Source organism: Streptomyces sp. NPDC050619, assembly GCF_040654815.1.
Lineage (GTDB): Bacteria > Actinomycetota > Actinomycetes > Streptomycetales > Streptomycetaceae > Streptomyces.
On sequence record NZ_JBFAIR010000002.1, the window covers coordinates 230,371 to 288,041 of the forward strand.

Sequence of the window (57,671 nt, forward strand, 5' to 3'; positions counted from 1 at the left end):
TCGTGGAGGCATGAGCGCAACTCAGACTCGTACGGGTGCGGGGCATGTCGTCGTCATCGGAGCCGGAATCGCGGGGTTGGCCGCCGCCCACCGGCTGCTGCAACGCGGCACGCGCGTGACCGTGCTGGAGGCCTCGGACCGCGTCGGCGGCAAGCTGCTGCCCGGCGAGATCGCGGGCGCGCGCGTCGACTTCGGCGCCGAGTCGATGCTCGCGCGCCGTCCCGAGGCCGTGGCCCTCGCCCGTGAGGTCGGCCTGACCGACCGCCTCCAGCCGCCCGCCACCGCGACCGCGTCCCTGTGGACCCGCGGCGCCCTGCGCCCGATGCCCAAGGGCCATGTGATGGGCGTCCCCGGCACCGCGTCCGCCCTCTCCGGCGTGCTGTCCGACGAGGGCCTCGCCCGCATCGAGCGCGACGCCGACCTGCCCCGCACCGAGGTCGGCGACGACGTGGCGGTCGGGGAGTTCGTGGCGGCGCGCCTGGGCCGCGAGGTCGTCGACCGCCTGGTGGAGCCGCTGCTGGGCGGGGTCTACGCGGGCAACGCGTACCGCATCTCGATGCGCTCGGCGGTCCCGCAGCTCTTCCAGGCCGCGCAGACGCACGACTCCCTGACGGAGGCCGTCCGCGAGATCCAGGCGAAGGCCGCCGCCAACCAGCAGACCGGCCCCGTGTTCATGGGCATCGAGGGCGGCGTGGGCAGCCTCCCACTCGCGGTCGCGGAGTCGGTGCGGGCACGCGGAGGCGAGATCCTGACCGGGATGCCGGTGACGGAACTACGGAGGGTGGGGCCGGCGGGGCCGGAAGACGAGCCGGCGGGCAACGCGACCCACGCCCACGCCGCCCACGCCCACTCCGACGCCTTCGGCGGCTCGCTCGCCCAGAGTCCCGTCGCGCAGGCGCGCTGGCGGGTCGTTGCCGGGGACCGGGTCCTGTATGCCGACGCCGTGATCGTCGCCGCCCCCGCCCCGGTCGCCGCCGGTCTCCTGCGTGCCGAGGCTCCCGAGGCCGCCGCCGAGCTCAGCGGCGTCGAGTACGCCTCCATGGCCCTGGTCACCCTCGCCTACCGGCGTGCCGACGTCGTGCTTCCCGAGGGCAGTGGGTTCCTTGTTCCGCCGGTCGACGGACGCACCATCAAGGCGTCGACCTTCGCCTCCCAGAAGTGGGGCTGGATCGCCGACCAGAACCCGGACCTGCTCGTCCTGCGCACCTCCGTCGGACGGTACGGCGAGACGGAGATCCTCCAGCGCGACGACACCGGCCTGGTGGACGTCTCGCGGCACGACCTCGAGGAGGCGACCGGCCTCACCGCCACGCCCCTGGAAACCCGCGTCACCCGCTGGGACGCCGGCCTGCCCCAGTACCCCGTCGGCCACCACGCGCGCGTGGCCCGCATCCGCGAGCACGTCGGCAAGCTGCCGGGCCTGGCGGTGTGCGGCGCGGTGTACGACGGTGTGGGCATCCCGGCGGGCATCGCGAGCGCGTATGCCGCCGTCGACCGGATCCAGGGCGACCGGATCCAGGGCGGCTGACGCGGCGTGGAGGAGCTCACCGCCGACCCGGTGCGGAGTCCGCACCCAGGAGCAGGAGAATAAGGACCATGAGTGACGACGCCCCCACCACCGAGACCGGCAGGATCCCGAACAAGGGCAAGCTGGCCAAGGACCTCAACGAGGTCATCCGCTACACCCTCTGGTCCGTCTTCAAGCTGAAGGACGTCCTGCCCGAGGACCGCGCGGGCTACGCCGACGAGGTCCAGGAGCTGTTCGACCAGCTCGCCGCCAAGGACGTGACGATCCGCGGCACGTACGACGTCTCGGGCCTGCGCGCCGACGCCGACCTCATGATCTGGTGGCACGCCGAGACCGCCGACCAGCTCCAGGAGGCGTACAACCTCTTCCGCCGCACCAAGCTGGGCCGCGCGCTGGAGCCTGTGTGGTCGAACATGGCGCTGCACCGCCCCGCCGAGTTCAACCGGGCGCACATCCCGGCGTTCCTCGCCGACGAGACGCCGCGCAACTACATCAGCGTCTACCCATTCGTACGCTCGTACGAGTGGTACGTGCTGCCCGACGAGGACCGCCGCCGCATGCTCGCCGAGCACGGCAAGATGGCCCGCGGCTACCCGGACGTGCGCGCCAACACGGTCGCCTCGTTCTCCCTCGGCGACTACGAGTGGATCCTCGCCTTCGAGGCCGACGAGCTGTACCGCATCGTCGACCTCATGCGTCATCTGCGCGGCTCCGAGACCCGGATGCATGTCCGCGAGGAGGTGCCGTTCTACACCGGGCGCCGCAAGGACATCGGCGAACTGGTCGCGGGCCTCGCCTGATCAGCGCCCGGACGCGGCGGCCGGCGCCTTCCCGGCCCCGGCCCCCGCCCCGGCCGCCGACTTCGGCTTCGGTGTCGGCTTCGGCTCAGGGCGCGGGGCGCAGGCCGCGCGCCGCCCCGGCAGATCGCCGTGCAGCAGATACGCGTCCAGGTGGCCGTTGACGCAGGCGTTCGGCCCGCCCGCGATGCCGTGCGTGCCGGAGTCCCGCTCGGTCACCAGGACCGATCCCGACAGGCGCCGGTGCATCTCCAGGACACCGTCGTACGGCGTGGCCGCGTCCCGCTCGGCGGCCAGGATCAGCGTCGGCGGCAGCTCGCCAGGACCGGTCCGCACGTCGAGGGGCTGCTGCCGGGGCGCCGGCCAGTAGGCGCACGGCAGGTTCATCCACGCGTTGTCCCAGGTCTCGAACGGCGCCACGCGCGCGAGCCGCGTGTTGTCCCGGTCCCAGACCTCCCAGTCCGTCGGCCAGGGCGCGTCGTTGCACTCGACGGCCGTGTAGACCGCGTTCGAGTTCTCCGCCTCGGCCGCCGCCTCCGCATGCGGTCCCGCCTGCTCGATCAGCGGCTTCGGGTCGCCCTTGAGATACGCCGACAGCGCGTGCGCGCGGTGCGGCCAGTAGTCGTCGTAGTACCCGGCCGACAAGAACGCGCCCTGCAACTGCCCGGGCCCGACCTTCCCGCCGGCCGGCTCGGCGGCCAGCCGCGCCCGCGCCTTCTCGTAACTGCCCAGCACCGCCGCGGCCGTGTCACCGAGCCCGTACACATCGTCGTGCCGGGCGATCCACTCCCGGAAGTCCTCCCAGCGGCCCTCGAACGCGGCCGACTGGTCGAGGTTGTTGCGGTACCAGATCTGCTCGGGGTCCGGGTCCACCGCCGAGTCGAACACCATCCGCCGTACGTGCGAGGGAAACAGCGTCGCGTACAGCGCCCCGAAGTAGGTGCCGTACGACGCTCCCATGAACGTCAGCTTCGGCTCGCGCAGCGCGGCGCGCAGGACGTCCAGGTCGCGGGCGTTGTTGAGGGAGGTGTAGTGCCGCAGGGCGCTGCCCGTCCGCTCGGCGCAGCCGCGCGCGTACGCCTTCGCCCGTGCGATGCGCTCCTGCTTGTACGACTCCGAGGGGTACGTCGGCGCCGGTGAGGGCCCCTTGAAGAAGTGCTTGGGGTCCTGGCAGGACAGCGGCGCGGAGCGGCCCACGCCGCGCGGGGCGTAGCCGACGAGGTCGTAGGCAGCCGCGAGGCGCTTCCACTCGGGGAGCGCGCCGATCAGCGGGAAGGCCATGCCGGAGCCGCCCGGCCCGCCCGGGTTGTAGACCAGGGCGCCCTGCCGGGGCACCCGGCGCTTGCTGTTGTGCGGGTCCTTGTGCGTGGCCCGCACCCGGCTGACGGTCAGTTTGATCCGCTTGCCGTCGGGACGGGCGTAGTCGAGCGGAACGGACACCGTGCCGCACTGCACGGTGCCCGGCAGGTCCTCCTGCGCGGCGCACGCGCCGAAGTCGATGCCGGCCGCCCGGGCGCGCGCGGCGGCCACCGCGGTGCCGCGCAGCTCGGCCGCGCCCGTGACGTCCGGGGCGCTCTCGGCAGGGGCGGCGACGAGCGTGGTCAGGAGCAAGGACCCGGCGGCCGAGTAGAGGGCGGGGGCTCTCATCGCGTATCCCTTCGGTGCACGACAGCAACAAAAGGGATATTTCGTTCGGCTGTTGACGAAGGCAAGCACCGCACGGCCGGTGTCGCCGCCAATGCCTCCGTGCGCCCCCCCGTGTGTTGGCCGGGTCAGTCGGGCCAGTACTGCTGCTCGCGGTGGGCGAAGGCCGCGCGCAGGTCGGGTTCGCCGATCGCGCGGATGCCGTGCACCGCGACCGAGGTGAGGTACCTGCGCTCGTCGCCGCCGGAGTGCCGGGTCAGGGCGCCGAGCAGTCGCTGGCCGGCCGGGGACGCCCAGCGCGAGTAGGGGTGGACCTCGATCCGTGCGACGGCGAGACAGCTCAGGGTGAGTGCGAGGGGGAGCCCGAACCAGAGGGCGACCAGGCCGCGCGGCATCTCCGCCTGAGCGGGCAGCACAAGCGCGGTCGCGCCCAGCGCGACGACGGCCACGGCGGCGAGCCGCACCTGGCGCACGGCGGCCGAGACACCGGCCCGGGCGTCGTCCGGCACGGCGAGCCCCGCGCTGACCAGCCGGTCGGCGATCCCGCGCACCGCGTCCGCGGTGGCGGCGGCGGCCCGCACCGGGGCGATGCGTGACTGCCCCTCAGGCCCGATGGCGCCTATCACCGACCGCTCCATGTCGTCCCGCCCGCGCGGGTCGACGACGGTCGCCCAGCCGGTGCGGGCGAGCAGCAGCCGTCGCTGGCGCGCCATGGAGACGAGCGTCAGGTCGGCGACGCGTCGCGGGCCGCCGGACAGGAAGGCGGCCTCGTACAGCGTCAGATCGTGTGCCCGGCCCGCGTCCGCGTCGCTGGCCGCCGCGTGTACGGCGGCCAGGCACAGCCGAGTCCCCGCCGTTCCGGCGGCGGTCCAGGCCAGCAGCAGGAGAAGCACCCAGAGCATGGTGAATTTCTATGCGACCGGGCCCGGGTGCGCCATGCCCTGGTCATAATCCGGACACAGTGTTGTCGGTATGTGACGTTCCGGTGCGTATGGCGATCACTGATCCGACGCGAGCGGGGACGGGGGCGGGCTGGAGGCGGCCGGGGGGAGCGCGTAGCTCTGGATCGGCGCCGGGGCGGCCGGGATCGCCGGACCCGGGTCGAGGGTCGGGCCGGGCGGCGCCGGGGAGCGGGTGATCGGGGGAGTGCTGCCGGCCGCCATGTCCTGGGCGAGCGCGTCGAAGTCGACGTATCCGGTGGCCTCCAGGACCTTGATGTGGTCCAGCACGGTGGCGTTCGCGTCGTCGGCGAGGGCGCGGACCAGCGAGTTGCGGGTGCTGGCCCGCACCTGGGCGACCACGGAGAACACCTTGCCGTGCGCCAGCCGCAGGATGTTCGCGAACTGGCCGTCGTACTCCACGCCCTGCGCCGCGCTCAGGGTCGAAAGCCACTGCTTCTGCTGGTCGTTCGGCTCGTTGGGCAGCGGGAGGCCGAGCTTCGAGGCGACGTCCCGGACCCGGTCGTCCAGGAACTTGTGCCCCTCGACGAGGTGCTGCCCCGCCGTCCGTACGTCCTGCGTGGTGCCCTTCTGCTGTGCCTGCTGCCCGGCGGGCAGTTCCCACAGGCCGGCCAGCCGGACCTTCGTCAGGAAGTCCCGGTCGAGACCGGACAGCGGCCCGTACCGCGTCGACACGGTCTCGGCGTTCAGCACGTCCAGGCCGGTCCCCGAACGGTCGGCGTACGACCAGATCGGGAGGATCAGCGCCACGAGGGTCGCCGTCAGGCCGGTGATGATGAGCCCGGTGCCGGTGAATAAGCCTCTGCCGTTGATGGGGGGTCGCGGTCGCATGGTGCCTCCTGTTGCGGCACCGCACGCTAGTGCGTCTCGGGTGCGGGATTGACATATTACCGCCGGGTCTACGTCAACTGCCGTACGGGAGTGAATGGTTGCATCGTGGACATGCGGGGGCGAATGCAGGAGGGGGCGTGGGTCGGATATGACGACGAAGAGGGAGGAATGGGATGGGCGAATCGTCCCGGGTGCGCGAGGTGTTAACCCCGGCACACTCCACGGTGGCCGGGGTGGGGGCGGGCGCCTAGTGGGGGAGCGGGGAACGGCGTAGGCGAGGTCCGTCAGGGTCTCAACGCCGCAGCAGTACCCGGCGCGTGGCGCGAGCCAGTCGTACGGTGGGGCGCTGTGCGCGTGGGGCCGGGCCCGAGCGGTTCAGCCACCACTCCCGCAGGTCCCGTCGGGCCGCGGCCTCCTGCGGCCGGTCGGCGAGCAGCAGGTGCTCGGCGAATTCCAGGGCGTCGCGGCGGTAGCCGCCGGTCATCGGGTGGCCCTGGGCGTACGCGAGGAAGGCGGGCCGGTACCCGGCGCCGAGGATCCCTGGCAGCTCGGGTGCGACCTTCGCCACGACGTCCGCCCGCTTCGCACCGAGCGCCCGCGCCTGCACGCCCAGCCGTACCCGGTCGAACCCCTCGGGTACGGGCGTCCCGGCGACCAGCGCGGACAGCAGCGCGGTCTGCGCGAGAGCGAGGCGCTGACGAGCGGGGTCGGTCGGGGCGGGGGAGGCCGACGGAGCCGGATCGGTCGGGGCGGGGGAGGCCGACGGAGCCGGATCGGTCGGCGAAGCCGACGGTATGTGGGCGGCCGGACTCCGCGGCGCGGTGCCGACGGCCTTTGTGCCGGCCGTTGCGCCGTCCTTCAAGGCAGACTGTCCACCACCCTTTTCCAGCGCCTCCCGAATCGCCCCCAACTCCCCTTCCAGCTCGGCCGGTTCGGGGAAGTTCTCGTCGCGTTCCAGCAGTACTCCCGGCGGACGGACGCGGGAGGCGAGGTCGGTGAGGATGTCCAGGACGGGGCGGGGCACCGGGTGGGCGTGGCTGTCGTGCCAGACGCCGTCGCGTTCGAAGCCGCCCGCGACATGGACGTACGCGATGGCCTCCAGGGGGAGTTCGAAGAGCGCCTCGGCCGGGTCCTCGCCGCGGTTGACGTGGTTGGTGTGCAGGTTCGCCACGTCGATGAGCAGCCGCACTCCGGTGCGGTCGGCCAGGTCGTACAGGAACTGCCCCTCGGTCATCTCCTCGCCGGGCCAGGAGATGAGCGCGGCGATGTTCTCGACGGCGAGCGGCACCGGCAGCGCGTCCTGCGCGATGCGGACGTTCTCGCACAGGACGTCGAGGGCGTCGCGGGTGCGCGGTACGGGCAGCAGGTGACCCGCCTCCAGGCGCGGGGACGCCGTCAGCGGCCCGCCCGCCCGGACGAACGCGATGTGCTCGGTGACCAGCGGCGAGCCCAGCGCCTCGGCCCGCTCGGCGAGGGCGGTCAACCGTGCCTCGTCGGGGCGGTCGGCGCTGCCGAGGCCGAGCGAGACGCCGTGCGGGATCACCGTCACCCCGCGCTCGCGCAGCCGCAGCAGCGACTCCGGGAGATGCCCGGGGCACACGTTCTCGGACACGGCCTCGACCCACTCGATACCCGGCATGCGTTCCACGGCGTCCGCGATCTCCGGCCGCCACCCGATGCCCGTCCCCAGTCGCTCCATGATCGTCCCCTCCTCGGCTACTTCCGGATCCGCGGTGCCGCCTCCTCGGGCGTGACGGGGGTATGGCCCCGGCACCGGGACCCGAACCCCACGGAGGGCGCCTTCAGAGCAACATTTGAGCTTCGGGGCCCAGGAAGGCCTCTGGTCGATCGGGCACGCATGGGTCGACCGCCATCAGGAGGTACGCGGGGGACGGCCGCGATGTTCAAACAGGAGGCGGGCGATTCTCGTCCCCCACCGGCCACCGCTCGGGCGCCCGTCCCAGCAACCGCAGCGTCTCCTCCAGCGCTACGGCCCCCCTCGGGCACCGCCAGCGCGGCGTCCCGCTGTTGCTCAACCCCAGGTCACCGGCGAGCCGCGGCCGTCCAGGCGGGTCATCGCAGGGCCGGGTGGTCCGCGACCACCGTGCAGGACCCGGGCGCGATCTCGGTGAACCCCGCGTCCCGCACCAACGGCAGCCCGCTCGTGGTGAGTTCGGCCCAGCGGCCGGGGTCCGCGGTGCGCACGGCGAGGGGGAAGCCCGCGTCGCGCCAGGCGGACCGCTCCGTGTCCGACAGCTCCCACCAGGCGAGCTGGGCGCCGTGGCCGGCCTGGGCCATCGCCTTGCCGGCCGACATGTCCAGGTCCGGGTTGAGCCAGAGCACGGGCGCCGATCCGTCCGCGTCCACGGGCGGTTCCGGGTCGTCGAGGTCGGTGCCGGAGACCTGGAGCCGGGCCAGGTCCTTGGGCCAGCCGTCCACCGGGACGGGCGGGAAGACCCGTATATCCGCGGACTTGCCCGTCACCGTGATGCCCGGCAGCGCCTCGGCCCGCCGCCACTCGGCACCGCGCGCCCGCCGTACGACCTTGCGGATCCGCGCGTCCTGCCAGTCCCGCACGGCCTGGGCCCACTCGCCGTCACCGAGGGACCGCTCGTCACCGAGCATGACGAGGACGGCTCGGGCGGCGGTCTCCAGGGCGTCGGTACGGGCGGGCGGAGCGCTCCGCTCGATACGGACGACCAGGGGCAGCACGAACTGCGGCGCCTCGTCTCGCGCGGTGCGCTCGGAGCGGAAAGGGCTGTCGCCGCGGGGCGTCGGATCAAGGCTCACATCAGCCAACCCTAATCGGCGCGGGACGGCGGTGTCGGCGTACCGCCCAGCCACGGGCGACCCGTGGCCGCGCCACGAGAGGATGTCCCCATGCATCGCGATCTCCGGCTGGACAACGTGGGCCGCCGCTACGGTCTGCGCGGCCCCTGGGTCCTGCGCGGCGTCGACCTGACCCTCCGCCCCGGCGAACTCGTCCGCGTCGAAGGAACCAACGGCACCGGCAAGTCCACCCTGCTCCGCCTCCTCGCCGGAATCGACGCCCCTACCGAGGGCCGCGTCACCGGCCGCCCCCGCACGGCCTACGTACCCGAACGCTTTCCGTCCGCGCTGCCCTTCACCCCGGCCGGCTACCTCACGCACCTCGGCAGCGTGCACGGTCTGTCCCGGGCGGCGGCGGCCCGGGCCGCCGACGAGTGGCTCCATCGCTTCGGCGCCGCGGAATACGCCCGTACGCCGATGGCGCAGCTGTCGAAGGGCAGCAGCCAGAAGGTCGCCGTCGCGCAGGCTCTGCTCGCCGAACCCGAGCTGCTCGTCCTCGACGAGGCCTGGACGGGTCTGGACACCGCCGCCCGGGCCGAGCTGGAGCGGGCGGTCGCCGAACGGACCGCCGCCGGAGCCTCCGTGGTGTTCGTCGACCACGACCCGCGCCGCCTGGCGGGCACGCCGGACGCGACGTACACCGTGTCCGACAGCGCCCTCAACCACCGTACGGAGAAGGCGACTTCGGCCTCCGGACCGCACGTCGTCGTCGAAGCGCAGGGCCCGGCCGGGGAACGTCCGCCCTCCGTCCCGCTCACCTCTCTCGAGGAGAGCACCCCGGGGACGTACCGGCTCACGGTCCCCGCCTCCCACTCGGATCTCCTGCTGCGCACGCTGCTCACGGCCCGCCCGCCGTGGCACGTGGTGAGCGTGGCCCGCACCGATACCCCCCTCGCCCCGGACACTCCGGACACTCTGGAAGGCCGCAGTTGACCGCCCTCCTTCGCTACCAGGCCGCTCTCCTCCTGCGCTCGCAGCGCTGGCTGCCGCCGTTCATCCTGTACGCGGTCTTCCTGGCCGTCGGTGTCCAGAGCGGTCAGCCGGTGCTCGACTCGCTCGGCTACACGGCCGCCGCCCTGCTGCCCGTCGCCGCCTGGCTGGTACGGATCTGCGTCACGGGCGAGCCGCCCGCCGCCCGCGGGTGTGTGGCCGCGGCGGTGGGACCCGGGCGGGCGCATCTCGCCCGGCTCCTGGTGGCGCTGGCCGCGGCGGCGGCGCTCGGCGCGGTCGCGACCGTCCTCGTGACCTGGATCAGCGCCCCGACGAGCTCGGACCACCAGACGCGCGTACCGCCGCTGCCCGCGGGCGCGGCCGGGCTGCTGGCCGCGCTGGCCTGCGCCCTGCTCGGCACGGCCGTCGGCGCGCTCACCACCTGGCCGCTCCTGCGCTCGACCGGCCGGGCGGTCCCCGCACTGCTGCTCGCGGCCCTGCTGGCGCTGGTCGTGTCGGGCTCCCCGGCGCAGGCGGCGGTCAGCGGCCTGGTCACCGGCTCGCGCTCCGGCACCGTCGAGCCGCCCCTGCTCCCGCTCGCCGGAGCCGCCCTGCTCGCGGCGGCGGCGACGGCGACGGCCTGTGCGCTCACCTCCCGCAGATCACCCTGAACAGGACGTGCGCTCTGCCTCCTGCCACTCGCAGACCGGGCACAGCGTGATGCCCTTGTACGACTCCGGGTACTCGGTGGGCTTCCGGCACAGCACGCACTCCGCGTACGGCGGGCCATCCGCCTTGACCGGCGGTTTCGTCACGGCTCCGATCGTGCAGTAGTCCTCGCTCATACGCCCAGCGTAGAACGGTCGCGGCCGGTCACCGCCGGGCCGCCGCCCCGATCAGCTCCGACACCTTCACCAACCGGAAGCCCTGCCGGCGCAGCTCGGGCACGATCGTCCGTACGGCCCGCTCGGTCGCCGGCGCTGCGCTGCGCGTGCAGTGCATGACGACGACCGACCCGGGCCGCACCCCCGCCAGGACCTGCCGGGCCACCGCGTCGGCATCCGTGGCGAAGGCGTCCCCGCTCACCACGTCCCACTGCACGGCGGTGACTCCGGCCGGGGTCAGCGCCTTCAGGGCCCGCCGGTCGTAACACCCGCCGGGGAAGCGGAAGTACGGCATCGGCTCGGGCACCCCGGCCTTCCGGAAGGCGGTGTACGCCCGCTCCACATCCGTGCGCATCCGGTCCTCGGAGACGGTCGGCAGCCCGTAGCAGTCGTCGGTGAAGGCGTAGTGGCTGTAGGAGTGGTTGGCGACCTCGAAGAGCGGGTCCCGGCCGATGGAGCGGGCCTGGGCCGGGTACTGCTCGGCCCACCGGCCCGTCATGAACACCGTGGCCGGCACCTTCAGCGCACGCAGTGTCGCGATCAGCCGCGGATGGTCGAACCGCTCGCCCGCCGCCGCCCGCGGCCCCTGATCGGCGGTCATGTCGGCGTCGAAGGTGAGCGCGACGGTCTTGTCCCCGGTGCGGGGGCCGTTCTCGAACACGGGCGTCAGACCGGCCGGGCCGGGGGCGAGCGTCGGGGGCCGGGAGGCCACCGCCGGAGGGGCGGGGGGTGCGGAGCGCCGAGGTGCCTCGGCGGTTCCGCAGGCGGCGAGGGTCGCGCTCAAGGCGCAGGCGGCGGTGACGCGTCGTACAAGTGTGATCACCGTACGAACCTAGGGCGATATGTTCCATATCTGCGTCAGCTCCAGGTCAGCGGCGCTGGAGCGTCACCCGCTCAGAGCTTGTGCCACGGCTCCCGCTGCTCCAGCGGCCGGGTCGCCGGACCATGGACCACCTTGCCGTCCGTGTCGAAACGGGAGCCGTGGCAGGGGCACTCCCAGGCGCGTTCGGCGGCGTTGAAGGCGACGAGGCAGCCGAGGTGGGTGCAGCGCGGGGAGAGGGCGTGCAGATGGCCCGCCTCGTCCCGGTACACCGCGAACCGCTCGCCGCCGGCGCGGACGACGGCGCCCTCGCCCCGCTCGACGGACTCCACCGACTCACCCGGCCGCAGCCGGTCGCCGACGAAGTGACGGGCGACCTCCGCCTGATGCTTGAGGAACGACGGGGCCTCGCGCACGGTCGAGCGCAGCCGCCGAGGGTCGTACAGCTCGCTCCACGCGCACTGCTCGCCGGTGATCAGGGCCGTGAGGAGCCGGCCCGCCATCATCCCGCCGCTCAGGCCCCAGCCGCCGAAACCGGCGGCCACGTAGGCGTGATGCGCCCTGGGGTGCAGCAGGCCGACGAGCGGCACGGTGTCGGTCGGGTCGTTGTCCTGCGTGGCCCAGGCGTGGGTGAGAGTGACGTCCGGGAAGTGCTCGGCGGCCCAGTCGGCCAGGTGCTGGAAGCGGGAGCGGGTGTCGCCCGTGCCGGGGGTGAAGTGCTCCCCGGTGACCACGAGGAGGCGCTGGTCAGCGCTGTACGGCGCCGTACGGACCGACCGCGTGCCCTCGTCCGGGGTGATGTACATGCCCTCCGGATCCTGGTTGGCGGCGATGGTCCCCGCGACGACCAGCTCGCGGCGCGGGGAGAGCCGGGTGAACAGCAGCGCCCGGTCGAAGACCGGGTAGTGCGTGGCGACCACGACGTCCCGGGCGGTCACCCGTGCTCCCATGTCGGTGGTCACCCGGCACGGCTCGCCCTCCTCCAGGCCGATGACCGTGCTCTGCTCGTGGATCCGCCCGCCGTGCGCGACCAGGTCGTCCGCGAGGGCCAGCAGGTACTTGCGCGGATGGAACTGCGCCTGACCGGTGACCCGCACCGCGCCCGCCACGGGGAACGGCAGCCCGGTCTCCGTCACGAACGACGCCTCCAGCCCCGCCTCCCGCGCGGCCCTCGCCTCGGCCCGCAGCTCCTCCACGTGGCCCGGGTCACACACGTACGTGTAAGCGCTGCGGCGTTCCCAGTCGCAGTCCACGCCCAGCTCGTCGGTGATGTCCGCGGCGCGCTCGATCGCCTCGGACTGCGAGCGGGCGTACAGGCGTGCCCCCTCGGGGCCGCGGGTGCGGCGCAGCTTGTCGTAGATCAGGGTGTGCAGCGCGGTCAGCTTGGCGGTGGTGTGGCCGGTGACGCCGGCCGCCACCCGGTCGGCCTCCAGCAGCGCCACGCGCCGCCCGGCCCGCGCCAGCTCCCACGCCGTGCTCAGCCCGGCGACACCGGCGCCGATGACGGCCACGTCGACCTCGAGGTCTTCCGTCAGGGCCGGCCGCTCAGGGCCGGGCGCCGTCTGGAGCCAGTACGAGCCGCTGACGTGCGGGTTCTCGGTCATGCGGGCCGGGTACCCCCTACGGTCCGGTTCAGCGGGTTCAGGTCGCGAGCAGCCGCCTGCGGCCCTCGGCCACGTCGAAGTCGGCCTTCGGGTAGCGCGGATCCAGCGCTCGGAGGTGCTCCAGGAGCAGCCGGCTCACCGCCCAGTTCCGGTACCACTTGCGGTCGGCCGGGATCAGGTACCAGGGGGCGTACGGCGTCGTGCAGCGCTCCAGGGCGATCTCGTACGCCTCCTGGTACGCCGGCCACAGGGCGCGCTCGTCGATGTCGGACGGGCTGAACTTCCAGTGCTTGTCCGGCCGGTCCAGGCGCTTGAGCAGCCGGCGCCGCTGCTCGTCGTAGGAGATGTGCAGGAAGCACTTGATCACGGTCACGCCGTCGTCGGCGAGGGACTGCTCGAACTGGTTGATCTCGTCGTAGCGACGGTCGATCTCCTCGCGCGGGGCGAGTTCGCGGACCCGGGCGATCAGGACGTCCTCGTAGTGCGAGCGGTCGAAGATGCCCAGCTCGCCGGGGCGCGGAAGGGCCTTCTCGATACGCCACAGGAAGGGGTGCGCCCGTTCCTCGGGGGTGGGTGCCTTGAAGGCGTGGATGCGGCAGCCGGACGGGTTGAGCAAGCCGATGACGTGCTTGACCGTGCCGCCCTTGCCGCTGGTGTCCATGCCCTGGAGCACCAGCAGGACCCGGCGCCGGTCACCCGCCGTGCTCGCCGCCCACAGCCGTTCCTGGAGGTCGGCGAGGTGCCGGCCCGTCCGCCCGGTGCTCTTGAGGCCCGTCTTCTTCCTCGTGGGCCCGACCGGGAGCGCGCCGCTGTCGTACGAGGACAGGTCGACCGGCTCGCCGCCGGGCACCCGCAGCAGCTCACCCAGAGCGGTGTCCCCGCGCTTGTCCTTCTTGGTCACGGGGCACCGCATCCCTTCCGCTCCGGTCCGGTGGTGCTACTTACGCCACGGCCCCGTCACCGCGAACGTGGTCCCGGGTGTGTAGCAGTTGACATACATGGTCCCTCCGTCCGGGGAGAAGGTGACGCCGGCGAACTCGCCCCACTCCGGTTCCTGAGGGGTCCCTATGTTCTGGCGGCCCCGGGCCATCGTGTAGACCTCGCCGCGCCGGGTGACGCCGTAGACGTGCTGGGCGCCGTTGCCGTCCTCGCAGACCATCAGACCGCCGCTGGGGGCGAGACAGATGTTGTCCGGGGACTCGCCGGGGAGCTGGACGTCGGTGTCCGGGCCGAAGACGACCACCAGGGTCAGCCGGCGCTTCGCGGGGTCGTAGCGCCAGATCTGCCCGAAGTGGTCGGCCGCCGAACCGTCCGCGCCGCGCGCGAACGACGACACGAAGTACACGCACGAACCGCCCCAGTAGCAGCCCTCCAGCTTCTGCGCGTGCGTGATGCCCTTCGGTCCGAAGTCCTGGAAGCGGATGGGAGTTTCGGCGGCGAGCGGGTCCGGTACGTCCACCCACTCGATGCCGTCGAAGGAGGCGCCGGTCTCCTGGACCGGGGAGAGGTCGGGCACGCCCGGCACCCGCATCGCCTGGAGCCGGCCGCCCGCGCGCAGCGAACCCAGGCCGCCGGAGGGCTTGTCGGGCAGGAAGCGGTAGAAGAGGCCGAAGGGCTTCTCGAAGGCGTCCTCGGTCTCGTAGACGATGCCCCGCTTCGGGTCGACGGCGATCGCCTCGTGCTGGAAGCGGCCCATCGCGGTCAGCGGTACGGCGCCGGAGCGATGGGGGTCCCCCCGCGCGAGCGAAGCCGAGCGTGGGGGAGGGTCGGCCGGGTCGACCTCGAAGATGAAGCCGTGGTCCTTGGTGTAGCCGTTGGTGCCGGCCCTGTCCTCGGTCTCCTCGCAGGTCAGCCAGGTGCCCCAAGGCGTGGGCCCGCCCGCGCAGTTGACGGCGGTACCGGCGATGGCGACGCGCTCGGACAGCACCTTGTTGCGGGAGTCCAGCGTCAGCGCCGTACAGCCGCCCTTTCCGGCCGGGTCGTAGGTGAGGCCCTCGGTCGTCGGGACGGGGATGGCCGCGTTGTTGCGGTTCTCGTGGTTGCGGACCAGGTGGACCCGGTTGTCTCTGCCCGCGAAGGCCGACATCCCGTCGTGGTTGGAGGGGACCCTGCCCTCGCCCGAGCGGAGCTGGTCGCCCTCGCGGGACAGGACCCGGTAGCGGAAACCTTCCGGCAGGTCGAGCACGCCCTTCGGGTCGGGGACCAGGGGGCCGTAACCGGTGTGGCCCAGGTTCTGCGCGGCGGCGGTGCCCGCGAAGAGGTCGGTGAGGCTTCCGGCGAAGGCGATCGAGACGCCCAACGCGCCGGTGCGGGAAAGCATCTGACGGCGCGTCGTACGACCGTTTTCGGACATGGGGGCAACCTTCCTGCTGGCGGACAGGAGCTGTGACCCCGCTGTGTCTATCACCTGCCGAGGATCACGGGAACCACGCGCGTAGAACGTGTCCCCGCTCGGCTCACTTCTCCACCGACTGCTCAGGAGGCGTCTGCTGTGCCCGCTCCAGGAAGCGCAGCAGCTCCACCGGGAAGGGCAGCACGAGCGTCGAGTTCTTCTCGGCGGCGACCGCCACGACCGTTTGCAGCAACCGCAGTTGGAGCGCGGCGGGCTGCTCCGACATCACCCCGGCGGCCTCCGACAGCTTCTTGGACGCCTGAAGCTCCGCGTCCGCGTTGATGATCCGGGCCCGCCGCTCCCGGTCCGCCTCGGCCTGCCGGGCCATGGAGCGCTTCATGGTCTCGGGCAGCGACACGTCCTTGATCTCGACCCGGTCGATGGTGACGCCCCACTCCACGGCCGGGCTGTCGATCATCAGCTCCAGGCCCTGGTTGAGCTTCTCGCGGTTGGACAGCAGGTCGTCCAGATCGCTCTTGCCGATGATCGAGCGCAGGGAGGTCTGCGCCATCTGCGAGACCGCGAATCTGTAGTCCTCGACCCGGATCAGCGCGTACGCCGCGTCGACCACCTTGAAGTACACGACCGCGTCCACGCGCACCGTCACGTTGTCCCGGGTGATGCCCTCCTGGGCCGGCACCGGCATGGTGACGACCTGCATGTTCACCTTGTGCAGCCGGTCCACGAACGGAACCACCATCGTGAAGCCCGGCGGGCGCACATGACCCGCGAGCCGCCCGAACCGCAGGACCACCCCGCGCTCGTACTGCTTGACGACCCGCGCCGCCGCGGCGACGTACACGCCCCCCACGGCAGCGGCCGTCAGGCCCGCCGTCAACAGCTCCTGGAGCATCCTGACCTCCTAGGCCAGAGGTCGGCTGTGTCTGTGCTTCTTGCGTGTTTGCGTGTCTGCTCCTGCAACGATATGCCCGGTGCCCGGTCCGGGGCCATGGTCGGCCCCGGACCGGGCACACGGGGGAGCGCTACGGCGCGGTGACCTTCGCCGGTTCCGGCGAGGTCATCCGCACCGGTTCCGTACCGACCGCGCTGTGCCGCTCGGCCCAGTTCTCCAGGGCCGTACGGCAGGCGTGGTCCAGGTGGTGCAGGCCGGACAGGTCCAGCTCGACCGGCCGGTCCTGGGGCAGCGCCTCCAGGTTGTCGAGGATCTTCGGCAGCCTGAGGAAGGTCGCGTTGCCCGACAGGTACGCCTGGACGGGTCCGGCGCCCTTGTCGATGACCTCCAGCTTGATGTGCGAGGCCTCCCAGGCGGTCTTGACGACCGCCAGCGCGAGGCCGATGAGCACACCTTCGAACATGCTGACCGCGACGATCGAGACGGCGGTGACCATGAGGATCAGCGCCTCGCCGCGGTGCTCGCGCCACAGCGCCACGATCTCCCGGACGGGGATGAGCTTGGCGCCGGCGTGCACCAGGATGCCGGCCAGGGCCGGGATCGGAATGTAGGCCAGGACGGACGGCAGCAGCGCCGCGAACAGCAGCAGCCAGACGCCGTGCAGCACGCGGGACGCCTTCGTCTTCGCGCCCGCCTGGACGTTCGCCGCGCTGCGCACGATCACCGCGGTCATCGGCAGCGCGCCGAGCACACCGCACACCGCGTTGCCCGTGCCCTGCGCCAGCAGTTCCTTGTCGTACTGGGTGCGCGGCCCGTCGTGCAGCCGGTCCACGGCCGCCGCGCTGAACAGCGACTCGGCGGACGCGATCAGTGTGAAGGCCACGATGGTGGCGAGCACGCCGACGTTCGCGAGTTCGCCGAAGGCGTCCATGGACGGCGGCTGGATGGAGCCCAGCAGCCCCTGCACCTCGACGGTGGCGACCGGCATCGAGAACACCAGGGCGGCGAGCGTCGCGAGGCCGACGGCGGCGAGCGGTCCGGGGACCGTGCGCAGCTGCTTCGGCATCCGCTTCCACAGCACCAGGATGGCTATCGTGCCCGCGCCGAGGCCGAGCGAGGCCAGCGCCGCGGTGTTCTGGACGGCGTCGGCCAGGGCGCCGGGCAGCCCGGCTATCTTGCCCAGGCCGGAGGCGGGGGCCTCGGTGTCCATGACCGAGTAGAGCTGTCCGGCGATCAGGACGAGCCCGATACCGGCCAGCATGCCCTCGACGACCGAGACCGATATGGCCCGGAAGTAGCGCCCCAGCTTCAGGGCGCCCATGAGGATCTGGAGGACACCGGTCGCGAGGACGACGACCCCGAGGACGGGGAGGCCGTACTCCTGCACGGCCTCGAAGACGAGCACGGTCAGACCCGCCGCCGGTCCGGAGACCTGGAGGCTGCTGCCCCGCATGAAACCGGTGACGAGGCCGCCGACGATGCCGGTGACAAGTCCCAGCTCGGCCGGGACCCCGGAGGCGACGGCCACGCCGACGCACAGCGGGAGGGCGACCAGGAAGACGACGAGTGAGGCGGCGAAGTCCTGCCGCAGGTGGGGGAATTTGGTCTGGTCCATGGGGGTCCTCACAGGGCCCGGAAGGTGTCGGAGGAGACCTCGTGGGTCAGTACTGACCCCGTGTGTACCTCGTAGTACCAGGCGTGCAGGTTGAGTTGATCGCTCGTCAGCTTCTTGTCGATACACGGGTACGAGCGCAGCCGCAGTACCTGCGCGAGGACGTGGCCCTGCACGCCCTCGGCCACGGTCGGGTCCTCGACCGCGCCCGCGGGGCGCGGAGCGGCGTGCGTGAGCCAGTCGCGCACGGCCGGTACGGCGGACAGGTCGTCGCCGCGGACCAGGGCACCGACGGCGCCGCAGTGCGAGTGCCCGCAGACCACGATGTCCTTGACGCCGAGCACCTCCACCGCGTACTCGATGGTGGCCGCCTCGCTGGTGGGGTGGTCCGAGACGTACGGCGGGACGATGTTGCCCGCGGTGCGCAGCTCGAAGAGCTCGCCGGGCCGGGCGCCCGTGATCAGGGCCGGTACGACCCTGGAGTCGGAACAGGTGATGAACAGGACTTGGGGGGACTGGCCCTCGGCAAGCCTGGCGAACTCCTCAGGGCGCTGTCCGAACGTGCGGGCGTTGTCGATGAGGGGCTGCATATGTGGTGACTCCTCCTGGCGCGCCACAAAGGCGCGTCGGGCTTACATGACACATGACAGAGGTTCAGAAGTGGGGGGACTGCTCTGCTGTCAGCAGCGGAAGACCTGAAGTGCGGCCGGAGAGTGGGTTGCCCAGGGTCTCGACAGTGAGAACGCGCCGGGCGCGGCCTGTTTGCGTACGGCCGTCTCGTCCCGAGCAAGCAGCGGGCGCTCGGGCCCCTCAGGGGCGAAGTCGACGGCGCGGTGCCGGTCGCGGGTGTGCAGGGGACCGGTCGGGTCTCCTGCCGGGTCGCAGTGCCGCTGCGTGGCGGACTCGTCGCGCAGCGCTTTGCCGGTGAGCTTGATTCCGGGCTGAGCTTTGGCCCCGACTTGACGGGCTGTATGCGCGGATGCGAAGGAAGCGGTGGGAGCGAAGAACTGGAGGGCGAGCAGGGCGGCGGCGAGGATCGCTACCACGGTCCGTGCCGTCGTACCTCGGAACATGCGCCCCCCTCCAGGCAGTTCGCGTCTCTGGTCCTTTGCCGGTCTTCTCTAGGCCATGCCAACGATTGGTCAATGGCTGGTCAAGAAACACCTTAGCTCGGCAAAGTTGTTTGCAGGGTTAACTTAACGTTTCGACCTGAAGAGAGGCTGAAGGCTGCGGGGTTGGTGGCGTGAATCGACTCTTGATCTTGCGGAGTCGGTGAGGTATTGGGCGGGTACTAGGAGGGCTCGACGAGTCCCTTGGCGTCCCGGGCCAGGGCGGTGAGGCGGGAGATCGCCCGGAAGTACTTCTTGCGGTAGCCGCCGTTCAGCATCTCCTCGCTGAACAGCTGGTCGAAGGGCAACCCCGAGGCCAGGACCGGCACTTCACGGTCGTAGAGCCGGTCCGCGAGCACGACGAGCCGCAGGGCCGTCGACTGGTCCGGCACTGCCTGGACGCCGGTGAGGCAGACGGCCCGCAGGCCGTCGGTCAGGGCGCCGTAGCGGCTGGGGTGGACGCGGGCGAGGTGCTCCAGCAGGCGCGGGAAGTCGTCGAGCGAGGCACCCTCGGTGGCGTACGCGGCCTTGGTGACCTGTTCTTCGCTGAACGGCGCCGGTGCCTCGGGCAGGCCGCGGTGACGGTAGTCCTCGCCGTCGATGCGCAGGGCGCGGAAGTGCGCGGACAGGCCCTGGATCTCACGCAGGAAGTCCACGGACGCGAACCGGCCCTCGCCGAGCTTGCCCGGCAGGGTGTTCGAGGTGGCGGCGAGCGCGACGCCCGCGTCGACGAGCTTGCCGAGCAGGGTGGATACGAGGACCGTGTCGCCGGGGTCGTCCAGTTCGAACTCGTCGATGCACAGGAGGCGGTGTCCGGAAAGGGTCTGCACCGTCTTCTGGAAACCGAGGGCGCCGACCAGGTTGGTCAACTCGACGAACGTGCCGAACGCCTTGAGTTCGGGCGCGGCCGGGGTGGCGTGCCAGAGGGAGGCCAGCAGGTGGGTCTTGCCGACGCCGTAACCGCCGTCGAGGTAGACACCGCGGGGGCCGGCCGGGGCCTTCGGGGTCTTGGCCTTTCCGAAGCTCTTTCCGGAGCCCTTTCCGAAGCCGAGGAAGCCGCGCTTGCCCCCGCCGACGGCGTGCGCCCCGCCGAGCCCGGCGGCGAAGGACTCCAGGACACGCACCGCCTCGGTCTGGCTGGGCTGGTTCGGGTCCGGGATGTACGTGCCGAAGCGCACGGAGTCGAACCGCGGCGGCGGCACCATCTCAGCGACCAGCCGGTCCGCGGGGACGTGCGGCTCACGGGCGCACAGGGACGGCGGAGCGGCGTCGGCTATGGGGCCGAATCCGGACGCGGAGGTGGTGGTAGGCACGTCAGCCATGCTAAGGGCTTGCCCGGCGGGTCAGATCGCAGGGAAGCGGCGGTGCCCCATGGGCGTCGGTGAGCGGGGTCTGGTGCGTGCGGCCGCAAGGCGGAGGAGGGAGTCGGCGGCTGCTGAGGGGGGAGGCGGCGGCCGACGGCAACGTCGCAGATGGGCGTACCGGGCCCCGCACGCCACCCGGCGGACCAGCCGGCCAGGCTCTGGCCAGGGGGCGTGCCACACTGCTCGGTATGCGACGCCTGTTCCCTGTGACCGACCAGACAGTGGCCCGGGCCCCGGGTGAGTGGAGCCTCGCCGAGCTGGCCGCCGCCTATGCGTACCCCGACCAGGTGCCCGCGGGCGCCTCCGGTGGGCCGGTGGTCTGGCTGCGGGCCAACATGGTCGCCACGCTCGACGGCGCCGGCCAGCACGACGGCCGCTCGCAGCCCATCTCCAGCGCCACCGACATGCGGATCTTCGGCACCCTGCGGGCCCTCGCGGACGTGGTGGTCGTCGGTGCCGAAACGGTACGCAAGGAGGGGTACCGGCCGGCCCGCGTGCGGGCGGAGTTGTCGGGGATGCGGGAGGCGGCCGGGCAGGGGCCCGTACCCGCGATCGCGGTGGTGAGCGCGAGCCTGAACCTGGACCTCACCCTGCCGCTGTTCGCCTCGCCCCTGGTGCCCACGCTGATCCTCACGGGTGCCGCGGCGGCCCCGGACCGGATCGCGGCGGCCGAGAAGGCGGGCGCCCGGGTGGTGATCGCCGGAGACGGTGTCGGCGTGGACCCCGCCCGTGCCGTACGGGCCCTCGCCGAGCTGGGTCACACCCGGCTGCTGACGGAGGGCGGCCCGCGTCTGCTCGGTCAGCTGGTGGCCGCCGGGGTACTCGACGAGCTGTGTCTGACCGTGTCCCCGATGCTCACCGCGGGGGACGCGCAGCGCATCGCCGGCGGGCCCTCGGTCGCGGTCCCGCAGCGATTCGAACTGGCGTCCCTGCTGGAGGAGGAGGGGTTCCTCTTCAGCCGGTACCGGCGGCCCTGACGTCCGGAAATGGGCTCGATCGGTACTCCTGGTCGGGGCATCGGCGGAATCTTCCGTTCCGTTTGGCTTTCGACAGGCACACTGAATCCGGCAGTACCCGTGCGAGCACGGGGCAGGATGGTTTCCGCAGGGCCTGGCACGGCCCACGGAGGAAAGAGGGCCCGCGGGTCCTCGTATGGAGAAGGGGCGCCTGGTGTTCACAAGCGTTTTGATGATCGAGAAGGCCCTTACGTCCGCCGACGTGGAGTTCGTCACCACCTTGCACGGGGACGAGTCGGTGGCGTTCCACGTGCTGCTCCAGCCGCGCGGCGACCAGGCGGACCGGCTGCTGCGGGCCATCGACGACGTCGCGCTCGGCGAGATCGACGAGGCCGCCCGGGAGGCCGGGACACCGGAGGGCGAGGATGCGAAGGGGCCCGCGGAGCAGGCGCTCGACGTGTCCCTGCGGGCGCTGCGCGCGTCCGGCAGCGAGGCGGAGGGGCGGCTGATCGAGGCCCATCCGCTGGACGCGCTGAAGTCGCTGGTCGAGGAGATCGGGGCCGACGAGGTGATCGTGCTGACCGACCCCCACTACGTGGAGGAGTTCTTCCACCGGGACTGGGCGTCCCGGGCCCGGCACAAGGTGGGCGTACCGGTGCTGAAGCTCTTCTCCCACAGCAAGGCATAGGCTTGGGCGGCGCCCATTTCTGGGGCGCGCTCACTGTTCGCACCACTTGCCGCACCCCTGGGGAGAGACACGCATGGCACCCGGCCTTCCTACCGCCATGGACCGACCGCACTTCATCGGCATCGGCGGCGCCGGGATGTCGGGGATCGCGAAGATCCTCGCGCAGCGCGGGGCCGCGGTGGCGGGCAGTGACGCGAAGGAGTCCGCCACCGCCGAGGCCCTGCGCGCGCTGGGCGCGACCGTGCACATCGGGCACGCGGCCGGGCACCTGGCGCCCGACGCCACCTGCGTGGTCGTCTCCTCGGCGATCCGTGCCGACAATCCGGAGCTGGCCCGGGCGGCCGAGCTGGGCATCCCCGTGGTCCACCGGTCGGACGCCCTTGCCCGGCTGATGGACGGCCTGCGTCCGATCGCGGTCGCCGGCACCCACGGCAAGACCACGACGACGTCGATGCTGGCGGTGTCGCTGAGCGAGCTGGGCCTGAAGCCGTCGTACGCGATCGGCGGCGACCTCGACGCCCCCGGCTCCAACGCCCTGCACGGCGAGGGCGAGATCTTCGTCGCCGAGGCGGACGAGTCGGACCGCAGTTTCCACAAGTACGCCCCCGAGGTCGCCATCGTCCTCAATGTCGAGCTCGACCACCACGCCAACTACGCCTCCATGGACGAGATCTACGAGTCCTTCGAGACGTTCGCCGGCCAGCTCGTGCCCGGTGGCACGCTGGTGATCGCGGCGGACCAGGACGGCGCCCGGGAGCTGACGCGGCGGCTGTCCGGTTCGGTGCGGACGGTGACGTACGGGGAGTCGGCGGAGGCCGATGTGCGGATCCTGTCGGTGACGGCCCAGGGCCTGAAGAGCGAGGTCAGCGTCCTCCTGGACGGCGAGGAGCTCACCTTCGCCGTCTCTGTCCCCGGCCGCCACTACGCCCACAACGCGGTGGCCGCGCTGGCGGCGGGCGTGGCGCTCGGCGTCCCGGCGGCGCGGCTCGCCCCGGCGCTGGCCGCGTACACCGGCGTCAAGCGGCGCCTCCAGCTGAAGGGCGAGGCGGCCGGCGTCCAGGTCATCGACTCCTACGCCCACCACCCCACGGAGATGACGGCGGACCTGGAGGCCATGCGCTCGGCGGCCGGTGACGCGCGCATCCTGGTGGTCTTCCAGCCCCATCTGTTCTCCCGGACGCAGGAGCTCGGCAAGGAGATGGGCCAGTCGCTGTCCCTGGCCGACGCGTCGGTGGTCCTGGACATCTACCCGGCCCGCGAGGACCCGATCCCGGGCGTGACGAGCGAGCTGATCATCGAGGCGGCGCGGGTCGCGGGCGCGGACGTGACACCGGTCCACGACAAGGCGGAGGTGCCCGCGGCCGTCGCGGGAATGGCCAAGGCCGGTGATCTCGTTCTCACCATGGGCGCGGGCGACGTCACCGACCTCGGCCCGCGGATCCTGGACCAGCTGTCGAAGTGAGGGGCTGAGGCTCATGTCGTACGACATCGAAAAGCCGGACGAGCAGTGGCGCGCGGAGCTGACCCCGTCCGAATACGCCGTCCTGCGCCAGGCCGGCACGGAGCCCGCCTTCGTCGGTGAGTACACCGACACCAAGACGACGGGCGTCTACTCCTGCCGGGCCTGCGGCGCCGAACTCTTCACCTCGGACACGAAGTTCGAGTCGCACTGCGGCTGGCCGAGCTTCTACGACCCGCGTGACTCGGACGCGGTCGAGCTCATCGACGACCGGTCGCACGGGATGGTGCGGACGGAGGTGCGGTGTGCGCGGTGCGGGTCGCATCTTGGGCATGTGTTCGAGGGCGAGGGGTATCCGACTCCGACCGATCAGCGGTACTGCATCAACTCGATCTCGTTGCGGTTGACGCCGGACGAGGTGTGAGGGCGGGAGGCTGGCGCCCCGGTGAATCCGTCGACCAGCGAAGTCGTCGAGCCGACTGAGCTGATGCTTCGTCACCTGACGTCATCCGTCCTTCTCCGCGCACCGGCTGGAACGCGGCTGGGTGTAGCTGAACGGTGAGTCAGTTCGGCGGGGCGGCGCGTACACGGGCCGGTTGGCGGTTTTAGCCATCCAGTGGGGTCGGGCGTGTCGACGGATCCCTCTAGGTGCTTGCTCTCGGCCGGCAGCAGGTTGCTCTCGTACGGCCGTCTGGCAGGGGGAGGGGCGCGGACACAGGGAGCCTGCCCGTCCTTGTGACGGCGGCTAAAGCCGAGCTGAGCCGTGGCTCTCGCCGGTGCTGCGCCCCTCTGGGTCCTGGTCGACGGTCCGCGTGGCGGTCCGCAGCCCTCCGGTCAGCTGTCGGCGCCGGACGGGGCGCGCCGGGCCCGCACTGCGAAGACCGCGATCGACAGGCCGATCACCGCGAAGACGGAGCCGAGGGTGAAGGCCGCGGTGATGCCCTCGGTCAGGGCGTGCCGGGCGCCCTCGGCCTCGGACAGGCCCGCCGGAGGGTTCTCCTCGGCCGCCCGCATCGACCGGCCGAAGACCGTCACGAGCAGCGCGAGACCGAGCGACCCGCCCACGGTCAGCATCGCCTGGAGCACGCCGGAGGCCGCGCCCGTGTCCTCGGGAGCCGTCTCGGACATGACGGTGAGGTTGTGCGAGACGAGCGCGAGCCCGGCGCCCAGACCGAAGAGCAGCAGCGGGCCCAGGACGCCCGTGAGGTAACCGCTGCCCGGGGACAGCTGGGTCAGCCATGCGGTGGCCAGACCGACCAGCACGATTCCGGTGATCGCGACCGGCTTTGTGCCGACCTTCGGGAGGATCTTCGGCACGAACTGCGAGGACGCGAGGACCGCCACCGCCATCGGCAGGAAGGCCAGGCCCGCTCCGAGCGCGTCGTAGCCGAGAACGCCCTGAAGGAACTGCACGAGGAAGAACCACATGCTGGTCAGCGTCGCCGCGATCAGCAGCAGGTTGACGTACGCACCCGCCCGGGTGCGCCGCGTGAACAGCCGCAGCGGCATGATCGGCTGGTCGGCCCGCTTCTCGATCGCGAGGAACGCCCCCATCAGGACGACCCCGAACACGAAGGACATCAGCGCGACCTCGTCGCCCCAGGAGCCCTCGGAGACGCGGATGAAGCCGTACACCAGCGCGGTCATGCCGACCGTGGAGGTCAGCGCGCCGGCGATGTCGAAGCGGCCCGGGGTCCGACCGGTCTCCTTGATGAAGCGGGGGGCCAGGGCGATGACCAACGCGCCGAACGGGATGTTGATGAACAGCACCCAGCGCCAGGACAGCCCGGTGGTGAGGATGCCGCCGAGGACGAGGCCGAGCGCGAGCCCGGACCCGGCGAGGGTGGAGTAGATGGCGAAGGCGCGGTTGCGCTCCGGCCCTTCCGTGAAGTTGGTCGCGAGCAGGGCGATACCGGTCGGCGCGGCGAGGGCGGCACCTACGCCCTGGAGCGCGCGGGCCAGCACGAGGGTCTCGGCGCTCGGCGCGAGACCGCCGAGTGCTGATGCCAGGGTGAAGAGGAGGGTGCCCGCGAGGAACACCTTGCGGTGCCCGAGGATGTCCCCGGCCCGCCCGCCGAGCAGCAGCAGGCCGCCGAAGGCCAGCAGGAAGGCGTTGATGACCCAGGACAGCTCAGCCTGCCCGAAGTCGAGGTCGTCCTGGACGGTGGGCAGGGCCACGTTCATGATCGTGGTGTCCAGCTGGAGCATGAACTCGCAGGACACGATGAGGGCGAGGGTGATGCCGGGACTACGGGTGAGCCGGGGCGGTGATTCCGTGCTCTCGTCGCCTCGGCTCCGCTGCCATGAGGATTGCGACATGCGCTGTCTTTCATTCTGGGGGTGGGGGGACAGCCTTCGCTTTGTGCGAGCATGCGAGTATTCGCCAAACGGACGGACTGTCCGCTTAATGTCGAGACTGTAACGGACAGAGTGTCCGTTTTCAATGCGAGGTGCCCCATGAAGCCCGTGATCCCGGCCGACGAGCAGCGGCCGAGGCGCGCAGACGCGCGCCGGAACTACGACCGGCTGGTGGCTGTGGCCAAGACGGCCTTCAGTGAACAGGGGGCGGACGCGCCGCTCGACGACATCGCCAAGCGGGCCGGGGTCGGCCAGGGCACGCTCTACCGGCACTTCCCGCACCGCGACGCTCTGCTCGCCGCGGTCATCGGTGAGAGCATCGACGCCTTGCACGCCCGCGCCGAAGAACTGCTCCGCGCCGACGACCCGGACTGGGCGCTGCTGGAATGGCTGCGCGCCGCCGTGGCCCACGCCGGCACCTATCAGGGACTGGCCGCGTCGATGATGAGCAGCATGTACGACGAGGGCTCGGCACTGCGCTCCTCGTGCGACCAGATGCACGCGGCAGGCGCGCAACTCATGGAGCGGGCGCAGCGACAGGGCAGCGCGCGGCCGGAGTTCGACGCGGCTGACCTGTTCCAGCTGATCGCCGCCGTCGCCTGGGTGACCGAGCGTTCCGCGGATGGAGGCCAGGCCGCGGAGCGGCTGCTGCCGGCGATCACCAAGGGGCTGCTCGCGGACGGATGAGCCGCCGGGCCTTCCGGGGGTGCCCTGTCGGGCGCGGGCCTGGCGGAAGGGTGTGCTCCGCTTGACTCGTCCCGCGTGCCCGGCGGGGGCGGCTGCGGGCCGATCTGGAGCAGGTGGCTGGAGTTGAGGACGCCGCCGGGCGCCGCGCACGGTGCCCTGCCCCCGTCGCACACGGGCACGAGTGGGGCAGGGCACCGTGGAGTGCTGTGAACCTGCTGGGAACCGCGAGGAACGGAACGGTCAGTCCTGGTACATCCGCGGCTCGTAGGCGTACGCCCGGCTGTTGCCGGCGGCAGCGAAGTTGTCCTCGACGGCGGCCCGTTCGGCGGCGTCCGGATGGGGGTTGGTGCAGCCGACCCCGGCCGAGGAGCCGGACATGAGGCTGCTGCACGGGCCCGGTTTCACGTCGGGCAGTCCGAGGATGTGGCCGAGTTCGTGCGCGGCGATGCGGATGGTGTCGTAGCCCTCGTTCACCGCCTGCCGCCCCATCCACACGGTGCCGTTGCCCAGGCTGGTGGTTTGGGCGCGCGGCCAGCCGTCGTCGGCGACGATCTCGATGTTGGCCTCGTCACCGGTGGCCACCGGCTCCAGTTGGACGTTGGCCACGCTCTTGTTCCAGACCTCCGCACCGCTGCGGACCGCGTCGACGAACTCCGCGGCCCCCTCCGTCTCGTACGTTAAGACGGCCGCGGTGGTGGGCGCCGGAGACGCGGGTGCGGCCGAGGTCGTGGCCTGGCCAATGGTCCACGACAGTGTCACCACCAGCATGGTGATCAGCGCCCGCGCGGCGTTTCTGAGTGTCACGGTGATCCTCCTGTGGGGGGAGAGTGTGCTCATCATGCCCATGGCATGATGGCGGTCCTCTGCCCCTCGCCCGCCCCTTCCAATCCGTCACACGGCATTGTGTGAGGACCGCGTCTCAGCAGCTGACCAAGCGGCTGCTGGAGTCCGCCCTGGAGGGCGAGTTCACCGACCACCTCGGCTATGGCAAGCGCGATCCCGCGGGCAAGGACGATTGAATCCGCCCCTCGGCCGAGAGATTGTGGTTGCAACGGAACAAGTTGTCCGCATCGTACTGGGCCTTCAAGCGGACAAGACGGTCGAATGCCTCCGGATCATAGAACTCCCGCACTTCGTCTGGTGCGGATGGCCTGCCGTCGCTGTACACGAAGTTGAGGCTGCGTCCGACCGTCCACGGCTTGAAGGCATGCATGAGTCGCTGATGGACGGGGCGGGCGTCGGCGAACGGGTCCTCGCGAATCGGGCCGACGATTCCGTTGAGCACGCGCAGGAGGTATTGCGCCTTCCTGCCACCCACAGCGCTTGGCACGGCCGGAGGGCGCGACATCGCGCCGCCAAGGTGACGCAGGTCCACGACACACGGCGGAACTACGTCCGGGCCGGTCAGGTCCAACAGCGTCTGCAGAGCGGAAGGGTCCAGCTCGCGCAGCAGAAGGTTGTTGCCGTAGTAGGAATGGGAGAAGTCCGGGTCACGGTAAATCGAACCGATCTGCGTGTACGGCATTTCGGCCACGGTGTCGATAAGGCGCGGCCCGATTGCCCGCAGCGGAGCGATCAGCCGTTCCCCCTCCGCCGGATCACCATTGAACACAATCCGAATGTGAGCGGCGTACCGCCCGCGCAGTGGTTCGGGGAAGGCAGGCATGGGCGGGTAGACCATCAGCCCTATGGATGAGGTCAGCTGCTCCGGCACTGTGAGCGACCAGTTCCTATAGGCGCGCAGGATATCGATGGCATCATCCGCCGCTTCGAAGAACAGCCCTCCGCCGTACAGCCCAGCGACCGGCACAAGCTCCGTCTCAACGGCCGTGACGACACCGAAGTTGGCGCCGCCGCCACGCAGCGCCCAAAACAGCTCCGAATCGGATTTCGCGGTGATGTTCCGGTGCGTCCCGTCGGCAGTGACGATGTCAATGCTGCGTACGTGATCGCATGCGTAGCCGAACTCCCGTCCGAGCAATGGGGTTCCACCGCCCAGCAGATAGCCCACCACACCGACGCCCGGCGCCGAACCGTTGAGCGGGGCCAGCCTGTGCCGAGCCGCCTCCCGGACCACGTCCTTCCACTGGGCGCCTGCCTCTATACGTGCCGTGCGGGCTCGGGCGTCGACCTCGACGCGGTTCATACGCCGAGTGGTGATCAGGACGCCCTCCCCCCTCAGTGGCGTGGAGATGCCGTGGCCAGTGCTCTGGACCGCGATGGGCCACCGCCGCTCGGCCGCGAAGCGCACTGCGGCACACACGTCGTCCGCGGTTGTGGCTCCCACTACAACGGCGGGACGGTGCTGGTAGGCCGCCTGGAAACCAGCACACTCGGCGTCAAAGGCCTCGCTACCGGGCAGCAGGACCGGTCCCTGGACGGCCACGGTCAGCGCATCTGGCCCAGGCCGGTCCCCCCTCAGAACCGGACGTGCGCCTCTCAACGCATCCGGCTCAAGCGGGCCATCGGCGGGTTCAGTCATGGTTGTTGCTCCAGTCTGCGGGGTTGGCGGTTTCCACTGGCGTGGTGTCGCCGATGGCATACCGCGTGGATGAGTTCAAGGTTCTTCCTGTCGTCCGAGCGACCAGGTCATGACCGCAGCGGGGGCACAGACCTTTCTGCCGCACTGCGAGGGAGACTCGGTGCTTGCCGTCCGCCTGCGGATGCGGGCGATGTCGCCTGCCCGCCGAGTACGTGGTCATGCTCGGGACCTGTTTCGCGTCATCTTCCATTCGGGCCCGGCATGCGCATCGGTGATCCGACACCAGGCGAGGAAGCACCGACGCCCGCTTCGCACCTCACAAGTCCCCGTGCTCAGCACCCGGCCATTGCCAGCGACGCACCCGGGGATGGGTGACGCCGGAACGGTGTGCAGGAGTCCTCTCTCCACGGCAGTTGCACACCGACAGCATCAATCCGCCACGCCCCACCCGATCCGGTGCCATTCCAGGACGCGGCGGCGTGGTGGGCCGATCAGGGCGGTGCCGTAGAGCCGGAGTCGATCCCCTTCCAGGACCAGCTCCCGAATCTGCTCCGTGCCAACCCAGGCGGGATCGGGGGCAAGGCGAATCGCGTGGATAACGCGGTCTCCCTCCCGCCGCCAGGTCCCGGCGTAGCTGTTGAAGGTCTGGTCGCCCGGCTGCGCGGCGCTGGTGCGCATCATGGTGACCGACAGGTGACCGTCCGGTGCGTAGAAGAGCAGCCCGTCCGGCGCGAGCCCGAGCGGGCCCGTGTGGCGGGCGCCGTGCTTGTCCAGGTCGTGATAGGACACGAGCCGCCAGACTCCGGCAAGTTCATCGCCTGAGACGGATGGTGTCGTGGGTCTCGGCACAGTTCTCACTCCTTGTCCTGACCCGGCAGTCCATCCGCCGCGGCATCTTCTCCAGCGTCAACGTCGCGATCAACCAGCAACTCGAACTGGTATGAACAGGATCACGAGACACTTGGGCGAGGGCATTTACCTCGTGCGGTGGGCCGAGCGGCACGCGTCCCGCGATGGAGAGCCTCCGGGACCGACGTGGTGCCCAGACATCGGGCCTGGCGCCGGGCCAGTGAGCGCCGCCAGATCGAGGGGTGCACCGGCCTCCCACAGCTTCCCGAGCGTGGACAACAGACCGGCCGGCTCGGAAATCCGGCCGCCGGGATGCGGCAGCGAGGACACCGCCAGCAGGTTTGCGGGTAGGTCGGGACGTCGCTTGAGGAGACTGGTCAGCGACTGGCCGGGCCCGCATTCCAGCAGCACGTCTGGCGAGGAGGCCAGCACCGTGCTGACCGCGTCGGAGAAGCGCACTGTCTGCCTCATGTGCCGGGCCCAGTAGTCGGGGTCTGTTGCCTCCTGTGCAGTGATCCACCGGCCGGTGATGCAGGAGACGAACTCCCTCGTAGGCGGTCGCAGGGTGAGCCGCGCGGCGGCTGCGCGTAGCTGCTGAACGCAACCCTCCATGAGCTTGCTGTGGAAGGCGTGCGAGACGCGTAGCCGCTGGCCCGGCGTCCCGGCTGCGGCGAGCCGGGCCTCGATCCGCACGATGTCCTGCTCGGTTCCGGCCAGTACGCAGGACGAAGGGGCGTTGACAGTGGCCAGGTCCGCGCCCAGCTCCAGATACGGCGCCAGCCTTTCTTCCGCCAGTGGCACGGCGAGCATCACTCCGGTCGGGGCCTGCTGCATCAGCCGAGCCCTCAGGGAGACGAACTCCAGAGCGTCGGGCAGGGTCATGACCCCGGCGAGCGTGGCGGCGACATACTCACCCAGGCTGTGCCCGATCATCGCCACAGGTTCCACACCCAGCTTCTGCCAGGTGCTGGCCAGCGCGTACTCCAGCAGGAAGATGGCCGGTTGGGCGACGCTGGTCTGCCGAAGCGCTTCCACGTCCTGACTGCCAGTGCCGGCCAGCACCGCGTGCAGGTCCAGTCCGGCGACCTCCCGCAGCAGACCCAGGCCGTGCTCGAACTCCTCGGCAAAGCTGGGAAGTTCCTGGCACAGGGCGAGTCCCATGCGAGCGTACTGCGATCCCTGGCCGGGAAAGACGAGCGCAACCCGAGGCCGCTCCGCAGTGTTCCGAGACGCGGGGATCGCCGGCTTGGCCAAGGCGTCCACAAGCGTACTCAGGTCGCCGCCGAGGACGAACCGACGGTGCGGCAAGGGAATGTCCCCGGCCGACGGCGCGGCGTCCGGGGCAGCCGCTCCCACCGGACCGGCCACCCCCGCCCGGCCGCGTCGCACCGCCTCCTCAAGGCCCTCGGCGCTTTCCGCAGCCAAGGCAAGGAGGCGGTGGCTACCCATCCGACCCCAGATGGCCACGCCGTCGTGGCAGCCGCCCTCCGCATTCCTTGGACTCAGGCCGGGCTCCGGCGCCGCCATGACGTGCCGGATCCGCTGAAGCATCAGGCGCCGCTGCTCCGCGTCCCGGAAGGGGAAGTGGCCGCCAACCAAGCAGATGAGCTCGAAGGCGCGGCTGGTGTGGGCGCTCCACTCGGCCACCCGCAGCTTGTCGCATTCCAGGTCGCCGACGAACACCGTGACAGGGATGTCCAGCAACGGCCCAGGCTGGTACCGGTAGGTTTCGTAGATCGTGATATCGGCGCGGAAGACGCCAAGGGTCATCTGCAGCAGCCTGGGATCAGCACGGATCTCTGCTGGCAACTCACCCCAGCGCTGCTCGATCTCGGCGAGCAGCATGTCGTCGCTCAAGGTGTGGACAGGTTGCCCGCCGCGGCCGAGGGGCGGCGGGGGACTGGATGACAAGAACAGCTGCCGCGGCAACTCCCGGCCCGCATCGCGGAGTGCGCGGGCCACCTCGAAGGCCATCAGGCCGCCGAGGCTGTGCCCGAAGAACGCGAACGGCCGCTCGGGGCGCAGAACCTCCAAGACCGCGTCGACCACCGAGGCCATAGAGGTCAGCGGCGGCTCGCGCAGCCTGGATGCCCGGCCGGGCAACTGGACGCCGGACACCTGGATCTTTGGCAGTTCCTCCTCGAAACGAAGATACTCGCCAGGCGATCCCCCGGCATGGGTGAAGCAGAACAGGTCGGCTGCGGCGTCCGGGCGCTGCCTGCGGGCGACGATCCAGCGGCCGCCCTGCGACGCACCGGTACGCCGCGATGTCTTCTCCATCATCAAATCCTTCTCAGGGCGCCAGAGCCGTCTGTTTGTCGATCAACTCTGCGAACTCTGCGGGGGTCTGTGCCTCGTAAATGACAGCGGCGTCGAGTTGGGCAGTGGGGAAGAGTTCGCGGGCGCGGCTCAGCAGCTGGGTGGCGATGAGTGAATCGCCCCCCAGGTCGAAGAAGCTCTCCTCGGGCTCGACAGCCTCCAGGCCAAGCGTCTGGGCGAACAGATCCGCGACGACCGGGTAAACGGAGCCCTCCGAGCGGTCGGACGGCGCCCCGATTGCCCTCTCGGTCGGCGGACCGTCAGCAAGGGGCGCGGGAACCTGGGTCCGGGGCGGTGCGGATGGGTGCGGTTCCACGACGTACCGTTGCCGTTCGAACGGATAGGTCGGCAGCGGGACTCGGCGCTGCCTCACTCCTGCATGGAGCCCTTCCCAGCGCATGGTGGTCCCGGCGAGCCAGAGGCGACCGGCGGCATCCAGCAGGGCGGGCAGCGCGTCCTGCCGACCGCTTTCCGGGAACACGGGCATCCAGAGGTGGTCCGTTGCCTCTCCGGGCCCGGGTGCCTGCTCGAGCACGGGGATCCTGGGGGTGCGGAGTTCGACCGTGGCTCCGGTGATAGTCCGGCGGACCGCCTCCTCCACTGTGCAGACTCCGGCTACGACGTCCGCCACCACGGCCCCGGCGCCGCTGCCTGCGACGGCCGCCGGGCGCAAACCCCAGGACTGCCAGAGTCGGACGAGCGCAAGCTCGGTGGCCAAGACGTCGAGTTCCGCAGGGACGTCCTCCGCGCCGGCGGCACTCAAGCACTCCTCCACGGCCCGGAGGAACACCGGCTGCGTCGCGCGCAGATCGCGCGTCCGGGAGGAGTCGGTGGTGCCGGGGAAGACAAGGGCAACCTGCCGGGCCGGCTCTCGCTCCTCGAAGTCGATCAACCGGCCCGGGTCGAGGCCCGTCAGGACGCGAAGGGCGTCGTCGGCATCGCGCACCACCGCGAATCTGCGGCAGGCGTGTTCGCGGCGCCCGGTCTGCAGCGTCCAGGCAACGTCGGCGAGCGGCAGCTCCCCAGCATGCGCCCGCAGATGGGCGACGAGCCGGTCGGTCATTGCATCCAGGGCTGCCGGCGTGCGGGCCGACAGCACAAGCAGCTGCCAGGTCTGCACAGGGTCCGTGGTCGCCGGCTCGGGAGCCTGCTCAAGCAGGACGTGGGCATTGGTGCCTCCGATACCGAAGGAGCTGACCCCTGCACGGCGTGGAATGCCCTCATCGGTCCGCCACTCCCGGGTGCTGGTGGCTACGACGAATGGGCTCGCTTCAAAGTCGATGTGTGGATTCGGGGCCGTGAAGTTGAGGCTCGGCGGGATGACGCCATGCTGGAGGGTGAGCACAGTCTTGATCAGTCCGGCCACGCCGGCGGCCGCGTCGGTGTGGCCGATGTTCGTCTTGACCGAGCCGATCCGGCAGAAGCCGCGGCGGTCGGTGTCCTGGCGGAACGCCTTGGTCAGCGCGGCGATTTCGATGGGGTCGCCGAGCGGTGTGGCTGTGCCGTGGGCCTCGACGTAGCCGACAGTTGCCGCATCGACACCGGCGACCAGCTGCGCTTCGCGGATCACCGCTGCCTGCCCCTCCATGCTGGGCGCGGTGTAGCCGATGCGATTGGCTCCGTCGTTGTTCACCGCGGAGCCGCGCAGCACCGCGCGGATGCTGTCGCCATCCCTGATCGCCTCGGACAGGCGCTTGAGCACGACGATGCCAACGCCATCGCCGCCCACCGTCCCGCCCGCTTCAGCGTCGAAGGCGCGGCAGGTGCCGTCGCGGGAGAGGATGCCGCCCTCGATGTAGGGACTCGCCTTGGCGGGAACGTGGACCGCCACACCGCCCGCGAGGGCCACATCGCAGTCACCGGCCAGCAGCGCCTGCGCGGCGGTGTGGACGGCGACCAGTGAGGTGGCGCACGCCGCCTGGACAACCACGGCCGGGCCGCGCAGACCGATCTTGTAGGCGACCCTGGAGGCGAGGTAGTCCGGCGCGTTGCCGACCAGGACCTCCATGTCCGTTACCAAGGGCAGCTCGTCGCGGCGGGAACGGACGATATCCGCGTACGAGGTGTCGGTGCTGCCCGCGTAGACGCCGACGGCCCCCGGGAAGCGCTCCGGGTCGCAGCCCGCGTCCTCCAGCGCCTCCAGCGCGCATTCCAGGAAGATCCGGTGCTGAGGGCTGATGATGCGGGCTTCCCGGGGCGAGAAGCCGAAATGTCCGGCATCAAACCACTCGGGGTCCTTGAGCAGCCCCCTTGCTGGGGCGTACTCCCCGGCACCTGCCTGCCCGCCAGGCCCGGGAACAGACCGACGGGGGAAGCGCGTAACGGTCTCCAGGCCCTGCACGAGGTTGTGCCAGAACTCCTCAGGGTTGGCGGCCCCGGGGTAACGGCACGCCATGCCGATGACGGCGACGAATGAACCGCCATCCTCTTGCTGCCCGCTGTCCTGCAGGGCCGCCACTTCGCCACGGACGTGGTCACTCATTGTCGTCGCCCTCCCCGAACAGGGTCGGCCGGCGGATGCGCCCGTCCCGCCTCCCGGCGAGCCTGGCCCGGCCGTCGGTGCGCAGCATCTCGCCACGGCCGACACTCAACTCCGAGCCCGGGGCGTTCCCGTCGAGGTATGCCGCCAGGCCGCGGACGGTCGGATATTGGAAGAGCTCGATGAGGGGCGGGTTCATGCCCAGACGGGCGACGATCCGATCGTGGACCATGTGCAGGAGGACGGAGTGGCCACCTAGGTCGAAGAAGTTCTGCTCCACGCCGACGTGCGGTACTTGCAGCACCTCGGACCAGATGACGGCCAGGACCCGCTCGGTATCCGTGACACCGTCAGAGGGGGGAATCGGCTGTGCACTCACAGGTCCTACCTTCTTTGATGTGGATCTGAGCCGGTCATTCGTAAGATCGGCGGGCCCAGGGGCTCTGGGTATGGCTGTCACGGGGAAGCCGGTGGATGACTCAGCTGGTCGGGGTCCAGAGCTGACAGGGCGCTCGGCTCGTGAAACTGGTACTGACTGAGCCGGTGATACTCGCCGCCGGCTCGCAGTAGTTGCGTGTGCGTTCCCTTCTCCACGATCCGACCGTCCCGCAGTACGACGATGACGTCGGCGTCGCGGATGGTGGAGAGCCGATGGGCGATCACCAGGCATGTGCGGCCATGCCGCAGCCGCGAGGTCGCCCGTTGCAGGAGGAGCTCGGTGCGGGCATCAACCGCACTGGTGGCCTCATCGAGGATCAGCACGGCTGGGTCAGCGATGAACGCGCGCGCGATGCAGATCAGTTGTCGCTCGCCCTCGCTCAGGCGTCCGTCCGCACCGTCGACCACCGTGTCGTAGCCTTGTGGAAGAGCGTTCACGATGTGGCTGACACCACAGGCCTGAGCGGCCTGCTCGACTTGCTCAAGTGTGGCATTCGCCTGCCCGTAGGCGATGTTGTCGCGAATGGTTCCGCCGAACAGCCACGGCTCTTGAGGAACGAGCCCGATCTCGGAGCGCAACGCGTCCCGTGACACTGAGGTGATGTCTGTGCCGTCGACGAGGATGTGTCCACTGCCAACGTCGTAGAACCGCATCAGCAGGTTCATCAGGGTCGTCTTCCCGGCGCCCGACGCGCCGACGATCGCCGCGGTCCGCCCTGGCTCGACGACCAGGTCGAGGTCCTTGATGGTCGGCTCGCGGTCGTAGCCGAACGATACGTGCTCGAACGTGACCCGGCGCGGCCGAACGACCGGCAGCCGTCCCTGGCTACCAGGGTCCTCCTCCGGCTCGTCGAGTAGGGCGAACACGCGGGCGGCCGACGCGATACCCGACTGGATCAGGTTGGACACCGAGGCGAGCGATCCGAGTGGCTGTGAGTACTGCCTCGAGTACTGGACGAACGCAACGACTTCGCCCAGGGTCAGCTGCCCGCTGATCACCCTGAAGGCACCGACGACGCAGAGCAGGACGTAATTCAGGTTTCCGATGAACAGCACCAGCGGGGCGATGAGGCCGGACATGAACTGCGCGCGATGGCTCGTCTTCTTCACCTCGGCGTTCCTGTTCGCGAACGTCTCGCGGAACGCGCCTCCGCGGTCAAACACGGTGACGAGTTCGTGGCCGGAGTAGGACTCCTCGATATGCGCGTTGAGTTCTCCGGTCAGTCGCCACTGGTCGCCGAATACCCGTTGGCTTCGTTTCGCCACCGCGGTCCCGACGGCGAAGGTCAGCGGTACCGAGATCAACGCAAGCAGTGTCAGCAGTGGTGAGATGCTCAGCATCATGGCCAGTACGCCGACGACCATGAGCAGGGCGAAGAGCAACTGGGTCAGCGTCTGGCTGAGCGAGGTCGCGATGTTATCGATGTCGTTGGTCATCCGTGACAGCAGCTCGCCGCGCGAAGAACTGTTGAGATAGCGGACCGGCAGCCGATTGAGCTTCTCCTCGACGTCGTGACGCAGAGTCTTCATGACGCCGGCGATCGCATTGTGCTGGATACTCTGCTGGGCGAATCCCGCCAGGGTACCGAGGCAATACAGACCTGCGGCTATCAACAGTAGATGTCCTACATGACCGAAGTCGATGCCGGACCCGGGCGTAACGTTCAGCCTGTCGATAATTTCCGCGAAGCTGTTTCGGCCGCTATCGCGGAGCGCCTGCACGGCGGCCTGTTTGGTCTGTCCAGTCGGCAAACGAGAGCCCAGGGTGCCGGCCAGAATTGCATCGATCGCACTGCCCCAGAGCCGAGGGCCGACCAGGAAGGTCAGTACGCCGAACACAGCCAGAGCAAGCGCACCGATCACCGACCCCCGCTCTTGGCGGAACATGCCTGCCAGTCGGCGCGACGTTGCGGCGAAGCTCGCGCCGTCTTCAAGCTGACCACGCTCCCGGCGGCTCATGACAATGCCCCGATCGCTTCCTGCGAAGCCACCAGCTCCTGGTACGTCTGACAGCTTTCCATCAGTGATTGATGTGTCCCGTCGCCGACGATGCTGCCCTCGTGGAGCACCACGATCCGTTCGGCACTGCGGATACCGGCAGTCCGCTGCGACACCAGTAGGACGGTCGCGTCGGCCGTGGCTGTGCGCAGCGCTGCCAGCAGCCGTGCGGATGTTTCCGAATCGAGCGCCGAGACCGGATCGTCAAGAAGGAGGACGCGTGGGGTGGCAACGAGTGCGCGGGCAACGCATAGCCGTTGCCGCTGGCCGCCGGAGACGTTCGTTCCACCCTGGGCGATCGGTGACTCGAGTCCGTCGTCCATCGCGGAGACGAACTCGCGACCTTGCGCGACCTCCAGCGCCTTCCAGAGCTCGGCGTCGGTGGCGTCCGGCTTGGCCAGCCGCAGATTGCTTGCGACCGTACCTCTGAAAAGCAGCGAACGCTGCGGAACGATCGCGAGCTGACTGTGCAGCACAGTGGGATCGATGGTGCGCAGATCAACGCCGTCCAGCCGGACGGATCCGGATGTCGCGGCCTGAAGTCTCGCGACGATCGACAGTAGGGTCGTCTTGCCGGCACCCATCGATCCGACGATCGCCACCGTGCCGCCGGGCTCAACCCGTAGGTCGATGCCGGACAGGACGTCAGCATCGGCGCCTGGGTACCGCAGCGCAACGCCGCGCAGCTCCAACTCACCGCGGATCGGGATCGAGCCGGCGGGTACGCCCGATGGCCGGAGCACAGGGGTGGAGTTGAGCACCGCCTGAATACGCTCCGCCGCGACCGTCACCCTTGGCAACATCATCACCGCCGAGGCGGCCATCATGGCTGCCCCGAGGATCAGGCCCAGGTAGGTGACGTAGGCGGTCAGACCGCCGATCAGCAGCTGTCCCGACTCGACGCGGTGGCCACCGAACCACACCACGGCCAAGATCGAAAGATCGGTGATCAGCATGACGGCCGGAACGAACGTCCCGTTCAGCCGCCCCATCGACCGGGTTGCCACCGCCAGTTCGTTGTTCACCTGCCCGAACCGCTCGGCCTCGAAGCGCTCGCGGGTGAACGCGCGGATCACCGTGAGACCCATCAACTGCTCGCGCATGACCCGGTTGATTGCATCCAGGCGGTCCTGTATCTGGCGCGACACCCGTGTCATCCAGCGAAGGATCACCGCCAACGCCGCACCCAGTACGACAACTGCCACGACGATCAGGAAGGACAGGCCAGCATCCGCACGCAACGCCATATAGGCGCCGCCCAGCATCGTGATCGGTGCGGCGACCACCACTGTGCCGAGGGTGAGCAGGAACGCTTGTACTTGCTGAATGTCGTCGGTGCTGCGAGTGATCAGCGTCGCTGTGCCGAAGTCCTGATGTTCCCGGCTGGAGAACGTAGCGATCTTGTCGTAGACGTCTGACCGCAGGTCGTGCGCAGCGTTTGTGGCCGCGCGCGTTCCGGCATAGGACGAGATCGCCGCTGCCAGCAACTGGACGATACTGACGACCACCATCCACCCGCCGGCCGTCCAGATGTGCCCGACGTCCGTGCGCATGAGGCCGTTGTCGATCAGATCCGCATTGATCGTCGGCAGATACAAGGTGGCGGTGACGCTGACCAACTGGAAGACGATCAGGCCGGCGAACCACCATCGGTGCTTGGCGAACTGAGCAAGGACCAGCCGCATCGGTCAACCTTTCGTAGGAGGTGCTCAGGCGATGACGAAGCTGGGGTGCAACAGTCCGGCGGGGTCGTACTTACGGGCCAGCTGCAGCAATCGGTCACGACGCTCGGCGTCGAACAGTTCTGCGGCGGCGCGTTGGTCGGGTCGTCCGAGAGTGAAGTTCGGCGAGCTGCCTACGGCGGTCCCGGACCAGCCGGCCAACAGTTCCTCCTGCAGCGCCCGCGCACTTGCCGCGTTCGACTTGGTTGTCGGGGCTACCGCACACAGCAGGTACTTCGCCTCGCGGTGGCTGACTGCGTTCGGCACCCTCGGCGGAGTGGACAGCGCCCCACCGAGATGACGAACCGAAATGATGGAGGGAACCGACCGGCCTGGCGCCGAGGTGGCGATGGCGTCGCGGAGGTGTTCCTCGTCGATCGCCCGCAACAGGACATTGTCGGCGACATACGCATGCGGCTGATCCGGTTCACTGAAGACGGTGTCGGACCGCCGGTACGGGATCTCCTGCAAACCGTCGTACGCAGGTTTCAACGCCCGCAACGGGGCCACCAACTCGTCGGCCTCCGCAGCCGAACCCAGGTAGGCGATCTGGACATGGGCCATGTGCCGATTGGAAAATTCAAGCGTGGTCATCGCCGAGGTCATCTCCGGGGGCATTGTCGCCGTCCAGTGCAACCAGGTGGCGACCACGTCCGGCGTCTCGCCCAGGTCGAACATCAGACCGCCGCCGACCAGCTTGGCGACCGGCATCAAAGCGATCTCCAGCGCGGTCACGATGCCGAAGCTCCCGCCACCGCCGCGGAGCGCCCAGAACAGGTCCGGCTCCTCGTGTTCCGAAACCGTCAGCAGGGAGCCGTCGACGGTGACCAGCTCCAAGCGCGTGACATGGTCCGCGGCGAAGCCGTAGCGACGAGCCATGAGCCCGATGCCGCCGCCGAGCGTGTAGGAGACAGCGCCGACACCGGGCATGCTCCCAGACAGCGGTGCCAGACCGTAGCGTGCGGCGGCCTCGATCACGTCGCGCCACCGCGCTCCAGCGCCCACCCATGCGGTGCCGGCACCGGGGTCGACATCGACGCTGTCCATCCTTCGCGTCGACACCAATACACCTTCACCGGCGAGCGGGTTGGCGAGTCCATGTCCTGTGGCCTGGACCGCGATCGGCATACATGACTCCGCGGCGTGCCGGACGGCCGCCACGACGTCGTCGGCGTCCCGTGCCGCCACCACGAGAGCCGGCTGATGTTGCTCCCGCAACTGGAAGCCGACACGGTGCTCGTCGTACTCGGCAGAGCCTGGGTGGTACGCCACAGGTGATTCGGCGTCGGTCGTGTTGGCACTCATCGCGGGCACCTTTCTGGATCGGGGAGTGCGTGCGCGCACCCACTCGGCGAACACGGCGCGCCAAGGATCGTGCCCCGCCGACTGCGTCAGGGCATGATCCAGAGCGAGCCGGATGAAGATATCGGCCGCAGCCCGTGCGTCGTCAGTTCGCACCATCAACATCTCGTGGTCTGCCAGCAGTTGACGTGCGTACGGGAACGCCGTCGAGACCGCCGGACGGCCGACGGCGATGCTGTAGGCAACAACACCCGAGATCTCCTGGCCCAGATGCGTGTGCGTGCAGAGTGGTCACGATCGGCACGGTCTTCCCAGCCGGCACCTGAGTGCGTGGCTCCTGGCCAAGGCGGCAGCGTCGTTGCCCGCGGCCGATTCGACGACCTCGACAAAGTGCGCGCACGAGCGCTGGACCGCCGACTTCCATTGATCGGGGCGGGGATCGTTGCGCAATCGAAGGCCCTTGAGGCGATAGGCAAGCACCGACATCTTGAGTGCCCGCATCTCCTGGACGACCTGATCGTGTGCGGCGAGCACCGGGCACGACTCCGCGCCGATGTATCTGGCGATCAGCTCCCGGCAGGCCACCGCCTGTTCGAAGACCAGCTGCACGTTCTGCAGGTGCATGTCAGCGCTGGAGAACGCATCGTCCAGGCACAGCCGCTGGTCGATGACATCACACCCGTACAGGTACTCGGCGTCATGGACAGGGTGCAGGCTGGCAGGCTGCCACCACTGCACCGCCCCCGGATGGACAACCGCCCCCTCGGCGAACGCCTGAACCGCGGCAGCCGCCCGGGTGACGTCCCGCGGGACAGGCGGTTTACCGGGCGACAAGGCTTGTGCGACATACAGGACGTCACCGGGAGCGCTGAGGCTCTGTACGTCCGGCATGGCGGCAGCCACCGCTCCCAGCGGATACCGGCATATGGCGAGGCGTCCGGCGGCATCGTAATCCACCGAATCAACCACTTTGCGGTCCGCATCTACTCCGAAGATGAGGATCTCGTGCGGGAAGCTCGGCGACTGTCGGCCGAAGAACGGGCCAAGTTGTGATCGGTCGAGGAACACCGTGAGGTACCGACCGGCGCGGATCGACTCGACGATCAGCTCCGCCGCGCTCTCGCTGTCGGGTATCTCGTGCTGACGAAACAGCACCTCGGTCAGGACGTCGCGATACTCACCCAGCCGCGGGAAGTCGGTGTAAGTCCCGCCGTGGTCGTTGTACCAGCCACGTGTCGCCAGCATGCGCTCCTCGAGCCACGCGACGTGTCCGAGAGTTCCCATGACGGACGAAGCGATCGCCGCGTAGAGGTAGCAGGTGCGGCTGGTGTCGAGCCGCAGCGGGAGTGCTCCCGTCGTCACGGCTGGAGTCTGCGGATGCACCACTGACCTCCACTCCACTTGTACAAAAGTCGTCGGTGGAGCCGGTCGGAGGCACTCGACCAGAACTCCACGTGCGTGCCACACAGTTCATATCCGACATACCTGGCCGGTCGTGCGATCAGTGCCGGTCGCTGTGGTGCGTCGGCCTCGAGAAGGCGGACCCGATCGCGCAGCTCAGTGGGGTCGGTCAGTACCTCGCTCTGCCGGGACAAGCTGCTCATCGGGTGCAGAGCTGGATGCCGGTTGCGCCACAGAGACTCCGACTTCTGCTCGTCGACCAGCTCGAAGGTCCCCGCGACGAGCAGCTGCCGGCCGATCTCGCGCCAGTAGAACAAGGCGCTTCCGGACTTCGTCGCGCGGATGTCGTGTGCCTTGCGGCTGGTGGTGTGCGTGGCGAATACCGCCCCGCGAGCGGTCAGTTCAACCATCGTCATCATTCGTGAGGACAGGCTGAAGCTCTCGTCGACGGTGGAGACCGCAGCCCCGCGTGGCTCCGCGCAGCCCTGCTGTTCGGCCTCGTCGAGCCATGTGGAGAGCAACTCCAACGGTTCCGGCGGCGGATCGTTGTCCCACTCCGGAAAGGCAACGTCGTGCAACCCGGACAAGCTCTCGTGCTGTGCGCTCACCAGTCCTCCGGATACTCGAGTGTTCCGCTGCCGACGGTCACGCACTGGCCCCAGGTCCGTGACTGCAGCGAGTCGCCGGCGGGTTCGAGCTGTACGTGCATCTCAGCGAGCCGGCCGAGCTCAACGCCCTGCTCGATCCGGCACGGACGACCGGTCGGCGCATCCCTGTATGTGTACGCGTGCGCCAGCAACGGACCCGCGGCCGACCCGGTCGCGGCGTCCTCGACGACGCCGTACGACGGAGAGAACATTCGGTTACGCCACGTCGTCCCCGAGCCGGCGTAGCAGTTGAAGGCAACGTCGGGGAACTTCGCCAGCCTGGTGTGATCCGGCTGTAGGTCCCGCAGGGAGTCCAGGCTGTCGAGCGCGATCACGAGGTGCCGGGCACCGACGTCGTACAGCTCGATCGGAGCGATGTTCGCGGCACCGAGTGCCGCGACGATCTCGGCTGCCGGAATCTCCTCCGGAGACGGCCGCGGTACCGGCAGAGTGAATCCGGCCCAGAGCTCGTTGCCTCGGGGCTCCACCCATCCGGTCACCGCGCTGCGCGGAACGCGAACCGTGACGTCGCCCGCAACGTCGAACCGGGTGTGCAGAGCGGCCAGGATGCCGATCATCGGATGGCCGGCGAACGGCAGCTCCTGGGTTGGCGTGAAGATCCGCGCCCGGAAACAGGCCGGCAACCCGGTCGGCGTCACGAAGGCGACCTCGGACAGGTTGAGTTCGGTCCCGATCGCCTGCATGACCCGGTCCGACAGGTCCATCTCGGGGAAGAAGACCGCGACCGGGTTGCCGTGGAACGCCGACCGCGCGAAGACGTCGATCAGGAGGTAAGGGTGACGGATCATCGGCGTTCCAGCCGGGCCAGGGCATCCGCCAGGACGGTCGTACCGTCGACACTCAAGGCGGATTCGGGATGGAACTGCATGGATACGAAGGTCTCCGCGGTCAATCCGGTGATGTCTCCAGCGGAATCCGTGGCGACCTCGACGGGGTATCGCAGGCCGGTCGTCTTCCCGGACGTGGCCGCGAAGGCGTTGTAGAAGCCGAGACGTCTGCGGCTGCCGAACCAGTCCACGTTTCTGGCCGTTCCCTGGTTCGGCACCGCGAGCCGGTGGATGCCGAAGCCGAGGATGCGGCAGAGGATCTGATGGCTGAGGCACACCGCGAGAAACGGCCTCGAAGTCGTCAGGGCCTTCGTCAGCGCCTGCTCCAGGACGGCGATCCTCGGATCACTTTCGTCGCACGGGTCGCCGGGGCCAGGGCCGAAGATCAGAAGTGTGTCGTCGTCCAGCGCCCTGACAGCGTGCTCGTTGGGCACGATGTCGACGTCATATCCAAACGCGCTGAGCTGATGGGCCAGCATGCTGTTGAAGTCGTCCTCAGCGTCCACCAGGACCGCCCGCCGGGCGGCGGCACCGTACTCAGCGGTGGCCCCGAACCACAGCGGATTGATGTCGGTGCGTCGTTGGCCGATGGCTCGCACCAGATCGGGATCGTCCGCGGCGGGGGGCTCGGGGCGATCGAACCGGCGCAGTCCCAGATCGCCAGGCACTACCGTCTCGGCACACACAGCACTCAGGATGGCGGCCGCCTTGGCCTGTGTTTCGGCCAGTTCCCGCTGCGGGGACGAGTTGCGTACGAGTGTCGCTCCGACATCGGTGCGCATCCTCCACGAGTCACCATGCCACCGCACCTGTGCCGAACGGATGTTGATGGCCGAGTCGAAGGTGTACGTCGAGTCGCCCGCAGGCTCAACCAGTCCGAGATAGCCGGCGTAGTACGACCGTCCGTGCGGCTCGTGCCGGGCGATCACCCGGCACGCGTTACGGATCGGGCTCCCGGTCACGGCCGGCGCGAACATGGTGTGCACGAGGACGTCAGCCAGCGGACGACCGGTCGTACCCTCGATCGTGAACTCGGTATGCGTGACCCGCGACATATGCCGCAGACCCGGGCCGGTCACCGACACGGAACCCGGTTCACACAAGGAGGCCAGCATCTTGAGCTCTTCGTCCAGAACCATGGAGAGCTCATCGGCTTCCTTGGGGTCGGCAAGGAAACCGAGCAGCCGCGCCTTCTCGGTGTCAGGGTCGGCCATGCCCCGCGCAACAGTTCCGGAGATCGGGTTCATCGTCACCCGCCGGCGGCTCACTGAAACATGACGCTCGGGGGTGGCGCCGATCAGATACAGGTCGCCGGTCCGGACCAAGAAGGTCCAGTAGGTGCCGCGTTCGTTCCGGAGCAGATCAGCGAACGCCGTCAGCATCGCGAGATCGTCGACCCCGTCGAGCTCGGCCGAATAGGTGCGCTTGATAACGAAGTTCGAGCCAGCGCCATGGGCTATTTCTTCAGTGATGATCCGTTGCACCACTGCGCGGTACTCCGCGTCGGTGTCCAGGAACGTGCCGTTTTCGGCCTTGGGCTTCGCCCCGCCGGACAGGCTCTCGAAGTCGGCCGGCGAGAACGTGTGTAGCTCGCGGGCGGGTAGCAGGAGCAGCTTCTCGTCGTCATCGAGTACGTCGAAGCCGCGCTCGGTCAGCTGGCGGAACGGCACCAGGAGGAGGCTCGGCAGGTCCCGGGCCTGTGCGGCCGACGTGGCCGAGCGCACCGACTCATATGCGGATGCGCTGCCAATCAGACAGGTCACCCGGTCGTCACCTGACTCTGGCCGGTGCAGGAGCGCGTAGTCGTGACCGGAGACGACTTCGGCGATGTCAGTTGGCACTGGCGCTCAACTCGTTCAGGTTGATCACCCGGCCGGAATACCGCGCGACGTAGTCGAGTGCGGCAGTGTGACCGTTGGCGTCGAAGTCGGCGACGCAGTCGGACAGCACGAACGGCCGGATGTCCTTGTTGAACGCGTCGAGAGCAGTCGCGACAATGCCGACGCTGGCGTACACACCCGCGATCACCAGGTTGTGGATGCCCTGTCGACGCAAAGCCCACTCGAGCCCGTTCCCGACGAACGCGCTGTAACGCCATTTCGTGAAGACCGGCTCGGATCCGTCCGGCCGGACCCGGTCGACGATCGAGATGTCGTTGGCTCGCCGAGCCATGCCGGTGCCCCAGAAGTCCGAAAGGAGTCCACGCTCATCAGGAGACATGCTGCCGGGCTGCGCGGTGTACATCACCGGGACCTTCGCTTGGCGCGCCCAGCTGATCGCCCGGGCGACGCCGTCGACCAATGCTGTTCGCAGTGGCGGCTCGAACGCGTTGACGAAGTAATCCTGCATGTCGTGGACGAGCAGGGCGGCACTTTGCGACTCCACCTGCCACCGGTCGCCGGGACCACCGGACCGGAATCGTGGTAGCTCGTAGGCTGGAATGGGCTGCATGCTGTTCACTCCCTCGCTAGGTCGGGATACCGGCCCGGACAATGTGCGGTACGGCGATGCCGAGTGCCTCGTACTGCCGCAGCGGATTCATGAACTCGCGCTGCCGGCGGATCAAGCCGTCGGCGTCGAACTCGAACGAGTGAAGGAAGTGATTCTCGTAGTGGCCGTCCGGATAGCCCTCGAACCGGATGCCACCGCGCCCGTCACACTCGGCCCAGAAGAACGTCGGGTGCTGAGTGTCGAAGATCTGCACGTTGTACCACTCCCAATCCGGGAAACACTGCAGGGACCAGACGCCGTGGTCCCGCAGTTTCTCTTTTCCGTGCGTGGCGATCGGATCAGGCTTGTCGCTCGTCCAGAGGCCGGCTTGGCCGTCAGCCGCGAACAATTCGTAGCGGGCTCGTCGCTGCTCCTCGCCCTTGCAGGCGAGGTAACGTCGTACGGTGTCGCGGTTGCGAGCGCGCTCCTCGTCAGGCAGCATGTCGTCTTCTTTCGTCAGATGTCATGACTCGCGATAGCCGTGGGTCGTCATGAGAAACTCGGACAGTTAGCCGTCGTGTGGTTGCAGGGGATCGACCCAAGTGGTCGGGATATCGCCGAAGTACAGATTCCGGATTCCGCGGGCGGCGCCGATCAGGCGGCGTAGCTCCGGATCCCAGGTCGCGGCGCTGACGACCAACGAGTCCGGCAGTACCCGGCAGGAGTGCCTTTCAGCTATCCGGTCCGAAGTGCCACGCCATCAGCTCCCGGACCAGGTCGTGGTTCGGCTCATTCACGGTTGCCGCCGATAGGGTTCGGGCACGCCGCTCGGCGCCGCAGCTCCAACTTGTCCACCCGGCCGACAGGCGTCAGCGGAATCTCGGTCAGCGGATGGATCGTCGTCGGGATCTTGTACCGGGCTGCCCCTGCGGCAACGAGGAACTCCGCGACGTCGGACTGACGCAACTCGTCACCGACGATGAAGGCGACCACCGCCTCGCCGAACCGGTCGTCCGGTGCTCCCACCACGGCAACGTCGCGGACACCGGGATGCCGGCGCAGCAGCTCCTCGACCTCGCGTTCCGACACCTTCTCGCCGCCGCGGTTGATCTGATCTTTGATGCGTCCTTCGAAGGACACCGCACCGTCACGGTCCAGACGGACGAGATCGCCGCTCATATACCAGCCGTCCGCCGTGAACACCGTGGAGTTGCTCGAGCCGTCGTCGTAGTAACCGCGAATCGTGTAAGGCCCGCGGGTAAGCAACTGGCCGACCCGGCCGGGCCCGACCGGATCCCCGGCATCGTCGATCACCATCAGCTCGTCCAGGGGCGAAAGGGGAACACCCTGATCAGCAAGCATCTGGTCGTGCGGCAGGTCCGGCGGCTGGACGCCGCACAAACCTTCCGTCATCCCGAACCCTTGGTGGACGCCACAGTTCAGAGCCTTGCGGAATCCGTTCAGCACGTCGGCCGACGGATTGCTGCCGCCGATCAGCACCGTCTGCAATGACGAAATGTCGTGGCGCGTTCCCCCGGCCGCGTCGGTCCACAGCGCCGCCAGAGGCGGGATAAGGCCGGTGCGTGTGACGCCGTATTGCGCGATCAGGCTGAAAGCGACCGTCGGAGCCGGTGTCGGCGAGATGATCAAGGATCCGCCCGCGTCGAGGATGGCGAGTGCGTTGCACATCGCCCACCCATGCGCGAGAGGCATCGCGACCAAATAGACGCTGCGCGGATCGAAGCGACAGCGATCTGCCACGCACCGCCCCAGGTACAGCCAGGCCCGGTGGACCTGCGGGACGATCTTGGGCAGGCCGGTCGTTCCTCCGGACACGAGCAGTGCCGCGACCGAGTCCGACGCTGTGCGTCGGAACCTGGGTTCTGGTTCGGTGTCCGGGTCTTCGAGCAGCGAGACGGTGTTCAGAACGTTGCGCACGGCCGGCCTCGATGCTGCGGCTGCACGGCAGGTCTCCAGGCAGTCCGGGGTGGCCACCAGCGTGGTCGCACCGATCCTGTCGATGAACGACAGCAGCTCATGGGTTCCGAGCTGCGGGATGGCCAGCAGTGGGGTGACGCCGATCTTCGTACAGGCGAATAGGCAGGCCAGTCCGCTGATCTCGTTCGACATCTGCAGCACCACGTGGTCGCCGGCCCGGACGTCGGCCCGGTGCAGGGCGTTCGCCATCCGGTCGACGAGGGTGACGAACTCCGGTCTCGTCAGCCGCAGTTCGCCGTCGCAGATCAGCGACTCCGGGTAGTTGTCCGCGCCCCGTACCAGCCATTCGTAGAGATTCTCATTCCGCCACGCGCCGGCCTTGATGTACCTCGAGGCGACTTCCGCGGGCCAGTCGGTCAGTCCGTGCACCATCTGCTTGGTCCTCCATGAGTATGTGTCGTTCCTCACCTGGCGCTGGTCGTTCCCAACGTCGCGGCACCGATCTTCACGACGTCGATCCAGCGCAGCCGCCACAACTCGCGGGTCTCGTCGGTGACCGAGGCAGTGATCGCCGATCGCTCTGAGATCACGGCGGCCGTCGCGGGGCTGATCCGCCGCTGCCGGTGATAGGTGCGTGCCGCAGTGTCCAGCAGGAACCACTGCCGCTCCGGTAGCCGCCATTCGAGCCGAACATGCACCGGTAGCTCGATCGTGAAGTCCGCCAAGTCCGTCGTCGCCGACCGGCTCACGACAAGGTCCTCGAGGATCAGCGCGTCCAGCGAGCTCGTGAGCAGCAGCCGGATCGCGTCCACAGGCGTCTCGACCATGGGCTCGTGACTGTTGTTCATCGAGGTGTTGAGCACGACCGGCACCCCGGACAACTCTGCGAAGGCGTCGATCAGTGCGTGGAATCGCGGGTTCTGCTGAGCATCCACGATCTGCAGGCGCGCGGTCCCGTCGACGTGGGTGGTGGCTCCCAATGACGTCCTGAACTCCGGCCGCACCGGCACCACGTGCGACATGTAGGCGAAGGACGTGTCGGCTCCGCCGAGGTCGAAGTACTTGTCGCCGCCTTCCGGCGTGGTCGCCGGAGCGAACGGCCGGAATCCCTCGCGACTCTTGATCGCGAAGTTGACGCGATCGCGGTTCACCGCCGGACGCGGATCGGCCAGGATGCTGCGGTTGCCCAGTGCTCGTGGCCCGAACTCGCTGCGCCCCTGGAACCAGCCGATGATCTTTTCGTCGGCAAGCAGCGCGGCTGCCTCGCGCACGGCGTCGGTTGCCGGACGAACCGTAATGAGTGGGCGGAACGCTTCCGCCGCGCGTTCGATGTCCGCGACGTCGTACGCTGTACCGAGGTAGGGGCTGAACGGCCTCGGGGACGGTGAGCGGAAGTCACCTCGCCGGATGAGTGCGGCGCCGAGCGCCGCACCCGCATCATGCGAGGCTGGATGTACATACACCGCATCGAAGAGTCCAGAGTTCAGAATCCGGCCGTTCAACGTTGAGTTGTGCGCGACGCCGCCGGAAAAAGCCAGGCGTGTCGTGCGTGTCTCGTCGCGCCAGTGCCTGATCAGCCGAAGGGCGTTGGTCTCCAGCCACAGCTGCACGGCGGCGGCGAAGTCTTTGTGGATCTGGTCGAACGGATCTTCAGCAGCCCGCAGCTTCCATCCACTTTCGAGCAACCCATGCCGGAACGCTTCGGCGTTGAGCCGTACGCCGTTGACAGGATCAGCCGGCGCGACCCTCTCGAGTAGCTGGGTGAATCGAGCCGGATCGCCGTACGGCGCAAGACCCATGACCTTGTACTCGTCGCCCCAGCGATAACCCAGCGCGTGCGTCGCATACGCGTACATCATGCCGAACGACTTCTCAAGGGGCAGTCGGCCCACACGGTGCAAACTGCCGTCGTGCTGAAGGAAGGCAGTCGTCGAGTCCCGTCCGCCGCCACCGTCCATGACGACGACCAGCGAGTCCTCGGTCCAACCAGACCCGTGCTGAGTTGCAGCGGCGTGCGCGGAGTGATGATCGACGAACTGTATGTCCGCCGCGGCAACCGCGATGCTGAGCTCGGAGAGCCGTTCGTGGAGCAGTTCGCGGGTCGTGCGGCGGGGTATGTCGGAACGCCAGAAGTAGATGTCGTTCAGGCTTTGATCACAGAACCGCTCATCGAAGTAGTAGCCGACGGCATCGATGTCACTCGCGGAGAGCCCGAGCGTCCGCATCCCGGCGGCGACCGCGTTCGCGGGGAACAAGGTGGTCTTCTTGACGCGGCTGTGCCGCTCCTCCTCGGCGGCCCACAGCACCTCACCGTCTGGAGCCAGGATCACGGCACTCGCATCATGGAAGAAAATATCGGGCATTCCGTACGTCTCATGCCCACGAAACGGGCCGCCGCTCAGCCCAAGAATATAGCGTGCCATTTCGCTAGTTATCTCCACATCGGCTTAGTGGTGAGTCGAGAACTGCGCATTCGAGCATGACCGTTGGCCGTACCAGAATGCGGTGACAGAACTCTGCACTCGAGCGGCTCGGCTTCCCTCATGGCTTCAGCCGGATTGGGACTTCTCGCTTTCCTCGAGATTTCTGGCCACCTGTTCCCAGAGCCGAGAACACTCGAGCGCTAAAGCCGAGACGGTGCCTGTGCAGTGACTGGGAACTGTTTTAAGAACGCGCTCCCAGTCCTGAGGCGGAACCGCGGTCAAGCTGAGGCTTCGGAGTAGAAACCGCCCCGCTTCACTGAGGCATATTGCTGGATCTTTCGAAAGAGTATGCCAATTCACTGAGCTTTGTGCTGTGGGCACTACACTTGCTTCGGCCGGCACACTGGGAAACGTGGAAAGGTCGTCTCCCGTTTCCTTTACCACCTTCAGCCGCAGCGCCGCAGGATCCTCGCCGCGCTGCAGCTGCTCACGCACTCTTCGCACAGTGTTGGGAGACACTCCCGCATCTCTGGCAACTTCACGGAGCGAGGCGTCCGGTCTCTCGGCTATGAGTTGGGCGGCTCGCCGCCGGCCCTCGATATTGCTGACGGGGCGGACCCTGCCGTCCTGGCCGAACCTGGCTTGCGATTGCGGAGACTGAGTAGTCACCCGCAGTCGGAGGGACGCGATGGTCCTTGCCGACAGGCTGGTGGCCTCGGCTATCGCACGATCCGACCAATGAGCATGGGAACCGATGATGCGCATTGCTGCGGCCTTGCGGTCAGTGAGTGAGAGCGGCAACCCGTGTTCGATATTTGCCCTGACAGCAAGCAGGAAGACTTCTTTTTCATCTCCGTCGAAGAGGCGGGCCGCAATCACTGTCTGGCCTTTGATGATAGCGGCCCGCACTCTGTGCATTCCATCGATGACCTGCATGGTTTCTCGGTGAACCAGGATTGGCGGGAGGTCCGCCTCCACCTCGGCGATCACCTGTACGTGAGCTGCGTCCTCCCCCAGCAAGCGAGGGGAATCATTCAAAACCAGTCGGTTGATCGCTACGTTGATGACGGTGGACGGCATTCTTGGAAGAACGTTCTGACGGCTGCCGTCCGAATATCCAGAGTCAGGCCTTCCAGAGTTCTTCCGCGCCGGCATACCTTGCCTCCGTTTGACCGCTCGGGAGTATCGCCCACCGTGAATGACTCCGTCGGTTCTGCCGTAAAGGTTGCAGCAGAGCTCATGAGTGGTGAGCAGAACCTGACCACAGTCAGCGGCGGCTGCCCGGGCCTCCCCGGTCAGTCGCCGCAGTGAATAGAGCCACCAAGATGAGACCGCAGCAGTGAATCAATTAATCAGCGCCTTGGCAAGAGGGATCTTGGCAAGGGGCCCCGAGCTTCTGGGCACCGGTTGCGAGTGTGAAATCGTCTCGCGACAAAAATATGTGGATCTTTCACCTATGGAAGGTTTATGCGGAAGAAGGGTTGCGCCACCGCACGCAGACCGCCCCCCTATGTCCGACCCGTCGAGTTCGTGGCTATGTCGAACCTTTGGGAGTGATGCAGGGCGATGTCCGCCGAGTATGGACTCATCGCCTGGTTTCCGTGCGGGCAGCTGCGCAGACGGTGGCCGCCGGCTGTCCACGGGTTCTCCAGCCGCGCGCCGAGGCGCAGCGGGTAGGCAATGCCCTGCGCGACGGCCTGAACGAAACGTGCGCCGACGCAAACCGCGGCCTCTGATCTCAGCGGCACCGCGGTCCGGGGGGCAGACCGAAGTCGCTGGCGATCCGACGGGCCGAGCGGTCAGCGCGCCGATGCAGATGGCGGCTGCGCTCCCAGTCCTGAGGCTCAGATGTGCGCAGGCTGACGCTGGGCGGCGTCGGCGGCCCTTCGTATGGCTGACGGGGCGGCACCTGCCTCGGTGTTCCGCCGACTGCCGTGCAACCGCGGAGATTGCGCGGTTGCACGGCAGTGAGCGAGAGGGCCAACCTGTGCCCGTCCGCATTGCATTGACCCGCATGGTGTGTGAGCAGCATCCTCTTGCACTGCGGCCAGTTCCGGCGATCGGAGCAATTCACGGCACATCACACAGAGTTCCCCTGCGCGTAGATCGAGCGAAGCCTTGCCGCACGGTCCGGACGTAGTGCTCGCGTGGGCCATAAAGACGGCCATACCGTGAAAGCACACGGATTATGCCCGGGGTGAGATCGACTGTACCTCGGCCATCGTGGACGCAGTGAGCGCGCGCGCGAAAAAGGCGCCGCGTCTCGTTTCATCAACCCACGTTCATCGCCCTGACTCCTTGACTGCGAAGATCGATCATACTCAGCTATCCGCCCTAGCTTGACCGGCCGACGGTTCGAACCGCCCACGATCGAATTTGAGGAGACCGCATGAGTGAATCGCACAGCCCTGATGCCGCACTCCATCTCGCTCGGCAGCTATTCCCCGGCACTGCCGACAACGATCCTCTGGACTCCCTCCAGATCATGGAACTGCTCGCACATCTCGAAAGCAACGGATTCGAGCCGCCCTCCCCGGTCTTCATCACCGACATGACCATTGCCGGCGTCATCGGCGCTGAGCAATAGGCGGTCTCGCCACCGCCGAACCACGAGCTTCGTCAATCGCTAATCACCGACAAGGCCACTGGGAATGCAGACTGACGCACCTGGCGTTATGAGCGGCACACCGATCATGATCGTCTCTTGGTGGGACCTGGGTCCGGGCGATCCGTCCGTGCAGGATATGGAGGCTGACATATTTCAAGGCGGCGACGACTGGTCGTCCTGTCCCGGTCTGCTGTCCAAGTATTGGCTGGCCGACCACGAACACCGTCGCTGGGGCGGCGTCATGGTGTGGGAACGGCGTCCGGTGGCCGACCTGCCGATCAACCGGGCCGCGCAATTGATCGGGCGACCGGCCGACATCCGTGTCAGCTTCGCGGTACCCAAGATCGTGCACGGAATTCAGGGCGATCACCCGCGCTAAGTCAGCACGGGGGTTTCCCCCCGTTTGTGGACACCGGCCGCCGGCGGTTCATCTCCGACCACCATGTGGAGTACGGGATACAGCGGCTGTGCAGAATCTTCAGAGTCTCCCGATCCGGTTTCTATCGCTGGCGTCAGGCGGCGGCCAGGCAGAGCAAGGCTATGGCCTCACTTGAGCCGTACCCCCGCCCTGCGGCCGGGACTTGAGCCCCGGCAGCAACGGAGCAGCCAACTCCCACAACCCCACATCACGCCGCACCTGTGGTGAGGCCGCTTCCCACCTCGCGCCATCCCAAGGAGAAACCGTGTCGACCACAGCCAACCCGGTACTGGACCTCCCATACGACACCCGGCCCGATCCGGAGGAGTATCTCCAGGCCGTTCTGGAGTGGCACTTCCACCCGGAGACCGGATCGCCTTACTGGCTCGAGCGGGCCAAGTCACTTGATTTCGACCCGCGTCGGGACGTCAGGACCTTCGACGACTTGCGGCTCTTCCCGAACGTCGCGAACGAGATGCGCAAGGTATCGGCCCAGGCGCTGATCCCCCGGGGGTACGGACCGACTCCTGGAATCGCGGGCGTTTACGAGAGCGGAGGGACCACCGGGGCGCCCAAGCGCGTGGTGTGCCCCCGGGACTGGCTGGACCGCCTGATCGCCTGGAGCAACGCCAACCTCGACGAACACGGCTTCCCGCGCGGCGTCGACTGGCTCGGGCTCGTACCGTCCGGCCCACATATCGTCGGGGAGATCTTCCGGCGCTCGGCAGCCACGCACGGACGTCACGGCTTCCAGGTCGACTTGGACCCACGCTGGGTAAAGAAGCTGATCGCCGCGGGCAAGAAGGACGAGGCCGACTCCTACGCCGAACACGTCATCGACCAGGCAGAGTTCGTGCTGCGCACGCAGGACATCGGCGTGCTGACCATCACTCCCGCGCTGTTGGAGCGACTGGTGCGGCGCGACGAGCTGGTTGCGCTCGTCAACGAGAAGGTACGTGCGATCCGCTGGGGCGGCACCCAGCTCGACCCGGATACCCATCACCTGTATCGCACCGAGATCTTCCCCGGCCTCGTTCTGTACGGCCACTACGGCAGCACGATGATTCTCGGTATCGCCGGTCAGCGCGTGCCTGCGGGCGAGGAGGACACCTGTGTCTTCGACACCTTTTCGCCGTACGTGAGCTTTTCGGTGGTGGACCCGCACACCCGCCGACTGGTGCCCTACGGAGAACGGGGGCAGGTAGTGATGAACCACGTCTCCAAGGCGCTCTTCCTCCCCAATAATCTCGAACGGGACCTGGCCACCCGCGTCGAGCCGCTGCCCGGCTGCATCGGCGATGCCGTCGCTGACATCGCGCCCGTCTCCCACTTCGAAAACGCGGCGGTTGTCGAGGGGGTCTACTGATGACGGACCTGCTCCAGCTGGATGTGCTCGGCCCCGCTGGCCCCTTCCGCTCCCGCAACCGGGCCACGGTGGCGGACGTCAGTGGACGGCCCGTGGCTGAGCTGAGCCTGGCGCCGACGGTGTACGTCGACCGCGCCATGGCGGCGCTGCGCAGGGCGACGCCGCTTCCGCTCGATGAGCGGGTCGCTGCTATAGCCCACGCCGGGCGGCTGTTTGCCACCGGCACGATCAACGGCCAGACGGTCGCGGAGTACGAGCACGCGGTGAGCCGGGTGGGCGGCGTACCGATCCAGGTAGTGCGGGCCGCCACCGCGACCGCGATGTGCCGCACCGAGCAGTTGTACAACAACCTGCAGCATGCTCGGCCCTGGGGCGCGGCCGGCGACTGGCGCGATCCGCTCACCCGCGTGGGTAGGGCCGTGTGGTCCCGGCGCGGGGAGGTCTTCGCCGTGCATGCCGCCGGGAACCACCCCGGCACCCACACGCTGTGGCCGGAGGCCCTGGCGTTGGGCTATCGGGTGGCGGTGCGGCCATCGCGACGCGAGCCGTTCACCCCACACCGGCTGGTGACGGCCCTGCGCATGGCCGGGTTCGGCGATGACCACGTAGTGCTGCTGCCTACTGACCACGCTGCCGCCGAGGGCCTACTGCGGGGCGCCGACCTGGCCTACGGCAGCGACGAGGTGATCCGCCAGTACGCCGATGACCCGCTCGTTTTGCCGTTGAATCCCGGCCGCTCGAAGATCCTGCTCACCGCGGAGACGGACTGGCTTGAGCATCTGGACACCATCGTCGACTCGATCAGCCACCACGGGGGCACCGGCTGTGTGAACGCCACCGCTGTTCTCGTCGAGGGTGACCCGGTGCCCGTGGCCGAGGCCATCGCCGACCGCCTTGCCCTCCTGCCCAACCTTCCCCCCGAGGACGAGAAGGCTGTGCTCCCGGTGCAAGCGTCCCCTGTCGCGCGGGCGTTGGAGAAGTTCGTGCTGGACAAGGCGCTGGGTGCACGGGCTCATCTGGGGGGAGCCGGGTTCGTGGAGGAACTCGGTGACGGCAGCGCCGTGCTCCGCCCGGTGGTGCACCAGCTGGAGCGCCCGGACGACCCGAGGGTAGGTGTTGAGTTGCCCTTCCCCTGCGTGTGGGTCGCCCCCTGGTCACGTGAGGCGGGAGTCGTTCCTCTGCGCAACACCCTTGTTCTGGGCGTTCACACCAAGGACGAGCGGCTCATCGACGCGCTCGTGGACGAGCCGTCCATCGCCAATGTCTACGTCGGTGACCACCCGACCTATTGGACGGACACTGGTATCCCGCATGACGGATATCTCGCGCACTTCCTCATGCGCACCAAGGGATTCATTCGGGGCTGAGCCGCCACCGGAGCAGTCCGGTCACTCCACGAACCGAGGTCACATCACTCAGTGCCCGCGAGCAGGCCTCGCAGTATTCGTGATTCCGGGGAGTCGAGTTCGTCGAAGATGCTCAGCGCTTCCTGCCAGCACACGCGGGCGCGGCCCGTCTCGCCCAGCGCGTTGAGCGCCCGCCCGAGGACGGTGAGGACATTGGCCTCGCGCGATTTTCCGCCCAAGTCGCGGAAGATGGTCAGGGCCTGTTCGGCATGGGCCGCGGCTTCGCGCGGGCGTTGGTCTGCCAGATCCACTTCGGCCAGTCGGAAGTAGGTCTGGCCCTCCCACATCCGCTGGCGACCGTCCTGGAACATCTCCCGGGCTTCGTTGAACACGCTTCTCGCGTCGGCGTGCCGGCCTGCCCTGGTGAGTGCGACGCCGAAGGCGTACCGTGCGTTGGCGCCGCGCACGGACCGGCCCAGGCTGTCGAACGCCGCGACTCCCTCCTCGGCGAGTGAGAGCGCGCGCTCCATATCGCCCTGGGCGAGGCGGACTCGGGACAGGTTGCACAGCACGCTCGCCTCGCCCGGGCGGTCCCCGTCTTCCCGGAAGGCGCTCAGGGCGTGGTCGAAGTGCGCCCCGGCGTCTTCGTACCGGTTCTCGTACAGGGCCACCCGGCCACGGAGGTTCGCCAGCCTGCCCATGACCGGCATGTCCCCGGCCGCCTCGGCCGCCCTCAGCACCCGGTACCCCTGCCGCTCCGCCTCGTCGAACCGGCCCGCGATGATGTGGGTCTCGGCGAGGACCAGGGCGGCCCGGCCCGTCGCACCTGTATCCCCCAGCGCTTCGGCGGCGTCATGCAGGGCCACCGCTGTCGCTTCGTACTGCTGGGAAAGAGCGCCGGACTCGCTCAGGTCCCGCGTCACCCACACCAGGTCCACCGCGCGGGGCAGGAGCGCACCGACGGTGGACTGACGTGCGCACGCCAGCAAGCACGGGCCTTCGGCGTAGAGCCAGTCCAGTGCTTCCCCGTGGCCCTGGAGCGCCAGACCTTCGTGCGCCGTCGGCTCCAGGTGGTCGACAAGCCGGTCACCCGGCCGTTCGATCGCGTAGACCCGCACGGCTGTCGCCAGGTAGAAGTCCAGCAGGCGCGACTGCGCCCTCTCCCGTTCCGTCGGCGGCTGTTCGTCGCGCTCGGCGCACGCTCGTGCGTAGAGGCGCAGGAGATCGTGGTAGCGGTACCGGCTCGGAGCGGCGGACTCCAGGAGAGACGTGTCGACCAGGGACTCCAGGAGGTTCTCCGTGGCCCCGACCGGGAGGTCCAGGAGGGCGGCGGCCGCGGCCAGGGAGATGTCCGGGCCGTCGGCGAGGCCGAGGAGCCGGAAGGCACGGGCCTGGGCAGGCTCCAGTTGGCCGTAGCCGAGTTCGAAGGTGGCCTTCACCGCGAGGTCGCCGGCCTGGAGCTCGTCCAGGCGGCGGCGCTCGTCCGTCAGTCTCGCGGCGAGCACGGCTACGGTCCACATACGGCGGGCGGCCAGCCGGGAGGCGGCGATGCGGATGGCCAGGGGCAGGTAGCCGCACGCGGCCACCACGTCGAGAGCGGCCTCGCGTTCCCCCGCCACCCGTTCCTCACCGACAATCCTGGTGAAGAGCTGGAGTCCCTCCTCGGGGGACATCACATCCAGGTCCACCAGATGCGCGCCCGCCAGGTCGACCATGCGGACCCGGCTGGTGATCAGCGCCGCGCACCCCTCCGTGCCGGGCAGAAGAGGGCGGACCTGGGCCGCGTCGCGCGCGTTGTCGAGAAGGACGAGCACGCGGCGGCCTTCGAGGGTGGCTCGGTACAGGGCCGCTCTCTCTTCGAGCGGCTCGGGGATCGAGTAGTCGGGCACGCCGAGCGACCGGAGGAATGTACCGAGTACGGCTTCCGGCGCCGCGGCCCGGGGGCCCGTGCCCGCCAGGTCGAAGTAGAGCTGCCCGTCGGGGAACTGCGGGCGTGCCCTGTGGGCGACATGGACGGCGAAGGTCGTCTTGCCGGTGCCGCCCATCCCCGCGAGTGCGGAGACGGCCATGACGCGACCCTCCGCCGAGCTCAATACGTCGGCGAGCTCGCGGACGAACGACGCGCGTCCGGTGAAGTCAGCGACGGTTGCCGGGAGTTGGCTGGGGCGAGGGGGTTCGTCCGGCCCGGTTTCGGGTGACGGCTGCGGGGCGGGGAGGAGACCGCCGTCGGCCTGAAGGATGCGCTGTTGCAGATCCTGGAGTCCGGCACGCGGGTCGACGCCGAGTTCGTCGGCGAGCAGGCGACGCACGTCCGCGTACACCGCGAGGGCCTCCGCCTGCCGGCCCGACCGGTA

The 57,671-nt window shown here is 69.0% G+C and carries 47 protein-coding genes and 1 pseudogene (1 of these 48 running past the window's edge); 13 read left to right on the plus strand and 35 right to left on the minus strand.

All coding sequences use genetic code 11. The features are described from left to right. Nucleotides 1-10 precede the first annotated feature (10 nt). A pseudogene (gene hemG / locus AB0I77_RS04105) lies at nucleotides 11-1,591 on the plus strand (protoporphyrinogen oxidase). Nucleotides 1,592-1,596: 5 nt separating this feature from the next. Continuing rightward, nucleotides 1,597-2,328 carry a hydrogen peroxide-dependent heme synthase gene (gene hemQ, locus AB0I77_RS04110; protein WP_363280759.1) on the plus strand — a complete coding sequence of 244 codons (732 nt, stop codon included), beginning with the start codon at nucleotides 1,597-1,599 and terminating at the stop codon, nucleotides 2,326-2,328. On the opposite strand, the gene AB0I77_RS04115 is transcribed toward hemQ, so the two are convergent. From AB0I77_RS04115 to AB0I77_RS04135, 5 genes are all read right to left on the minus strand, one after another. Further along, entirely contained in the window at nucleotides 2,329-3,972 is a 1,644-nt protein-coding gene (locus AB0I77_RS04115; protein ID WP_363280761.1) for an alpha/beta hydrolase, read from the minus strand. Nucleotides 3,973-4,097: 125 nt separating this feature from the next. Further along, complete coding sequence (locus AB0I77_RS04120; protein WP_363280763.1) at nucleotides 4,098-4,871, minus strand: TIGR04222 domain-containing membrane protein; 774 nt, start codon at nucleotides 4,869-4,871, stop codon at nucleotides 4,098-4,100. Nucleotides 4,872-4,967: 96 nt separating this feature from the next. Next, on the minus strand, nucleotides 4,968-5,759 hold the full coding sequence (locus AB0I77_RS04125) for a DUF4142 domain-containing protein (RefSeq protein ID WP_363280764.1): 792 nt from the start codon (nucleotides 5,757-5,759) through the stop codon (nucleotides 4,968-4,970). Nucleotides 5,760-6,051: 292 nt separating this feature from the next. Then, nucleotides 6,052-7,458, minus strand: coding sequence for a DUF692 family multinuclear iron-containing protein (locus AB0I77_RS04130; protein ID WP_363280765.1), 1,407 nt, complete (start codon nucleotides 7,456-7,458; stop codon nucleotides 6,052-6,054). A 374-nt stretch (nucleotides 7,459-7,832) separates the two neighbouring features. Further along, complete coding sequence (locus tag AB0I77_RS04135) at nucleotides 7,833-8,549, minus strand: peptidyl-tRNA hydrolase (RefSeq protein ID WP_363280766.1); 717 nt, start codon at nucleotides 8,547-8,549, stop codon at nucleotides 7,833-7,835. 90 nt (nucleotides 8,550-8,639) lie between these two features. Here AB0I77_RS04135 and AB0I77_RS04140 point away from each other — a divergent pair, with 90 nt between their 5' ends. Next, nucleotides 8,640-9,521 carry an ABC transporter ATP-binding protein gene (locus tag AB0I77_RS04140; protein WP_363280767.1) on the plus strand — a complete coding sequence of 294 codons (882 nt, stop codon included), beginning with the start codon at nucleotides 8,640-8,642 and terminating at the stop codon, nucleotides 9,519-9,521. Further along, complete coding sequence (locus AB0I77_RS04145; RefSeq protein WP_363280768.1) at nucleotides 9,518-10,189, plus strand: ABC transporter; 672 nt, start codon at nucleotides 9,518-9,520, stop codon at nucleotides 10,187-10,189. The genes AB0I77_RS04140 and AB0I77_RS04145 overlap by 4 nt, the downstream gene beginning before the upstream one ends. Here the strand turns inward: AB0I77_RS04145 and AB0I77_RS04150 are convergent. The 10 genes from AB0I77_RS04150 to zapE form a co-directional block, all read right to left on the minus strand. Next, nucleotides 10,181-10,363 carry a hypothetical protein gene (locus AB0I77_RS04150; RefSeq protein WP_363280769.1) on the minus strand — a complete coding sequence of 61 codons (183 nt, stop codon included), beginning with the start codon at nucleotides 10,361-10,363 and terminating at the stop codon, nucleotides 10,181-10,183. The genes AB0I77_RS04145 and AB0I77_RS04150 overlap by 9 nt on opposite strands. 28 nt (nucleotides 10,364-10,391) lie before the next feature. Next, nucleotides 10,392-11,225 carry a polysaccharide deacetylase family protein gene (locus AB0I77_RS04155; RefSeq protein ID WP_363280770.1) on the minus strand — a complete coding sequence of 278 codons (834 nt, stop codon included), beginning with the start codon at nucleotides 11,223-11,225 and terminating at the stop codon, nucleotides 10,392-10,394. A gap of 71 nt (nucleotides 11,226-11,296) precedes the next feature. Continuing rightward, nucleotides 11,297-12,826, minus strand: a complete 1,530-nt coding sequence (locus tag AB0I77_RS04160; protein WP_363280771.1) for an FAD-dependent oxidoreductase — start codon at nucleotides 12,824-12,826, stop codon at nucleotides 11,297-11,299. A gap of 37 nt (nucleotides 12,827-12,863) precedes the next feature. Beyond that, complete coding sequence (locus tag AB0I77_RS04165; protein WP_363280772.1) at nucleotides 12,864-13,727, minus strand: PPK2 family polyphosphate kinase; 864 nt, start codon at nucleotides 13,725-13,727, stop codon at nucleotides 12,864-12,866. Nucleotides 13,728-13,763: 36 nt separating this feature from the next. Further along, nucleotides 13,764-15,179, minus strand: a complete 1,416-nt coding sequence (locus tag AB0I77_RS04170) for a PhoX family protein (RefSeq protein ID WP_363280773.1) — start codon at nucleotides 15,177-15,179, stop codon at nucleotides 13,764-13,766. Between the two features lie 103 nt (nucleotides 15,180-15,282). Then, the gene (locus AB0I77_RS04175; RefSeq protein WP_363280774.1) at nucleotides 15,283-16,071 is read right to left on the minus strand and encodes a slipin family protein; all 789 of its coding nucleotides are present in this window, start codon (nucleotides 16,069-16,071) and stop codon (nucleotides 15,283-15,285) included. Between the two features lie 130 nt (nucleotides 16,072-16,201). Continuing rightward, on the minus strand, nucleotides 16,202-17,686 hold the full coding sequence (locus AB0I77_RS04180) for a SulP family inorganic anion transporter (protein ID WP_363280775.1): 1,485 nt from the start codon (nucleotides 17,684-17,686) through the stop codon (nucleotides 16,202-16,204). 8 nt (nucleotides 17,687-17,694) lie between these two features. Next, complete coding sequence (locus AB0I77_RS04185) at nucleotides 17,695-18,273, minus strand: carbonic anhydrase (RefSeq protein ID WP_363280776.1); 579 nt, start codon at nucleotides 18,271-18,273, stop codon at nucleotides 17,695-17,697. A 90-nt stretch (nucleotides 18,274-18,363) separates the two neighbouring features. Next, nucleotides 18,364-18,756 (minus strand): hypothetical protein, encoded by a 393-nt coding sequence (locus AB0I77_RS04190; protein ID WP_363280777.1) that lies wholly within the window; start codon nucleotides 18,754-18,756, stop codon nucleotides 18,364-18,366. Nucleotides 18,757-18,974: 218 nt separating this feature from the next. Further along, a complete protein-coding gene (gene zapE / locus AB0I77_RS04195; protein WP_363280779.1) occupies nucleotides 18,975-20,105 on the minus strand; it encodes a cell division protein ZapE in 1,131 nt (376 codons plus the stop codon). A gap of 239 nt (nucleotides 20,106-20,344) precedes the next feature. On the opposite strand from zapE, the gene AB0I77_RS04200 reads away from it, so the two are divergent. The 4 genes from AB0I77_RS04200 (at nucleotide 20,345) to msrB (ending at nucleotide 23,683) form a co-directional block, all read left to right on the plus strand. Next, entirely contained in the window at nucleotides 20,345-21,133 is a 789-nt protein-coding gene (locus tag AB0I77_RS04200; RefSeq protein WP_363280780.1) for a pyrimidine reductase family protein, read from the plus strand. Nucleotides 21,134-21,344: 211 nt separating this feature from the next. Continuing rightward, nucleotides 21,345-21,800, plus strand: coding sequence for an indole-3-glycerol phosphate synthase (locus AB0I77_RS04205; RefSeq protein ID WP_363281137.1), 456 nt, complete (start codon nucleotides 21,345-21,347; stop codon nucleotides 21,798-21,800). A 73-nt stretch (nucleotides 21,801-21,873) separates the two neighbouring features. Continuing rightward, nucleotides 21,874-23,262, plus strand: a complete 1,389-nt coding sequence (gene murC, locus AB0I77_RS04210) for a UDP-N-acetylmuramate--L-alanine ligase (RefSeq protein ID WP_363280781.1) — start codon at nucleotides 21,874-21,876, stop codon at nucleotides 23,260-23,262. Between the two features lie 13 nt (nucleotides 23,263-23,275). Next, nucleotides 23,276-23,683, plus strand: a complete 408-nt coding sequence (msrB, locus tag AB0I77_RS04215) for a peptide-methionine (R)-S-oxide reductase MsrB (RefSeq protein WP_363280783.1) — start codon at nucleotides 23,276-23,278, stop codon at nucleotides 23,681-23,683. Between the two features lie 410 nt (nucleotides 23,684-24,093). Here msrB and AB0I77_RS04220 read toward each other — a convergent pair whose 3' ends face one another. After that, complete coding sequence (locus AB0I77_RS04220; protein WP_363280784.1) at nucleotides 24,094-25,578, minus strand: MFS transporter; 1,485 nt, start codon at nucleotides 25,576-25,578, stop codon at nucleotides 24,094-24,096. A 138-nt stretch (nucleotides 25,579-25,716) separates the two neighbouring features. On the opposite strand from AB0I77_RS04220, the gene AB0I77_RS04225 reads away from it, so the two are divergent. Then, on the plus strand, nucleotides 25,717-26,304 hold the full coding sequence (locus AB0I77_RS04225; protein ID WP_363280785.1) for a helix-turn-helix domain-containing protein: 588 nt from the start codon (nucleotides 25,717-25,719) through the stop codon (nucleotides 26,302-26,304). 240 nt (nucleotides 26,305-26,544) lie between these two features. Here the strand turns inward: AB0I77_RS04225 and AB0I77_RS04230 are convergent, their stop codons facing one another. The 18 genes from AB0I77_RS04230 to AB0I77_RS04315 form a co-directional block, all read right to left on the minus strand. Next, nucleotides 26,545-27,072 carry a snapalysin family zinc-dependent metalloprotease gene (locus AB0I77_RS04230; RefSeq protein ID WP_363281138.1) on the minus strand — a complete coding sequence of 176 codons (528 nt, stop codon included), beginning with the start codon at nucleotides 27,070-27,072 and terminating at the stop codon, nucleotides 26,545-26,547. Nucleotides 27,073-27,286: 214 nt separating this feature from the next. Next, nucleotides 27,287-28,690, minus strand: a complete 1,404-nt coding sequence (locus tag AB0I77_RS04235; RefSeq protein WP_363281140.1) for an FAD-binding oxidoreductase — start codon at nucleotides 28,688-28,690, stop codon at nucleotides 27,287-27,289. 525 nt (nucleotides 28,691-29,215) lie between these two features. Continuing rightward, nucleotides 29,216-29,644 carry a lipocalin-like domain-containing protein gene (locus AB0I77_RS04240; RefSeq protein WP_363280786.1) on the minus strand — a complete coding sequence of 143 codons (429 nt, stop codon included), beginning with the start codon at nucleotides 29,642-29,644 and terminating at the stop codon, nucleotides 29,216-29,218. Nucleotides 29,645-29,761: 117 nt separating this feature from the next. After that, nucleotides 29,762-31,918: an alpha/beta fold hydrolase gene (locus AB0I77_RS04245; protein WP_363280787.1), complete on the minus strand. Its 2,157-nt coding sequence runs from the start codon at nucleotides 31,916-31,918 to the stop codon at nucleotides 29,762-29,764. 10 nt (nucleotides 31,919-31,928) lie between these two features. Continuing rightward, nucleotides 31,929-34,436, minus strand: a complete 2,508-nt coding sequence (locus tag AB0I77_RS04250) for a beta-ketoacyl synthase N-terminal-like domain-containing protein (RefSeq protein WP_363280788.1) — start codon at nucleotides 34,434-34,436, stop codon at nucleotides 31,929-31,931. Beyond that, complete coding sequence (locus AB0I77_RS04255) at nucleotides 34,429-34,812, minus strand: phosphopantetheine-binding protein (RefSeq protein WP_363280789.1); 384 nt, start codon at nucleotides 34,810-34,812, stop codon at nucleotides 34,429-34,431. The genes AB0I77_RS04250 and AB0I77_RS04255 overlap by 8 nt, the downstream gene beginning before the upstream one ends. Before the next feature lie 77 nt (nucleotides 34,813-34,889). Then, the gene (locus tag AB0I77_RS04260; RefSeq protein ID WP_363280790.1) at nucleotides 34,890-36,830 is read right to left on the minus strand and encodes an ABC transporter ATP-binding protein; all 1,941 of its coding nucleotides are present in this window, start codon (nucleotides 36,828-36,830) and stop codon (nucleotides 34,890-34,892) included. After that, complete coding sequence (locus AB0I77_RS04265) at nucleotides 36,827-38,554, minus strand: ABC transporter ATP-binding protein (protein WP_363280792.1); 1,728 nt, start codon at nucleotides 38,552-38,554, stop codon at nucleotides 36,827-36,829. Before AB0I77_RS04265 ends, AB0I77_RS04260 begins: the two co-directional genes overlap by 4 nt. Nucleotides 38,555-38,578: 24 nt before the next feature. Next, nucleotides 38,579-40,051 carry an FAD-binding oxidoreductase gene (locus AB0I77_RS04270; RefSeq protein ID WP_363280793.1) on the minus strand — a complete coding sequence of 491 codons (1,473 nt, stop codon included), beginning with the start codon at nucleotides 40,049-40,051 and terminating at the stop codon, nucleotides 38,579-38,581. 132 nt (nucleotides 40,052-40,183) lie between these two features. Next, complete coding sequence (locus AB0I77_RS04275) at nucleotides 40,184-41,254, minus strand: hypothetical protein (RefSeq protein ID WP_363280795.1); 1,071 nt, start codon at nucleotides 41,252-41,254, stop codon at nucleotides 40,184-40,186. Further along, nucleotides 41,251-41,901: a pyridoxal 5'-phosphate synthase gene (locus tag AB0I77_RS04280; RefSeq protein ID WP_363280796.1), complete on the minus strand. Its 651-nt coding sequence runs from the start codon at nucleotides 41,899-41,901 to the stop codon at nucleotides 41,251-41,253. Before AB0I77_RS04280 ends, AB0I77_RS04275 begins: the two co-directional genes overlap by 4 nt. After that, nucleotides 41,898-42,749 (minus strand): PhzF family phenazine biosynthesis protein, encoded by an 852-nt coding sequence (locus tag AB0I77_RS04285; protein ID WP_363280797.1) that lies wholly within the window; start codon nucleotides 42,747-42,749, stop codon nucleotides 41,898-41,900. The genes AB0I77_RS04280 and AB0I77_RS04285 overlap by 4 nt, the downstream gene beginning before the upstream one ends. After that, the gene (locus AB0I77_RS04290; RefSeq protein WP_363280798.1) at nucleotides 42,746-44,512 is read right to left on the minus strand and encodes a chorismate-binding protein; all 1,767 of its coding nucleotides are present in this window, start codon (nucleotides 44,510-44,512) and stop codon (nucleotides 42,746-42,748) included. Before AB0I77_RS04290 ends, AB0I77_RS04285 begins: the two co-directional genes overlap by 4 nt. Before the next feature lie 106 nt (nucleotides 44,513-44,618). Next, nucleotides 44,619-45,239, minus strand: coding sequence for an isochorismatase family protein (locus AB0I77_RS04295; protein ID WP_363280799.1), 621 nt, complete (start codon nucleotides 45,237-45,239; stop codon nucleotides 44,619-44,621). Between the two features lie 16 nt (nucleotides 45,240-45,255). Continuing rightward, nucleotides 45,256-45,720, minus strand: a complete 465-nt coding sequence (locus AB0I77_RS04300; protein WP_363280800.1) for a PhzA/PhzB family protein — start codon at nucleotides 45,718-45,720, stop codon at nucleotides 45,256-45,258. A gap of 287 nt (nucleotides 45,721-46,007) precedes the next feature. Next, nucleotides 46,008-47,588 (minus strand): AMP-binding protein, encoded by a 1,581-nt coding sequence (locus AB0I77_RS04305; RefSeq protein WP_363280801.1) that lies wholly within the window; start codon nucleotides 47,586-47,588, stop codon nucleotides 46,008-46,010. A 32-nt stretch (nucleotides 47,589-47,620) separates the two neighbouring features. Continuing rightward, entirely contained in the window at nucleotides 47,621-49,579 is a 1,959-nt protein-coding gene (locus tag AB0I77_RS04310) for a carbamoyltransferase C-terminal domain-containing protein (protein ID WP_363280802.1), read from the minus strand. A 126-nt stretch (nucleotides 49,580-49,705) separates the two neighbouring features. Next, nucleotides 49,706-50,659: a ParB N-terminal domain-containing protein gene (locus tag AB0I77_RS04315; protein WP_363280803.1), complete on the minus strand. Its 954-nt coding sequence runs from the start codon at nucleotides 50,657-50,659 to the stop codon at nucleotides 49,706-49,708. Nucleotides 50,660-51,968: 1,309 nt separating this feature from the next. Between AB0I77_RS04315 and AB0I77_RS04320 the strand changes: the two genes are divergently transcribed. The 4 genes from AB0I77_RS04320 to AB0I77_RS04335 all read left to right on the plus strand — a co-directional run bounded on the left by AB0I77_RS04320 (nucleotide 51,969) and on the right by AB0I77_RS04335 (nucleotide 55,338). Then, entirely contained in the window at nucleotides 51,969-52,166 is a 198-nt protein-coding gene (locus AB0I77_RS04320) for a hypothetical protein (RefSeq protein WP_363280804.1), read from the plus strand. A gap of 88 nt (nucleotides 52,167-52,254) precedes the next feature. After that, entirely contained in the window at nucleotides 52,255-52,566 is a 312-nt protein-coding gene (locus AB0I77_RS04325) for a hypothetical protein (RefSeq protein ID WP_363280805.1), read from the plus strand. Between the two features lie 304 nt (nucleotides 52,567-52,870). Further along, nucleotides 52,871-53,971 (plus strand): phenazine antibiotic biosynthesis protein, encoded by a 1,101-nt coding sequence (locus tag AB0I77_RS04330; RefSeq protein ID WP_363281141.1) that lies wholly within the window; start codon nucleotides 52,871-52,873, stop codon nucleotides 53,969-53,971. Further along, nucleotides 53,971-55,338: an aldehyde dehydrogenase family protein gene (locus tag AB0I77_RS04335; protein WP_363280806.1), complete on the plus strand. Its 1,368-nt coding sequence runs from the start codon at nucleotides 53,971-53,973 to the stop codon at nucleotides 55,336-55,338. The genes AB0I77_RS04330 and AB0I77_RS04335 overlap by 1 nt, the downstream gene beginning before the upstream one ends. A gap of 44 nt (nucleotides 55,339-55,382) precedes the next feature. Here the strand turns inward: AB0I77_RS04335 and AB0I77_RS04340 are convergent, their stop codons facing one another. After that, nucleotides 55,383-57,671 carry the 3' portion of an SAV_2336 N-terminal domain-related protein gene (locus tag AB0I77_RS04340; protein ID WP_363280807.1) on the minus strand. It continues 3,078 nt past the right edge of the window, so only the last 2,289 of its 5,367 coding nucleotides appear in the window; its start codon lies off the right edge, out of view — the gene reads right to left on this strand; it ends in the stop codon at nucleotides 55,383-55,385.

Coding starts and splice junctions, on each gene's coding strand:
- AB0I77_RS04140 (WP_363280767.1), top strand. CDS start 8,640: ATGCATCGCGATCTCCGGCTGGACAACGTGGGCCGCCGCTACGGTCTG.
- AB0I77_RS04180 (WP_363280775.1), bottom strand. CDS start 17,686: ATGGACCAGACCAAATTCCCCCACCTGCGGCAGGACTTCGCCGCCTCA.
- AB0I77_RS04125 (WP_363280764.1), bottom strand. CDS start 5,759: ATGCGACCGCGACCCCCCATCAACGGCAGAGGCTTATTCACCGGCACC.
- AB0I77_RS04200 (WP_363280780.1), top strand. CDS start 20,345: ATGCGACGCCTGTTCCCTGTGACCGACCAGACAGTGGCCCGGGCCCCG.
- AB0I77_RS04315 (WP_363280803.1), bottom strand. CDS start 50,659: ATGCCGTCCACCGTCATCAACGTAGCGATCAACCGACTGGTTTTGAAT.
- AB0I77_RS04190 (WP_363280777.1), bottom strand. CDS start 18,756: ATGTTCCGAGGTACGACGGCACGGACCGTGGTAGCGATCCTCGCCGCC.
- AB0I77_RS04295 (WP_363280799.1), bottom strand. CDS start 45,239: ATGCAGCCCATTCCAGCCTACGAGCTACCACGATTCCGGTCCGGTGGT.
- AB0I77_RS04300 (WP_363280800.1), bottom strand. CDS start 45,720: ATGCTGCCTGACGAGGAGCGCGCTCGCAACCGCGACACCGTACGACGT.
- AB0I77_RS04185 (WP_363280776.1), bottom strand. CDS start 18,273: ATGCAGCCCCTCATCGACAACGCCCGCACGTTCGGACAGCGCCCTGAG.
- AB0I77_RS04285 (WP_363280797.1), bottom strand. CDS start 42,749: ATGATCCGTCACCCTTACCTCCTGATCGACGTCTTCGCGCGGTCGGCG.
- AB0I77_RS04325 (WP_363280805.1), top strand. CDS start 52,255: ATGAGCGGCACACCGATCATGATCGTCTCTTGGTGGGACCTGGGTCCG.
- AB0I77_RS04270 (WP_363280793.1), bottom strand. CDS start 40,051: ATGGTGCGAACTGACGACGCACGGGCTGCGGCCGATATCTTCATCCGG.
- AB0I77_RS04170 (WP_363280773.1), bottom strand. CDS start 15,179: ATGTCCGAAAACGGTCGTACGACGCGCCGTCAGATGCTTTCCCGCACC.
- AB0I77_RS04335 (WP_363280806.1), top strand. CDS start 53,971: ATGACGGACCTGCTCCAGCTGGATGTGCTCGGCCCCGCTGGCCCCTTC.
- msrB (WP_363280783.1), top strand. CDS start 23,276: ATGTCGTACGACATCGAAAAGCCGGACGAGCAGTGGCGCGCGGAGCTG.
- AB0I77_RS04130 (WP_363280765.1), bottom strand. CDS start 7,458: ATGGAGCGACTGGGGACGGGCATCGGGTGGCGGCCGGAGATCGCGGAC.
- AB0I77_RS04225 (WP_363280785.1), top strand. CDS start 25,717: ATGAAGCCCGTGATCCCGGCCGACGAGCAGCGGCCGAGGCGCGCAGAC.
- AB0I77_RS04310 (WP_363280802.1), bottom strand. CDS start 49,579: ATGGCACGCTATATTCTTGGGCTGAGCGGCGGCCCGTTTCGTGGGCAT.
- hemQ (WP_363280759.1), top strand. CDS start 1,597: ATGAGTGACGACGCCCCCACCACCGAGACCGGCAGGATCCCGAACAAG.
- AB0I77_RS04250 (WP_363280788.1), bottom strand. CDS start 34,436: ATGAGTGACCACGTCCGTGGCGAAGTGGCGGCCCTGCAGGACAGCGGG.
- AB0I77_RS04260 (WP_363280790.1), bottom strand. CDS start 36,830: ATGAGCCGCCGGGAGCGTGGTCAGCTTGAAGACGGCGCGAGCTTCGCC.
- AB0I77_RS04220 (WP_363280784.1), bottom strand. CDS start 25,578: ATGTCGCAATCCTCATGGCAGCGGAGCCGAGGCGACGAGAGCACGGAA.
- murC (WP_363280781.1), top strand. CDS start 21,874: ATGGCACCCGGCCTTCCTACCGCCATGGACCGACCGCACTTCATCGGC.
- AB0I77_RS04150 (WP_363280769.1), bottom strand. CDS start 10,363: ATGAGCGAGGACTACTGCACGATCGGAGCCGTGACGAAACCGCCGGTC.
- AB0I77_RS04120 (WP_363280763.1), bottom strand. CDS start 4,871: ATGCTCTGGGTGCTTCTCCTGCTGCTGGCCTGGACCGCCGCCGGAACG.
- AB0I77_RS04115 (WP_363280761.1), bottom strand. CDS start 3,972: ATGAGAGCCCCCGCCCTCTACTCGGCCGCCGGGTCCTTGCTCCTGACC.
- AB0I77_RS04160 (WP_363280771.1), bottom strand. CDS start 12,826: ATGACCGAGAACCCGCACGTCAGCGGCTCGTACTGGCTCCAGACGGCG.
- AB0I77_RS04205 (WP_363281137.1), top strand. CDS start 21,345: ATGATCGAGAAGGCCCTTACGTCCGCCGACGTGGAGTTCGTCACCACC.
- AB0I77_RS04305 (WP_363280801.1), bottom strand. CDS start 47,588: ATGGTGCACGGACTGACCGACTGGCCCGCGGAAGTCGCCTCGAGGTAC.
- AB0I77_RS04230 (WP_363281138.1), bottom strand. CDS start 27,072: ATGCTGGTGGTGACACTGTCGTGGACCATTGGCCAGGCCACGACCTCG.
- AB0I77_RS04320 (WP_363280804.1), top strand. CDS start 51,969: ATGAGTGAATCGCACAGCCCTGATGCCGCACTCCATCTCGCTCGGCAG.
- AB0I77_RS04265 (WP_363280792.1), bottom strand. CDS start 38,554: ATGCGGCTGGTCCTTGCTCAGTTCGCCAAGCACCGATGGTGGTTCGCC.
- AB0I77_RS04175 (WP_363280774.1), bottom strand. CDS start 16,071: ATGCTCCAGGAGCTGTTGACGGCGGGCCTGACGGCCGCTGCCGTGGGG.
- AB0I77_RS04245 (WP_363280787.1), bottom strand. CDS start 31,918: ATGATGGAGAAGACATCGCGGCGTACCGGTGCGTCGCAGGGCGGCCGC.